This window comes from Phyllobacterium sp. CCNWLW109, assembly GCF_037203905.1.
GTDB lineage: Bacteria > Pseudomonadota > Alphaproteobacteria > Rhizobiales > Rhizobiaceae > Phyllobacterium > Phyllobacterium ifriqiyense.
Window position 1 is genome coordinate 56,742 of sequence record NZ_JBBCBK010000002.1, and the last position, 56,288, is coordinate 113,029.

Here is a 56,288-nt window from a genome sequence, read left to right on the forward strand (position 1 = left end):
GAGCAGAGCTAACAACCGGATTGAATTTCATACGCCCGCAGAGGAAGCGTGGTGGTGAACCCAAGGAGAAGAAAATGGCAGTCAGTGCAAACAGGCTAGAACTTCTGCAGATCGCCGACGCGGTTGCGCGCGAGAAGTCGATTGACCGCGAGATCGTTATTGCGGCTATGGCCGATGCCATTCAGAAAGCTGCGCGCTCGCGTTATGGCCAGGAAACCAATATCCGCGCCGACATCAACGCCAAGACGGGCGAAATCAAGTTGCAACGCCTGCTTGAAGTCGTCGAAACCGTTGAAGATCCGGTCACGCAGATTGGTATGGATGCCGCCCGCGATCGTAACCCTGATGCGCAGCCAGGCGATTTCCTTGCGGACCAATTGCCTCCGATGGATTTCGGTCGCATCGCGGCACAGTCTGCAAAACAGGTTATCGTGCAGAAAGTGCGCGAAGCAGAGCGCGACCGCCAGTATGACGAATACAAGGATCGCGTCGGCGAAATCATCAATGGTAGCGTCAAGCGCGTTGAATATGGCAATGTGATCGTCGATCTCGGTCGCGGTGAAGCTATTGTTCGTCGTGACGAATTGATCCCCCGCGAAACTTTCCGCTATGGGGACCGTGTTCGCGCCTATGTTTATGATGTGCGCCGCGAACAGCGCGGTCCGCAGATTTTCCTGAGCCGCACGCACCCGCAATTCATGGCGAAGCTTTTCACCATGGAAGTACCGGAAATTTATGACGGCATCATTGAAATCAAATCAGTAGCCCGTGATCCAGGTTCACGCGCTAAGATTGCTGTTATTTCGCGTGATTCGTCGATTGATCCAGTCGGCGCTTGCGTCGGTATGCGTGGTTCGCGCGTTCAGGCTGTTGTCGGTGAGCTTCAGGGCGAAAAGATCGACATTATTCCTTGGTCACCAGAGCCTGCTTCCTTCATCGTTAATGCATTGCAGCCGGCGGAAGTTTCCAAAGTTGTTCTCGATGAAGATGCCGAGCGTATTGAAGTTGTGGTTCCGGATGACCAATTATCACTAGCGATCGGTCGTCGCGGTCAGAATGTCCGCTTGGCCTCGCAATTGACAGGCTGGGATATCGACATCCTCACAGAGCAGGAAGAGTCCGAGCGCCGTCAGAAGGAATTTGTCGAACGCTCCAACCTGTTCATGGAAGCCTTGGACGTTGATGAAATGGTCGGTCAGGTTCTTGCCTCCGAAGGTTTTGCCAGCGTTGAAGAAATCGCTTATGTTGATAGCGACGATATTTCCTCGATCGATGGTTTCGACGAGGACACGGCGACTGAAATTCAACAGCGCGCGCAGGAATATCTGGGCCGAATCGAAGAAGAGCGTGATGCCCGCCGCAAGGAATTGGGTGTCTCGGACGAACTTCGTGATCTGCCAGGCATGACCAACGCGATTCTGGTTGCCGTCGGTGAAGACGGTGTCAAAACCGTGGAAGACTTTGCTGGCTATGCTGTTGACGAACTAACCGGATGGCGTGAGCGCAAGGACGGGGAAACTGTAAATTTCCCCGGCATTTTGTCGGCATTTGAAGTAAGCCGTGCAGATGCGGAACAGATGGTGCTCGCTGCTCGTTTGAAGGCTGGTTGGATCACGGAAGATGATCTCGTTGCAACCGAGACCGAAGCCGACGCTGAAGAAGAGGTTGCTGGCTGAGCCCAGTAGCTTGAAAATGGAAGCGGATATGAACGACAGAACGTGCATCGTCACGCGTGAAGCAGGTTCTGTCGATGACATGATCCGGTTTGTAGCTGGCCCCGATGGATCGGTTGTTGCTGACTTAAAGCACAACCTTCCCGGACGGGGATGTTGGGTCAAGGCCCAGCGGCGCTATATTGACGAAGCGGTAAAGCGAAAGCTTTTCCCGCGTGGACTGAAAACAGCGGTGACAGTTCCCGATAATTTCGGGCAGATCGTCGACCAGATGCTGGTAAAATCGGCTTTGGGAAGTTTTGGGTTGGCGCGAAAGGCCGGTGTTGTGATAACAGGGGCCGCAAAAGTGGATATCGCCATCCGCAACGGCACAGCAGGACTTGTGCTGCATGCTTCTGAAGCAGCGGAAGACGGCGTCCGAAAGCTTGACCAGGCCCGGCGTTCGGTAGTTTATGCCGACGGACCTGATATACCCGCCCTTTCATTGTTCAGTAGCGATGAAATGGATTTGGCATTGGGTGGGGTTAATGTGATACATGCTGCCGTACTCAGAGGGAGGGCAGCTGCCGGACTCATGAAACGAGTCTGGATGCTACAGCATTTTCGCGTGGGTCTGGACGAGCAGACTAGCGCTAAAGCGGCAACTGCTGCGAAGGAAACGGAAACGGAATGAGCGATATAAAATCGACAGACGACAAGACGCTTGGCGTCAATAAGAAAACCCTGACCCTGAAGCGGCCCGGTATCGAACAAAGCACGGTGCGCCAGAATTTCAGCCACGGGCGGACGAAGTCTGTTGTCGTTGAAACGAAGAAGCGCAAGTTCAGCCTGCCGGACCAGAAGCCGGAGGTTGCACCTGTTGCTGCTCCGGCTCCAGCGCCAGCACCTGTTCAGACAGCGCCTGCTGCGCCAGCGCCTGCTGCGCCAGTGACGGCGGCACCAGCTGCGCCGGCTGTATCCCAGCCAGCTGCCGCTGCGCCTCAGCCAGTTGCTGCTGCTCCTGCACCTGCGCCAGAACCTCGTTCGGCTGCGCCGGCACCCGCTGCCGCGCCATCCAGCAAGGCTACGGCACCGGCCACCCCTGCTCGCCCTGCACAGCGCGGTGGGGCTCAACCTTCATCGCCGCAGCGTCCCGGACAGCCATACCGTTCGTCCGGTCAGCGGCCGAATGATCGTTCAGGTATGGTCTTGAATACGCTATCGGCAGCCGAGCTTGAAGCGCGCCGCAAGGCTCTTGAAGGGTCTAAAGCACGCGATATTGAGGATCGGGCCAAGGCAGCTATCGAAGCTGCCCGCCGCGCAGAAGAAGATGCGTTGCGCGCCAAGGAGCGCGAAGAATCCGCTCGCCGTCAGGCAGAAGAAGAAGAGCGTCTGCGCAAGGAAGCTCAGGCCAAGCAGCGCGCTGAAGAAGAATCACGCAAGCGTCAACCCGAGTCTGCCGCTACTGAAGAGGCTAGCTCGAAAGTATCCGTTCGCAAGACCAATGTTGCGGAAGAAGAAGAGACCCGCCGCGGTAGTCCGGCAGGCGCGCGTCGCGGCAGCAGTGCTGCCCCGGCAAAGCCTGAAGTTCGCACCCCTAAGGTTGTCAAAGGTGAAGATGAACGCCGTCGCGGCAAGCTGACATTGGGCTCTGCGCTCAATGATGAAGGCCGCAGCCGTTCGCTTTCCGCCATGCGCCGCCGCCAGGAGAAGTTCAAGCGCGGCATGCAGCAGGAAACACGCGAAAAGATCGCGCGTGAAGTCGTTCTGCCGGAAACCATCACCATTCAAGAACTTGCCCAGCGTATGGCTGAGCGTTCGGTCGACGTCATCAAATATTTGATGAAAGAAGGCCAGATGATGAAGCCGGGCGATTTGATCGATGCCGATATGGCTCAGCTGATTGCCGAAGAATTCGGTCACACGGTTCGCCGCGTTGCCGAATCGGATGTTGAAGAGGGCATCTTTAACGTTCAGGATGATCAGGGTGCATTCGTATCACGGCCACCTGTTGTCACCATTATGGGTCACGTCGATCACGGCAAGACGTCATTGCTGGACGCTATCCGCAAGGCGAACGTTGTATCCGGTGAAGCCGGTGGCATTACCCAGCATATTGGTGCTTACCAAGTCGAGCAGAACGGTCAGAAGATCACCTTCATCGATACGCCGGGCCACGCTGCCTTCACGGCAATGCGCGCACGCGGTGCCCAAGCAACCGATATCGCCATTCTGGTGGTTGCGGCTGATGATAGCGTGATGCCGCAGACGATTGAATCAATCAATCATGCCAAGGCGGCAGGCGTTCCGATCATTGTCGCGATCAACAAGATCGACAAGCCTTCTGCCGATCCGCAGAAGGTGCGTAACGGATTGCTTCAGCACGAAGTTTTCGTAGAATCGATGGGCGGCGAAACGCTGGACGTTGAGGTGTCTGCGAAAACCGGCGTTGGCCTGGACAAGCTTCTTGAAACAATCTTGCTTCAGGCAGAAGTTCTGGATCTCAAGGCCGATCCAATTCGTACGGCGGAAGGTGTGGTTATCGAAGCCAAGCTTGATCGCGGTCGCGGTTCGGTGGCTACTGTTCTCGTGCAGAAGGGTACTCTGCACCCTGGCGACATCATTGTTGCCGGTAGTGAATGGGGCCGTGTTCGCGCACTGATCAATGACCGTGGCGAAAACATGAAGGATGCCGGACCGGCCATGCCGGTTGAGGTTCTCGGTCTTGGCGGACCGCCACAGGCGGGTGATCGTTTTGCCGTTGTTGAAAACGAAGCCAAGGCACGCGAGATTTCCGAATATCGCACACGTCTGGCCCGTGAAAAGGCTGTGGCCAAGCAAGCCGGTTCTCGCGGATCGCTCGAGCAGATGATGAGCCAGTTGCAAGTTACCGGCTTGAAAGAGTTCCCATTGCTCATCAAGGGTGACGTACAGGGCTCAATCGAAGCCATTGCCGGCGCTCTCGACAAGCTGGGTACTGAAGAAGTACGCGCGCGCATCATCCATTCGGGTGCGGGCGGAATCACCGAAAGTGATATCGCGCTTGCAGAAGCATCGAACGCTGCAATCATCGGCTTCAACGTACGCGCCAACAAGCAGGCTCGTGATCTGGCTGAACGCGAAGGCATCGAAATTCGCTACTACAACATCATCTACGATCTGGTCGATGATGTGAAAGCAGCAATGTCCGGTCTTCTTTCTCCAGAACGCCGCGAAACCTTCATCGGCAATGCGGAAATTCTGGAAGTCTTCAATATCACGAAGGTCGGCAAGGTCGCCGGTTGCCGTGTCACGGAAGGCAAGGTCGAACGTGGTGCAGGCGTACGCCTCATCCGCGACAACGTTGTCATCCACGAAGGCAAGCTCAAGACGCTCAAGCGCTTCAAGGATGAAGTATCCGAAGTGCCGATGGGTCAGGAATGCGGTATGGCGTTTGAAAACTACGAGGATATTCGCGCAGGCGATACAATCGAAGCTTTCCGCGTCGAACATGTAACCCGCACGCTCTAAACTCAAGCGTCTCGATTATTGATAACAGGATCGCCGGAATAATAATCCGGCGATCTCTTGTTTGTCTGGATAGGTAATAATGGCTCGTTTTGCTACCGGATCAGGTCCATCTCAACGCCAGCTACGCGTCAGCGAGCAGGTGCGACATGCGGTTTCACAAGTGCTGCAACGGGGCGATGTGCGGGATGACAAGCTTGAGAATGCCGTCATTGCAATCTCCGAAGTGCGCATGTCACCGGATTTGAAGATTGCTACCTGTTTCGTATCGCCCGTCGGTGCAACGGATAGTGAAGGTGTCATTACCGCCCTGAACAAGCATGCTAAATTTATCCGCGGGCGTGCAGGAACATACCTTAAATCCATGAAATATATGCCGGAATTTCGCTTTCGCATTGATACAAGCTTCGATAATTACGCGAAGATTGACGCTTTGCTGCGCAAACCGGAGGTCACACGCGATCTGGATGATGACCATGACGATGATGATGGCGGCGATCCGAATCCGGGCGATGTGCCGGGGCATGGCGATAATTAAATGGCAAGACAGCGCAAGAAAAAGGGCCGTCCGGTATCCGGCTGGCTGATCTTTGACAAGCCGAAAGGCATGGGCTCGACGGAGGCCGTCTCCAAAATAAAATGGCTGTTCAAAGCGGAAAAAGCTGGTCATGCGGGCACGCTTGATCCCTTGGCTTCGGGCATGTTGCCGATTGCCCTGGGCGAGGCGACCAAAACCGTGCCCTATGTGATGGATGGCACAAAGATTTATCGCTTCACGGTGAGCTGGGGTGCCGAACGCACGACAGATGATCTGGAAGGTGAAATCAGCGCTACATCGGATAATCGCCCAGACGAAGCGGCGATCAAGGCGGTACTGCCGAAATATACTGGTGTGATTCAGCAGACCCCACCGAAATTCTCAGCCATCAAGATCGCTGGCGAACGGGCCTATGATCTGGCACGCGGCGGCGAAGAGGTCGAGATACCTGCGCGAGAAGTCGAGATTGACCGGCTTGAGCTGATTGAACGCCCTGACGAGGCTACTGCAATTTTTGAAGTTGAGTGTGGCAAAGGCACCTACGTGCGCTCGCTCGCCCGCGATATGGGTCGTGATCTTGGGTGTTACGGCCACATTGCCGATCTGCGTCGAACGGAAGTTGCGCCTTTCGATGAGGCAGATTTTGTAACACTCGAAGAACTTGAAGCTGCTCATCCCCCGGCACCCGCCGAAGGGGAGGGTGACGAAGGCTCATATGAGCGTCTTGCCGAACGTTTCTCTGTTATGGATGCCTTTTTGATCGATACGGGCGCTGCGCTGGAAAGTCTGCCGCAAATTGCCATATCTGACGATCAAGCGCATCGGATTCGCATGGGCAATCCGATTATTTTGCGAGGCCGTGACGCACCTGTGGAGGCTGATGAGGCCTGTGTAACAGCCAAGGGCAAGCTTCTAGCCATTGGCTTTATCGAGCATGGACAATTCAACCCCAAGCGGGTTTTTGCGCATTAGGCCTTTACATAGACCCAGGCTTTGATGCCGGATTTCAGGCGGACTTCAATTCGCTTGTAGTCTGAAACCTCATAGGCATCGGCAGCAGCGAGTTCTTGCTCGGTAATGTGAAATAGGGTTCCCTCTACCTCGTCTGCAGGATTACCACTCGGCCTGACAATGGGATGAACATTGCTACCGCTTGCCCGAATGACATCGGGATCAGTGATTTCCACCATTGAGCGGCTGAACCCCGGAATGGCATCCTTGTAACCGGTAAGCAACCGCCCGAACGACGATATTTGAACGCTCTCCAATTGCAGGGTCCCGTAGGAGAACAGGTTGATCCACGGAGTGTCATTCATAATGCAGGCTTCCCAATTTAGTTGGGAGCATATTTGCGGCAAATGCTTTCACATTCGCAATAGCGAAAATCAGCGCTATCGGCCGGAAAAGCTCCAAGAATCATTTGCGACTGGTAATTCGTCACAATTTCGACTATACGGCCCCAAGCTTCAGGCTTTGTCTGTCGCTTTAACTGGCCCCCGCTGGACGACATCCCGGCCGTGGGCATCCTGTTTTCCTCTTCAAAAGAAAGGATATACGATGTCGATAACCGCTGAACGCAAGCAGGCAGTGATCACTGAATATGCAACGAAGCCAGGCGATACCGGTTCTCCGGAAGTCCAGGTTGCAGTTCTGACAGAGCGCATTGTCAATTTGACCGAACATTTCAAGGACCACAAAAAGGATAACCATTCCCGCCGTGGTCTTCTCAAGCTCGTCTCGACGCGCCGCAGCCTTCTTGATTATCTCAAGAAGATTGATCAGAGCCGCTACCAGACGCTGATCGAAAAGCTCGGCCTGCGCCGCTAATAACGGATTGAAACCGGCGGTGACATTGCTGTCCCGCCGGTTTCTACTCATTCCTTCAAGGAATGAAGAATACCCATGAGACAGGTCATGGGGCAGGATTGCTGGCAACTCGTTATGCGAGTTGCAAATTGTCTTGCCCGTGATTGGTCTAAACGAAACGGAAGAAAGATGCTGCGATCCAAAGGGAAGCGCGTTTTTCTCCACTCAAGGACAAGATATGTTTAATCAACACAAAGTTGAAATCGAATGGGGCGGACGTCTGCTCATTCTGGAAACCGGCAAGATCGCCCGCCAGGCTGATGGCGCGGTTCTGGCCACTTATGGTGAGACAGTCGTGCTTGCCACTGTTGTTTCCGCCAAGGCACCAAAGGCTGGTCAGGACTTTTTCCCACTGACTGTCAACTATCAGGAAAAGACCTACGCAGCCGGCAAAATTCCTGGTGGTTACTTTAAGCGTGAAGGCCGTCCCAGCGAAAACGAAACACTGGTTTCGCGCCTGATCGACCGTCCGATCCGTCCTCTCTTTGCTGACGGCTACAAGAATGACACCCAGGTCGTTCTGACTGTTATCCAGCATGATCTTGAAAACAATCCGGACATCATCTCGCTGATCGGCGCTTCCGCTGCTCTGACACTTTCCGGCGTTCCTTTCATGGGCCCGATCGGTGGCGCACGCGTTGGCTACATCAATGGCGAATACCGCCTGAACCCAACTGTCGATGAAATGCCTGAATCGAGCCTAGATCTGGTCGTCGCCGGTACAGGCGAGGCAGTTCTGATGGTTGAATCGGAAGCCAAGGAATTGGCGGAAGACATCATGCTCGGCGCTGTCATGTTCGGTCATCGCAGTTTCCAGCCGGTTATCGATGCGATCATCAAGCTTGCTGAAGTCGCTGCCAAAGAGCCACGCGATTTCCAGACCGATGACCTTTCAGCAGCAGAAGCTGCTGTCCTCAAGGTTGTTGAGGCAGATTTGCGCGCCGCTTACAAGATCATTGACAAGCAGGATCGCTACAACGCGGTTGACGCTGCCAAGGCTAAGGTGAAGGCGCATTTCTTCCCTGAAGGCGTTGAAGAGCCAGAATTTTCCGCAGAAGAAATCGCGACCGTATTCAAGTCAGTTCAGGCGAAGATCGTTCGCTGGAACATTCTCGACACAGGCAGCCGCATCGATGGCCGCGATCTTTCAACAGTTCGCCCTATCGTTTCGGAAGTTGGTCTTTTGCCCCGTACACACGGTTCGGCTCTGTTCACCCGTGGTGAAACACAGGCCATCGTTGTTGCTACGCTCGGCACAGGCGAAGACGAGCAATATATCGACTCGCTGACCGGCATGTACAAAGAGACATTCATGCTTCACTACAATTTCCCGCCCTATTCGGTCGGTGAAACAGGTCGCATGGGTTCGCCAGGCCGTCGTGAAATCGGTCATGGCAAGCTTGCATGGCGTGCTATTCATCCGGTTCTGCCTGCCAAGGAACAGTTCCCTTACACGCTGCGTACAGTCTCCGAGATCACTGAATCCAATGGTTCATCCTCGATGGCTACGGTTTGCGGAACATCGCTTGCCCTTATGGATGCTGGCGTTCCACTGCTGCGTCCCGTTGCTGGTATCGCAATGGGCTTGATCCTGGAAGGCGAGAAATTCGCTGTTCTTTCCGACATTCTCGGCGACGAAGATCATCTTGGCGATATGGACTTCAAGGTGGCCGGTTCTGAAAATGGTATCACTGCTCTGCAGATGGATATCAAGATCGACGGCATCACCGAAGAGATCATGAAGGTTGCTTTGGCTCAGGCCAAGGATGGTCGTCTGCATATTCTTGGTGAAATGGCAAAGGCCATCACTGAAGGCCGTTCGGAACTCGGTGAATTTGCACCACGCATTGAAGTCATGAACATTCCGACCGACAAGATCCGTGATGTTATCGGTTCAGGCGGCAAGGTCATTCGCGAAATCGTCGAAAAGACGGGCGCGAAGATTAACATTGAAGACGATGGTACAGTCAAGATTGCATCGTCCTCTGCCAAGGAAATCGAAGCTGCCCGCAAGTGGATCCACTCCATCGTTGCAGAACCTGAAGTAGGCGAGATTTATGAAGGAACAGTCGTTAAGACTGCTGACTTCGGCGCATTCGTAAACTTCTTTGGTCCACGCGACGGCTTGGTTCATATCTCGCAGCTTGCTTCCGATCGCGTTGCCAAGACTTCAGATGTTGTCAAAGAAGGCCAGAAGGTCTGGGTCAAGCTCATGGGCTTTGACGAACGTGGCAAGGTTCGCCTGTCGATGAAGGTTGTCGATCAGGAAACCGGCAAGGAAATCGTTCAGGAAAAGAAGGCTCAGGAAGACGCTGAGTAATCTTTCTTCCATGTAATAATAAAGGCGCGCCCCAGTGGCGCGCTTTTTTCTTGTTATAAATATCTATAGATGGACCCACTCATGGCCAACGGCGCTCTCCAGACACTGTTCCTTCCGTTCGAAGACGAGATACTGCCCGTGCCTGGTAAAGGCGCGTCATGGTTGTTTCTTGGCGCGGAAGCTGATCGCACTATTGCAGATGAGTGGAAGTCTATCTTGACCTGTCTTCAACCGTTCAAACCGGATTATCTCACCTTGCAGAAGGCAGGATTTAACGCTGTTCCAAGACTACAGGGCGATGAACAGTTTGATGGCGTTTTGATCTTGCTTGGCAAGCATCGTGGCCGCAACGAAGGCTGGTTGGCACAGGCATTGAATCAGGTCAAAGCAGGCGGGCGAATAGTTGTCTGCGGCAATAAAAAACTGGGTGTAGACAGTTTCCGCAAGACCGTAGAAAGCATTGCTCCGGTAGAAGACAGGCTGTCAAAAAACCATGCAGTGGTCTTCTGGTTCAACCGCTCTGTAGAGATAAATAAAGAGAAAGTTCAGTCACTTATACCGACGCCAACGCAAGTTGAAAGTCGTTTCAATACGGCGCCAGGCATGTTCTCACACACCGCTATCGACAATGGTTCAGCAATGCTGGTCAAGCATTTCGCAGGACGCATCAGCGGTCATGTAGCGGACTTTGGAGCGGGCTGGGGTTATCTTGCCAGTGAGGTGCTGAAATACCCCGAAAAGCTGAAATCGCTGGATCTGTATGAGGCCGATTTCGAAGCGCTGGAAGCTGCGAAAACCAATATTACGGGTGGCGCAATACCCGTTAAGTTCCACTGGCATGATGTAAATAGCGAAGCAATTACAGAGATTTACGACACGATCGTGATGAATCCGCCATTTCATGCCGGGCGAAGCGCCGATCCTACAATGGGGCAGGGATTTATCGCAGCGGCTGCAAAACGAATGAAGCCGGGTGGTCGGCTCCTACTCGTTGCCAACCGGCAAATGCCCTACGAGGCAGGACTGAAATCGTTGTTCAAGCACGTGACGCCCATTGAGGACAATTCCGGGTACAAAATCATTGAAGCGAAGAAGTAGCTCTACCGCACGCAACTAATTTTCGGCCTAGGGTAGAAAATTCTCGGTCATTTTCGATGGTTTTTCGGTAAAAATCTGCCGATTCTCTAAATTTTAGGTTCAAACCGGCAGATCAGTTCTCAATTATAGATACTGGCTGGAGATTATTCCTTGCCGTCATCGGATTTTTTCAGCTCTTCCAATGTAGGCATTGAAACAATGTTATAGCCGGAGTCCACATAGTGGATTTCGCCAGTCACGCCGCTTGATAGATCTGACAGGAGATAGAGGGCCGAACGGCCAACGTCGCCAATATCAACCGTGCGTCGCAAAGGTGCGTTGCGCTGCTGATAGGAGAACATGGCGCGGGCATCGCCAATGCCAGCACCTGCTAAAGTCCGCACAGGACCCGCAGAGATTGCATTGACGCGAATTCCTTCCGGACCATAATCAGCGGCCAGATAACGCACCATGGCTTCAAGAGCGGCCTTGGCGACACCCATGACATTGTAGTTCGGCATAACGCGGGTGGAGCCGCCATAGGTCAGCGTCAGGATAGAGCCGCCTTCCTTCATCAGCTTTGAAGCGCGCTGCGCAACCTCGGTAAAGGAATAGGCTGAAATAACCATTGTCCGCGAGAAGTTATCGCGCGTGGTTACATCCGCATAGCGGCCCTTCAATTGTGATTTGTCGGAAAAACCGATGGCATGCACGATAAAATCGATCGTACCCCATTCTTTTTCCAGGGTCTCGAAAACAGCATCGACTGTTGCAATGTCTTCGACATCACAGGGGAGCAGCAACTTGGAGCCAAGCTGTTCGGCCAAAGGTGCCACACGCTTGCCAAATGCATCACCCTGATAGGTGAAGGCAAGCTCAGCACCATTGTCGGCGAGTTCCTTGGCAATGCCCCAGGCAATGGAATGGCTGTTCGCGACTCCCATGATGAGACCGCGCTTGCCCTTCATCAGATCACCCATTTTGATTCCTCAACCCTCGTAGCGCTGGAAGACCAGCGACGCATTCGTGCCGCCAAATCCGAAGGAATTGGTCAGGACTGTGTTTAATTTTACATTGTCGATGCGCTTGCGCACGATTGGCATATCTTCAAATGCCGGATCGAGTTCTTCGATATTGGCGCTTTCCGCGATAAAATCATTGTTGAGCATCAGCAGCGAATAGATCGACTCATGCACGCCTGTCGCGCCCTGCGAATGGCCGGTCAAAGATTTGGTGGCAGAAATCGGCGGGCACTGATCGCCGGAGCCGAAAACTTCGCGGATCGCCTCAATTTCCTTCAGATCCCCAACAGGTGTAGAGGTCGCATGGGGATTGATATAATCGACCTTGCCCTTGACGTTGGCGATAGCCATACGCATGCAGCGTGCAGCGCCTTCGCCGCTCGGTGCAACCATATCGGCCCCGTCAGAGGTCACGCCATAGCCGACCAGTTCGCCGTAAATCTTGGCGCCGCGCGCTTTGGCATGTTCCAACTCTTCAAGAACGAGAACACCTGCGCCACCGGAAATGACAAAGCCATCGCGATTCTTATCATAGGCACGCGAGGCGACGGACGGCCGGTCATTGAATTTCGATGACATCGCGCCCATTCCGTCAAACAGCACGGAGAGCGTCCAATCGAGATCTTCGCAGCCACCAGCAAACATCATGTCCTGCTTGCCATATTGGATCATCTCATAGGCATTGCCGACGCAATGGTTGGAGGTCGCGCAAGCCGAAGAGATAGAATAATTCACGCCTTTGATCTTGAACCATGTAGCAAGCGTTGCCGACGCAGTTGAAGACATGGCCTTTGGCACAGCGAAGGGCCCGACTTTTTTGCTGGAGCCGGATTCAATGGTCTTCTCAGCGGCCTCAACAATTGTTCGTGTGGAGGAGCCGCCAGAGCCCATGATGATGCCGGTGCGCTCATTGGAGATATGGCTCTCGTCAAGGCCGGCATCAGCAATGGCCTGATCCATGGCTACATGGTTCCATGCCGTGCCGCCGCCGTGAAAACGCATGGCGCGCCGGTCAACCAGAGTAGACGGGTCGAGCGTTGGAGCGCCCTTGACTTGGCTGCGAAAACCATGGGCTGCATATTCTTCTGCGAAGACGATGCCCGATTTCGCTGTACGCAGGGATTCGAGAACCTCCTGCACATTATTGCCTATAGAGGACACAATACCCATGCCCGTCACAACCACTCGCCGCATTGCGATCTCCTTAAAGGTATTGCATCGGCTTACGCCGCGCTTTCCTTGAACAAGCCAACCCGCAGGTCGGTTGCCTTGTAGATAGTCTCGCCATCGACCTTTAGCCAGCCATCGGCAATGCCAAGGACCAGACGACCGCGCATTACACGCTTGAAATCAATGCCATATTCGACAAGTTTATTTTTTGGCGTAACCATTCCGGTGAATTTTACCTCGCCCGTGGATAGAGCGCGGCCTTTGCCAGGCTCGCCGAGCCAGCCGAGATAAAAGCCGGTCAATTGCCACATGGCATCGAGTCCGAGACAACCTGGCATGACCGGATCGCCAATGAAGTGGCAGGGAAAGAACCAGAGGTCAGGCTTGATATCGAATTCAGCGCGGATATAGCCCTTGCCGTTTTCACCGCCCGTTTCAGAAATCTCGGTAATGCGGTCGAACATCAGCATAGGTGGTGCTGGCAGTTGGGCATTGCCCTGACCGAACATCTCTCCACGGGCGCAAGCCAGGAGCTCTTCGTAGCCGTAGCTTGATTTCTGTTCTGGCATTCTTTCTCCCATCGGTAACTTCAAATCTTGCGCTTGGGGCACACGACATCCAGGCTGCAGGACCCTATCATAGAGTGTTTCCGCCTGAAAACGCTTCCTAGAGCAAACCACGCGCAAATGGAACCCTTGCTTTCACTGGAAACAGTGCGAAACTTATGTGACTGAATCCTTGGCAAAGCACATATTATCGGCGTATTTGCTGCCTATTGATCGATTTCGCAAGACGGCATATATGAATGGTGTAGCACGCTGAATAAAAATCTGTTGTGCGACTTTGGATATCAGTTAACGGAGTGGCACAAGCGCCATGCATATTTCTTATGAAATTGACGCCGACGTTCCCTTACAGGAGCGCCTGCGCTTTGCTGGTCTGAGGCCCACCCGTCAGCGTATTGCCCTTGCAAACCTTATTTTCTCCAAAGGCGACCGCCATCTTTCAGCCGAAGAGCTGCACGAAGAGGCGCTTGGCGCCGATGTGCCCGTTTCGCTGGCGACGGTCTACAATACACTGCATCAATTCACGCAAGCCGGAATGTTGCGTATTCTGGCGGTTGAAGGTGCAAAGACTTATTTCGATACCAATACCTCCGACCATCATCACTTTTTCGTTGAAGGTGAAAACGAGGTCATCGATATTCCAGATGGCTCCGCCATGGTAGGTCATCTGCCGCCTGTTCCTGAGGGCATGGAAATCGTCAACGTCGATATCGTCATTCGACTGCGCAAGAAGCGCGGCTGAAGCGCAGAACGGTCGAGCGTCCACGGGAAAGCTTGATACGCATCTTTCTGTAAAGCGGACGCTGTAAACATCGCCTTCCGCCTCTTAACTTCGCTTTCAATGATGCGCTTTCCTGCCTATGCCGGAACCGTAATCTTTTGTGATTGCATGGGCGCACGGGATATTTCTTCGATCATTTTGCCAAATTCACAGGCCGCATCAGTTTTATTGCCTTCGCTCCATGCAAGAACAAAAGCGGCGTCGGGCAGCGGCGGCAAGCCATATTGACCATCAACAATTCGCATGCCGGGCCTCACATCATCATCGGGCATGATGGTAATTGCCAGTCCCGAGAGAACAGCGGCGTGAAGGCCATGCTGGCTTGGCGAGGTGAAAACAATGTGCCAGCCCAAATTGGTCTCTTCAAGGGCAGTGGCGCAGGCACGCCGATGAAAACAGGGCGAAGGGGACAAGGCAAGCGGCAGCGATGCACCGGGAGCAAGCGTAAAATTGTCAGCTGCCACCCATACCTGCCGTGTTTTACGCAGGACGGAACCACAATCCGCGTCATTTTCCTTGCACAGCAGCACTGCCAAATCGAGTTGCCCGGCGGCAACCATCGCTGTCAAATCGAGATTGGGGCTGACATTCACATCAAGGGTAATGGAGGGATATGTGCGGCCGAACTGGCAAAGCAGATGCGCCAATTTATCACCCAGGAAATTTTCGATAACGCCGAACCGTACGATCCCTGTGACTGGCGACGGATTGAACCGCTGGGACAGACTGTCCAGCATCACAATAATCTGTTTGGCGCATTGCAAGAAATCGACGCCGCTCGGGGTCAAAGTTAAAGCGCGCGTTGTCCTGTAGAGCAGAGGCGTGCCGACCTGTTCCTCCAAACGTCTTATCTGATGACTGATCGCCGATTGGGTCAGGTGCAAACGTTGCGCTGCATGGGTGAAGCTGCCGGTATCGACGACGGCAATGAAAGCGCGCAAAAGCGGGGGATCAAAGTCGGGATTCATTTCATGACCAATGTTAATTAATACGCGAAATTATATCATTTCTATCATAAGACATCTCCCTTTACAACGATAGTCACGGGGCAGCTGCTGCTTGGCCCTCCGGCATCATTTAACCAGAGAGTATTTACCCATGATCAGTTCTACCTCGGCCAGAACACCGCTTGCTTTGGCAGCGGTCTGTTTGGCTTCGCTCATGTTCGGGCTGGAAATCTCCAGCGTCCCGGTCATCTTGTCAGTCCTGGAGCAGGTTTTGCACGGCAGTTTCAATGAGCTGCAATGGGTCATGACCGCCTATACGCTGGCTTGCACCTCGGTCCTGATGGCAGCAGGGACGCTTGCTGACCGGTTTGGCCGCAAGCGGGTCTTTTTGATCAGTATTGTAATGTTCGGTGTGACATCGCTGGTTTGTGGTTTGGCACAAAATATGGCTGTGCTGATTGCCGCCAGATTTCTGCAAGGGATCAGCGGCGGCATCATGCTGATCGGTCATATATCGGTTCTGTCGCATTTATTTTCCGACGCCAAACAGCGCGCCCGTGCCTTTGCTGTATGGGGCGTCATTTTTGGCATAGGCCTAGGATTCGGACCCATTATTGGCGGTATGATTCTGGCATTGCTGGATTGGAAATGGGTGTTTCTGGTTCACGCGGTTGTCGCAGCTGTAACCTTTGTACTTGCCTATGCGGGCGTGACGGAATCCTCGGATCAGGAAGCCAAGTCGCTCGACTTTTTTGGCATGGGAACCTACTCGGTTGCGGTTTTCTGCCTCGTATTTTTCATCACGCAGGGGCCTGTTACCGGGTTTGCCAGCACTCTTGCTCTGAGCGCGATCGGGCTGTCTCTAGCTGGTCTTTTCGCCTTTGTAATGATCGAGCGGCACCATCCCTATCCCATGTTTGATTTTTCGGTCTTCAAGGTGCGGAGTTTTTCCGGTGCAATGTTTGGCTCCATGGGCATGAATTTTTGTTTCTGGCCATTCATGATTTATCTGCCGCTCTATTTTCAAGCCGCGCTTGGCTATAGCAATGTGGCGACGGGACTTGCCGTCCTTGCCTATACGCTGCCAACCTTGATTGTCCCGCCTATTGCCGAAAAGCTGACCCTGCGATTCGGACCCGGTACTGTCATTCCGATGGGACTTTTCATCATCGGTCTTGGCTTTGTTTTCATGTGGTTGGGATCAGATATGGAAAATGCAAGCTGGCTAACCATGCTGCCCGGTGCGGTGCTCGCGGGAACAGGCTTGGGCCTGACCAATACGCCAGTCACCAACACTGCAACTGGAGCTGTGGCAAGCAACCGTGCCGGCATGGCGTCGGGGATTGATATGAGTGCGCGCCTGACTGCGCTTGCAATCAACATAGCGCTTATGGGCTTTATCCTTATCAGTGGTGTTTCGGCGCATTTGCAAAGCGTTGCGCAAGAGGCTCTGTCCGGAACGACGCTCTATTCGGCAGCAGAGCGCATCGCATCAGGAAACCTTGCGGCAATAGCAACCGAATTGCCGGGCCTTTCCGCCTCGGTCATTCGGTCTGCGCTTATCCATGGCTATGGCTGGGTGCTGCTTTACGGTGCAGTCTCGGTGTGGATTCTGGCGCTTTGCAGCTATTTGGTTTTCCGGCCAAAGCAATTGTCGGAAAAAATAGCCTCGGCCTAATCCTCGAATTTCTCGCCGGGATAGGCACCCCAAATCTCGTTCTGGCGCATCCAGCCGCTTGCGCCACCAAAAACCACACGGCAGTAATCACCATTGCAATTCTTCAATGTGCCAAGAACACCCGGCTGTACTTTCGCAACAACGGGTGTCTTGTCATCTGCCTTGGCAAAGACATTGAGCATGACCCCGTCCTTGTCCTTTTGCCAAGGTGCAGTCATGCCGGTCCGTTTGCCTGACAGCAATGATTGATACACCCAGCCCTCAGTGCCTTCCGAATCGCGTATCCGCCGCCAATTATCATATTCCTGGACAATTTCGACTGGCAGGCCGGATTTAAGAAACAGCCATGTCACCGCATAATCGCGTCCGGGGCCAACACGCAGATTGACGCGTCCGGGCTTGAGGCTGACGAAACGCGGCAGGGGTAACCCACTGGGGCCGATCTGCCCGGCGGCCTCGGCTTTGACAAGCGCGGGCAGGCTCAGCGGTGCTGCCGTAACGAGCGCTGCGGCAAGACTTGTGGAAACGGCGAAAAGGCGGAATTTCTTAATCGTCAACAATATTGGTCCTTCATCGTTCCGTTCAACCTGGTGATTTTCATCTGATCGCGGAACGATCCTTGTTTTTCTTTGTCTTCTATGTCTGGCCTTGGTAGACAGTTGTTCAGGCGTGACAAGTTTCGCGCCAGAGCGGCATAACAGCAATTGCAGTTTGCAATGGTTTGGTTAAAGAGCTCTCAATATTGCAGGCGAAAGGGAGGGGAATATCGGTGAGCAAAAAGCCTCTGGTCGTAATTACCCGCAAATTGCCGGACCCCATCGAAACGCGCATGCGCGAACTTTTCGAGGCACGGTTGAATGTTGATGATCGGCGGTTGACCAAGGCGGAGTTGATCGAGGCGGTTTCTCAGGCCAATGTTCTCGTGCCGACCGTAACCGACCGTATTGATGAAGAGGTCATCAAGGCGGCAGGTCCAAATCTCAAGCTGATCGCCAATTTCGGCAATGGCACCGACAATATTGATGTGGTAGCCGCGGCTGCACGCGGCATCACTGTAACCAATACTCCAAACGTTTTGACCGAAGACACTGCCGACATGACCATGGCACTGATGCTGGCAGTACCGCGTCGTCTCGTAGAGGGTGCGTCCATTCTGCTCGATGACGGAAAATGGGAGGGCTGGGGTCCAACCTGGATGCTTGGCCGCCGCATCTGGGGCAAACGTCTCGGCATTGTTGGCATGGGCCGCATCGGCACTGCCGTTGCCCGCCGCGCCAAGGCCTTTGGCCTTTCAATCCATTATCACAACCGTAAGCCGGTGAGCCCGAAGACCGAAGAAGAGCTGGAGGCGACCTATTGGGAAAGCCTCGACCAGATGCTGGCGCGGATGGACATCATCTCGGTCAATTGCCCGTCGACACCCGCGACATTCCATTTGCTCTCTGCCCGCCGCATTGCGCTGATGCAGCCAACTGCCTTTATCGTTAATACGGCACGCGGCCAGATCATTGATGAGCAGGCGCTGATCGACCAATTGGATCAGAGCAAATTGTCCGGCGCAGCGCTGGATGTGTTTGAACATGAGCCAGCCGTTAATTCCAAGCTGCGCAAGCTGGCAAAAGCCGGCAAGGTGGTCATCCTGCCGCATATGGGCTCCGCTACGCTGGAAGGCCGTATCGATATGGGCGAGAAGGTCATCATTAATATCCGCACCTTTATCGATGGGCACCGGCCGCCAGATCGCGTGCTGCCAAGGGACCGGTGAGAATTTATCGAGATTTGGCAAACCTGTTTTGCGTGGTTCGCCCTTCGACAAGCTCAGGATGAGCTCACCATGAGGAAGATTGGCTGATTGCAAGAGAAGCAGAACGCATAGAGCCAACAAGTTGGCTCCATCTGCTGCACCCCACCACATTCCTCATGGTGAGCTCATCCTGAGCTTGTCGAAGGGCGAACCACGCAAAACGCCAATGCTAGGATTTTAAATAACGCTGATCGAACCGTCAGCGCTGATACAAAGCTGACGCTCAACAAACCCTGCAAAGTCTCCGCGATCCAGCCGCAGGGCCATCGGCGTTGCATGGCCCATTTCTTGGGCGACGATGAGGCCAAGCAGCAAAATTGCGTCGGGCTCGTGCAGGACGATTGCGGCAGGCGCCAGACCCGCCGAGACCAGTTCCAGCAAAACGGCTGCTGCCGAAGATGAGCCAATCGTTCCCGGCAGGCAAAGCACTTTGCCGGTGATCGAAACACCATGCTGCGGATGGCGGACATCGGCGATCAAGCCTGTCTTGGGGTTAACCCCGCCCCAGAAGCTGATCGGCGCGGTCAGTACCAGTGCATCGGCACGCGTCGCTTGCCCCTGAACCAGAATTTCCGCCCTCATGCCGATGCACCAAAGACAGGATGCGCCAATACAGCGCTTTCCACGCACTCAGCCATGGAGCCGTAAATGACGCCATAGCCCGTATTGCCAGGTGCGTAATGCGCGAATTTGCCGGAATTGGTCATAAGCACCGCGCCTTCAATATCCGGCAGGATCGGCGTAACCACAACGCAGGTATCAGCGACAATGACCACGCCCGACGCCTCCAGCGACTGGCGGCGGCCATTGCTCTCTAATGCGGCAAGCGCGTGGCGTCCGGTGCAGGCGTAAAGCGGAATCTTGAGTTTGCGCCCGGCAATGAGGGTTTCAAGCCGGTCGAATTCACTAGCGGAAAGATGAGGGCTGCCAATGGCGACGGCATCAATGCGCTCCATATTACGCGCGGTGGAAAGACGCCGACGCGAATCCGCAATCATCTCGTTCGTTACATGGATGACCGCTTGCGGCGCTTGATGATGTAGCGCGGTCGCCAGATCCGGCGCTTCGGGTGTCACGCCTGCTACATGGAAAAGTCCGACAGCGCCCGCCGAAGCCGATGCAGCGCCGAAAGCTTTCAAGGCATCTTCTCCAGGATGGGCATGGACACCAGCCACAACGCCAATGGCATCGCCAATCTCGCGCCCAAACAGACTGCCAAGAATGGGCCATGCAACTTCCGAGCGCAAAAATGCCGGATCAATCGCATCGACGTCAAAAATGATTGTGGCACGGCGGTTTTCCGGTATGTGCAACCCATAATAGGGGGCAAAACCGGCAATGGCGCAGGCAATATCAAGAAAATCGCCATAGCGATTGGTGCGTGCGCCCAGTACTGAGTTGCAGAACACAACCGCATTGGATTCGCCCCATGCGACATCGCTGCCAAGCGCCGGACGATGACCGGCCTGATAGGGCGCGCAGGTCCAGCTTGGCTCGCAGCCAAGCACGCGATAGGCGTCCATCATTCGCCGCGCCATATCGCGCTCATGGGCTGGCAAGCGATTTTTAGAACAGCCGGTAAGATCAAGCGAGCCGACATTCAGCGTGGCGCGCACGGCAACCTTGGCGCCGCCCTCAACCAGCTTTTCTGCGAAAAGCGTGCCGCTATCGCCATGGTAAAGCGCGCCATCAATATGCGCGGAGGCAATCGGGATCAGCGATGGCGCACCCATTAGCCGCGCTGTCGCAGCAACGATACGCATGGCCATGGCGGAACCTTCGCCGCGCGAACCGCTGGCGATTGCGCGCTGTTCCTCGGAAAGTTCAAGCGCCATCGGCTTTTCTGGCCCGGTATTTGATTGTTTCAAAGCGAGAGGTCAGCGCATCGTAAAGCAGGAGCTTGCCGATCAGCGGCTCGCCTATGCCGGTGACAAGCTTGATGACCTCGGTTGCCTGCAAGGTGCCGATGACGCCGGGAAGGACGCCAAGCACCCCCGCTTCGGCGCAGGCAGGAACAAGCCCGGGTGGCGGCGGGTTTGGAAAAAGATCGCGGTAGGAGGGATTTGAACCCCCGTCGCTGTTGGTGGCATAGGGAATGAGTGTTGTCAGCGATCCGTCAAACCGCCCCAGCGCTGCCGAAACCAGCGGGCGCTTTTGAGCAAGGCAAGTATCGGCCAGCAGATAGCGCGTATCGAAATTATCTGAGCCATCGACAACAATATCGTAGCGGCAAACGAGATCGGCGGCATTGTCGGGCGCAAGGCGCATATCATGCACCTCGGCGATGACATGCGGATTAATCGCTGCGATTGCTCGCGCCGCGCTTTCTCCCTTGGGGGAGCCGACCAGCTCGGTCGAATGGATGATCTGCCTTTGCAGATTTGACAGGGAAACACGGTCATCATCGACAATGCCGAGTGTGCCAATGCCCGCCGCAGCCAGATATTGCAGCACAGGCGCACCAAGCCCACCCGCGCCCACCACGAGCACGCGGGCGCGCTTCAGCTTTTGCTGACCAGGGCCGCCAATTTCACCAAGAATGATATGGCGGGCATAGCGTTCAACTTCAGAAGAGGAAAGGGCAGTATTCGGCTGATCGATCATGCTGCTACTCTAGGGGATGATGAACCTGAAACCAATGCGCCGAATTATCCCTCCCTCAAGGAAAACACCACCACCTCTTCGTCATCCTCGGGCTTGACCCGAGGATCCAATTTTCTACCATCTGTCTTTGGACCCTCGGATCAAGCCCGAGGGTGACGGAGAGGTGGTCTGGATGGAATGTCACGGAGATGCCCGCGGTATTATTGCGATCATCCCACCTTTCTTACGGTGAACCCCCTGAGCTTGTTGAAGGGCGAACCACGCAATACTTATGTGCAGCTCTCGTGCTACGCCAAAAACTTCAGCCCGCCGATACCGGCAACAATCAACCCGATACAGACAAGCCGCACCACAGTAGCAGGCTCGCCGAAAATATACATGCCAAGCAGCGCGGTGCCCACTGTGCCAATGCCGGTCCACACCGCATAGGCGCTACCAACTGGCAGATCGCGTAGGGCAAGACCAAGAAGCACGACGCTGATAATCATGCTGCCAGCGGTGAGAATTGAAGGCGTAAACTTGGTAAAGCCATCGGTATATTTGAGCCCGATGGCCCAGCCGATTTCGAAAAGTCCTGCGGTTATGAGAATAATCCAGGCCATGACGACCATCCTTTTGAACTGTCGGGCCGTCCCGGATTTGTCTGAAGCGCATTATCGCGTGAAGGTCGTCCTTCACAGATTGATTTAAGGTCGGACGGCGAATTAGGCAAGCCAGCGACGCGATGAGTATTTTTGGTGTTTAACATCAAGGGGAGTGAAAGAGCAGAACAGTCCTTCCCACAAACGGTTTGAAACTATATTCTCCAACTCAGTCGCGAGGGTTTCTCGCCGCAAAAGCAAGGCAAGAGCCGGGGGAGAACGGATGCCATGCCCGAAACGCGCCGCAAGCTGACCACGATCTTTTCCGCAGATGTGCAGGATTATACGCGCATGATGCGCGCTGACGAAGAAGGCACGCTTGACACGCTCAAGCTTTACAGGGAAGCGATGAGCAGGCTGATTGAGGCACATTACGGCCGGGTCATCAACACTTGGGGCGATGGGTTGATCGCGGAGTTTTCCAGCGTCGTGGAGGCGGTGCGCGCTGCCCTCGATGTGCAAACGGAACTTGCCGGTTATAATGCCGACCGTCCGGATGAAACCCGCATGCTGTTTCGTATCGGCATCAATCTTGGCGATGTGATTGCAGAAGGCGACGATATTTACGGGGACGGCGTGAATGTTGCTGCGCGCTTGCAGGCATCGGCTTCTGCTGGCGGCATCGTTATATCCAATACGGTCTATGATCAGGTTCGCAACAAACTGGCGGTCGGATTTGAATGCCTCGGGCAACTTCAGGTCAAGAATATTGAAGGTGGCGTTCTCAGCTATGCGGTGCGGATTGGTGAAGACACAAAGCAGGCGCAGCCTGTTACTCCTGCAGTAAATGACGGGTACAGAGCTGATTTGACCAGAACAGGCGCGACGGCCGCAGCATCTAAAAGCACAAGCCTGGCTTTGCTTGCGATCATTGCCATCGGACTGGTCGGCATCAATTTTCTCTCATGGGACGGCACCTTTTGGTCGCGCTGGCCGCTTCTTGTGTTGGCAGCAATATGGGGGCTGCGCTGGGCTAAAGCGGCGGAGCGCATTGATCGCTTTATTGCCGCTCTTGTGGTCATCGGACTGACAATAGCGGGCATCAACATGATTTCCTGGGAAGGGAGATTCTGGGCGGCATGGCCATTACTCGCCATAGCAGTTATTGGAGGTATTCGTTGGGTCATGCGCTATCGCCGCAGTGCTGGCGGTTGATTACCGGCTTGCACCGGGAGCGAAGAAGGACTTCAGACTGAATTTTCTCCCCATCAACCACTTGGTAACCAAGTTTCTTCATTCTCTGTTTTCATCAGTACCTGCCATGGGCGCATGTTTTGCCCTCGGCCTCAATCCTGCCTTGTAAGCAGTGATTTTGCGGGGCGCTGATATGTATTGAGTAAGAGTTCGGGAAGCTTGTATCATGGCGTTTGCAGTCAAGACGGTCGGGGGCGCCAAGCCTGAAGCCAAAAAGGGCCGTCAGCCGGCGCGCGGCTTCCTTTCCGCGGCTATTCTTGCCGGTTTCGGGGTCGTTGGATCACTGGGCACGGTTGCCGCTGTCGTCAGCCTGCAGCGCGCCTTTATCCCCCACGTTTCGGCAAGTGCCGGTGGCCAGGCTTTCAGCCCATTCTCCGGGCATGCCATGCAACATGTTGCCTATGATGCCAATCCAAGCGCACCAAAGTTCCCGCGTGTGCCGGAGTTGAACCGGACTGGCTGGCAGGTCAGTGACATGGATGAAGGCTCCGTTATCGGGAAGAACGGCGAAGTCATTGTCATTACCCCGCCCAAGCCGAAAGTGGTGGTGGCAGCAAAGCCGCCGCTTGAGGCAGATGCGTTCGATGCGCGGGCTGCAGGGCTTGATACAATGCAGGTTTCGTCAATCTATACGCCTGTCCGATCCTATAGTTCTCTGGACGCGCCTGCTCCTGCCGAAATCGTCGCCTTGCAGGAGCCCGGCCCAGCCCTTGGCACGTCGCCGCAAGAACCATTCAGCCTTGTTCTGGCGGAGACTGACGTCGAGACGGAAGTTCCATTGCCCGGCATGAAGCCAAAGCGGCTTGCGGATGCGGCAAAGCGCGACGCGCAAGTCATGGCTTACGCGCCGCAGGAAAACAACATTCAGGATATGGCGCCGAGCTACAAGCCCGCTCCTGTTATTACGGCTCGCGCCCGAACGGCGATCTACAGTATCGAGCAGAAGACGGTCTATATGCCGAGTGGAGAGCGTCTTGAAGCACATTCGGGTCTGGGGCCAATGCTAGACGACCCACGCTTCGTGCATAAGAAAATGCGCGGTGCGACGCCGCCACATACCTATAAGCTGACCATGCGGGAAGCCCTATTCCATGGAGTGGAAGCAATCCGGCTCAACCCGGTCGACCCGAGCAAGATTTTCGGGCGCGATGGCTTGCTGGCTCACACTTACATGCTGGGCAAGCGCGGCGATTCCAATGGTTGCCTTGTGTTCAAGGACTACAAGCGCTTCCTTGCCGCTTTCAAACGTGGCGAAATTACACAACTGGTCGTGGTCGCCCGTTTGCCTGGCGGATCCACAAGTGTTGCGTCACGGTAAAGCCGTTGGTCTTGCGCAATTCCTGACGCAAAACCGCTGACGCTCTCGCTGCAATTGCTCCAAATGTTTTGCAAACTCAGTAATTTTGCATGGATGTTGTGCGTGCTTCGACAAGCTCAGCCTGAGGAAAGAAGTGGATTGCAATGTCTACTTGCGACGTCTCAGACTAGGCTCCCTGCCAGTCTCTACATTCCTCATGCTGAGCTTGTCGAAGCACGCACTAGCCATTTACTGGTCAAACGCAAGATACTCCAGGCGGTATGACCGCCTACCAGCTTACTTTAAGGCCAATATTGCCTTCGAAGACCTCACGTTTGTCGCCATCAATATCAAACGTATAGTCAGCCACAGCGAAGGCGCTGACCGATTTGTTGAAACTGTGAACGATACCACCGCCAAGTTCCAGCGAGGTGTTTTCACCTTCCGTGACAATATCATCGCCGCCAAACTTCACGCTGTCCTTGGTTTTGAACGAATGCCAGAGATTGGCCTTCACATAAGGTTGGAACAGACCGGATGATGTCTGATAATTGCCTTGCAGCCTTGCGCCGACACGGCCTGTCCAGCCATCATCGGCATCGAAGGCGATATCAGAAAACTCATCCTCCTGATCGTCCAGGGAGATATGCTGCCAGATGATCTGCGCCTGCGGCTCCAAAACCCAATTATCACTGAGCTTGAACGGATAACCACCCTCCAGCGATGCCGTTACGCCATTGCCTTCCACGTCAACGCCAACGCCCCGATCAGAACGGGCGGTGCCGCTAAACCAGCTTCCCATGACAACGGCATCGACATACCAGTTTGTGGGGCCGATATGGGTCCAATAAGTACCGGCGCTGTGGGTGTCCGTATCCATCTTGCCGGTCTTCAGATTGTTCCAACCAAGTGCTTGTCCCCGAATATCGGCATCAAGCGAAGCAAATCCGTAGAATAGCCCGGCTGTATCCTTGTGGCCGCTCTCGCTCTCATAGCGCAGAATGTCGAGTCCTGCCTGTACGCCCCAGAGCGTACCATCGATGGTCGGGGAAACGGTGCCGCCCCAACCCTGTTCAACGTCTTCGCCAAAGACACGGGCCCATGCGGCTGAACCGATCTCGCCCGGAGCAAGAATTTCCTGAGCGCCGCGCCGCTCGTGGAATGTGCTGAGCGTTGCAAAGGCTGTCTGCCGCAGTGCTGGAATTGCTGCCGAATAGGTTGGCACTTCGATGCGGTATAGAGACACAATATCGCCAAGGACGCGGGTTGCACCAGGCGTCGGCGGGGCTGAACCAGCCCCGGGCACCGGCGCAGGATTTCCGGGTATAGGCGGTGCGGATGGCGGCGGCGTTGGCGCTGCCGCTTCCGCCGGTGGTGGAGGCGCGACCGGTGCTATGTCTCCCGGCTGCACAGGCGGCGAGGGATCGACCGGATTCGGGTCGTCCGGATTTACCGGCAAAGGTGGCGCTGGCTCTTGCTGTGGTGGCGGCGGTGGCGGAGATACTTCCGGCGGTTGCGGCTCGACGACCGGGCCAGGATCAACTGGCGAGGGTGCCGGAGCCGGGGCAGGTGGCTCAGGGGAGCTTACCAGCGTGGAGCGCAGATACCAGTTTTGTTCGCTGCCGTCGCTGATGCCGCCCTTGAAGAGGTAATATTCATAGGCACCTGCCGCGACAGCATTGTTGAGCGCAAATGTATTGCTGGTGGTCGTTGCACCATTGACGGTTTCTACCAGAAGAATGCCGTCTTGCGTCGTGCTGGCGCCGGTGCCGCCATTATTGATAACGCTGATGCCAGTCGTACCGGAAGCAACGCCGCCGTCAATGATGAGCTTATCGGAAGCTGAACTGTCATCGCCAAGCACAGTGTCTAGAAACAGCAGCCCACCATTACCGGTATAATTACCGGCAATGCGGAAGCTGTCACTTGTGCCGGTGCCATTGGTCAGATCAATGCGGCCTGCATTGGCTACATTGACGAACTGGCCAGCCACGAAGGATGCAACGGCTGAGTTTGCGTCGCCGCCAAATATAGTGCTGGTTGAATCAACCGAGAGGTTGCCCGTCTGCGTACCCGCATCGCCCAGTGTCAAGGCGCCGTTGAAAGTAAGCTCGGTGTCATTGGTCGCAGCGATGTTTTCCCAATTTTGAAACCGCGAAACATTGTCTGCAGCGACATTGCTGAAGGTCAATGCGTCGCTGCCTGCGCCGCCCGTAACCTGTGTCGTCGCGCCAATATTTGCAGCGGTCAGATTGGTGAGTGTGGCAACGTCATTGTCGCCGCCCAGATCAATCGCTCCATAGATAATACCGCCACTGTCCCAGTTGAATGTGTCAGTGCCGAAACTGAGAAGGATGCTACCGCCGACGCTGCCGCCTGTAACCGTAACGCTGTCAGTGCCGCCGCTCACGCTGATATTGCCGCCGATCGTTCCGTTGGACAGGATGATCGTGTCGTTGCCGAAGCCAGTAACAAGATTGCGGTCAATGACACCGCCGGACATATCGAACAGATTGTCATCGAGCTTCATGTTGACGCGCCCGATGCGACCGCCAGTCATGATTGCCCGGTCGCCGTCATCAAAGGCATCGATGATATGTCCGCCCGACATGAAGAAGGTATCGAGATTGTCACCCTGGTTGAGGGAGCCGACAGAGCCGCCAGTCATACTGAAATTGTCTATGCCGCTGCCCTGCTGGACATTGCCGGTAATTGTACCGGAGCCAATTGTCACATTGTCGGCGCCTGCGCCAAAAACAATGCTTCCATTGACCGCGCCGCTGCCACCCGCAGGCATGGTAAGCGTATTGTTGCCGGTATTATCGGTAAGGCCGGTGCTGACGCCGCTATCGCAGACATAGGTGCTGTCGCCAGCTGTCGGCGTAAGATCGCAGGCTGCTTGCGCAACGCCGGAGAATGCGAGAAGCCCAAATGTTGATGTAGTTGAGGCAAGAAGGATGCCGGTTAGTATCGTCCTGTGGAATCCATTGCACAAGACAGGTTTGCCGCGCAGAAAATCCAGAACCATCTACTTCCCCCCAAGTGCGATGTAGTGAACTCGATGCGGAAGTTAGGTAATACTTTAGGTGTAGACAAGCCATTTTATTGAAGAATTGTAGATTAACTTAATAAAACCGGCAGAGGTGCGAACATCTCTGCCGGTTTCTTTGTGATGCTGGCAGTTAAACAGCTGTTTTGAGCTGTACCTGCGGCTTGGGGCCGTATCTGAGGCAGAAGGCAAAGGCGGCGACGAATGCAAGCACGCCAGCGCCTACCGAAACATAGAAACCGCGGCTTGCGCCATATTCGTCAATTACCCAGCCTGAAAGGGAAGAGCCTAGCGCCATGCCGATCATGACGCCCGTCATTGCCCATGTGATGCCTTCGGTCAGTTTCGCCGCTGGAACGATACGCTCGATCAGGCCCATGGAGATGATAATGGTTGGGGATACCGCAGCGCCTGCCAGAAAAAGAGCAATAGAGAGGCCGCCAATGCCCTCGACGATGAGCAGGGGCAGCGTCGTCAGCATGGCAAGGCCGATTGCCAGCAGGAACTGTTTTGCCAAAGGCATCTGGAGCTTTAGAGCACCAAAGACGAGGCCAACAATGAGCGAACCTGCGGCGTAGCTCGCAAGCGCAATACCGGCGGCGGCCTTCTGGCCCTGCCCTTCGGCAAAGGCGATGGCGGTGACTTCGGCCGTACCGAACAGCGCTCCGATAGCTGCCAGTGTGACAGCGATAATTTGCAGCGATGGCAGGCGGATTACCGAGGCGTTGTCTGTGCGGTCCTGCGGATGGATGGCGGGTTCAGTGGATTTCTGTGCAACGAACAGTGCACTCCCGACAGCGAGAAGCAAAGTTGCGGCAAGAGGCCCAGCTTGCGGGAAAAGAGCAACACTGAAGCCGATGGCGATGATCGGGCCAACCATATAGATCACCTCGTCAACGACCGACTCAAAGGCAAAGGCTGTGCGCAACTTTGGTGTATCGCGATAAATTTCCGTCCAGCGTGCACGAACGAGTGCCGTCATGCTGGGCATGAAGCCGGCGAGCATGGCGAACAGGAACAATGTCCAGTCGGGGGTGCGATAGTGAGCGGCCAGCATAAGTCCGGCGAGCGCAGCGATTGTGATAAGGGACGAAATCGGCAGAACGCGGCTTTGACCGAAACGGTCCATAAGACGCGATACCTGCGGCGCAATGAGCGCATTGGACAATGCGAATGTCGCGGAGACTGCGCCGGCAAGCCAATAGGTGCCGTGAGTCTGCGATAGCATGGTGACAATGCCGAGCGTTACCATGCCGAGTGGCAGGCGGGCGATGAACCCGGATGCCGAGAAAGCGACGCTTCCCGGCGCAGCGAAAATTTCTTTATATGGATTTGCCATGAAAGACATCCTTTGTTGAACAGCCGCCATTTACATACGCGACGTATATAAATGAAATAGTTGCATACGCCGCGTATGTCAACTAATATACGTTGCGTATGTGAAAGGAAATTTGATGGCCCATAAGCCGCGCAGTGAAATGATCGTCGAAACCCGGGCAAAACTATTGGCTTCTGCCCGGCACGCCTTTGGTACAGTGGGCTATGCGGACGCATCAATGGACGATTTCACCTCTTCGGCGGGGCTTACCCGCGGGGCGCTCTATCACCATTTTGGAGACAAAAAGGGATTGCTCGAAGCTGTTATCAAACAGATCGATGCGGAGATGAATGACCGCTTAATCAAGGTCAATGAGAAAGCAACCAACCGCTGGCAGGGCTATGTCGATGAGTGCGTGGCCTATGTCGAAATGGCGATCGAGCCGGAAATACAGCGTATTGTATTGTTGGATGGGCCTGCCGTTCTGGGCGACCCGGCAAACTGGCCAACAACAAATAGCTGTATTCGCTCCATGACCGACAGCCTGACGCAACTTCGTGATGAAGGGGCGATAAGGGATGTCGAGCCGGAAGCAATGGCCCGCATTCTCAATGGAGCGCTAACCCACGCTTCGCTTTGGGTTGCGAATTCCACAGAGCCGGAAGCCACGTTGCGCAAGGCAGTCAAGGCCATCCGGCAGTTGCTGGATGGATTATTGCCAAAACCCTCAACGCTCGACAAACACTCTTAAGCGTTCCAAAGCATCATCCCATTGCCGGGATACGCCATCAAGGTAAGCACGAATATCTTTGATCGGCTCCGGCCGAAACGCAAAATGGCTCTCCCGGCCCACCTTGGTGCTGATCACCAATCCAGCGTCCTCAAGAACCTTGAGATGCTTGGTGACAGCCTGACGGGTAATCTGCGCATCCGAAGAAAGGCCGGCAATTGAACGAGTTTGGCCGTCGCTGAGCTTGGTCAGCAGCGACAGGCGGGTTCGATCACCCAAGGCCGCAAATAAAGGTGCGGGATCGGGAAGATGGCTATCGTTCAACATAGGTCTTGATATTCATTATCTGTTCATCCCAACCGCCATCATTTGAGCGGAGAGCTTCGTCGCGGCGATGGGCGGGCAGGGCGCCAAATCCGGACTCGGTGACGGTCAACCGCGTTCCCTTACCCGAAGGCTGCAAGCGAAACTCGACCAAGGTCGGTGTCTCATCTGAATAATCCACATCGGGATCAATTGCGTGGGGGTGCCACGTAAAACTGAACAGACGAGGCGCGTCCATAGCTTTCACCGTCGCGTGCCACTTCACATGTTCATAGCCCGGATAGGTAATATGGCCAGTGGAAACCTTACCGGGAACAAAGGGCCCATCAAGCTTGACACGAAACCATTCGCCAAATGCGAGATGATCGGTGAGCGCGCGCCAAACCTTTTCGACAGGCGCATTCAGTTCAATGTTCTTTTCAATGCGGTCAGACATTATGCAACCTCCTGGTTGCTTTTAATCTGGCAGATCAAGAAAAGAAATGCAACCAAAAAGTTGCGGTTCTGGTTTGAATAGGCAGATGGGAATTTTCCTGATTAATATGTCTTTAGAGATCGACAGGAAGAACTATGACGAAATTCTATAATGGCAACACGGTTGAATGGAATTGGGGCAATGGTACCGGCAGCGGTAAAATTGTTCATACGTTCACGAGCAAGGTGACGCGGAAAATAAAAGGCGCGGAGGTAACACGCAAAGCTTCCAAGGAAGATCCTGCCTATCTGATCGAACAGGAAAATGGCGACAAGGTTCTCAAAAGCGGGTCGGAACTGAAGCCTGCTGAGTAACAGACAAGGCTCTAAATTGATATGGCAAGGCAACAAACCGAAAATTGGTTTCAAGCTGAACCAAATGACCCTTAGCGCGTTGCCCTTTCACGATAAAAGGGAGAAAACCATGAGCAAGAACATTTCCTATCTGGCAGAGAAGATGCGTGACATCGATATTTGCATGCTGATGACCCATGCCAAAAACGGGGCAATTGCAGGACGCCCCATGAGCAATAATCGTGATGTCGAATATGATGGGGATTCCTACTTTTTCACTTGGGATGACTCTCACATGGTTTCAGATATCCAGGGAAATCCCAAGGTGGCTCTGACTTTTCAAGGTGAAAAGGCTTTTTCCATTTCTCTCGAAGGGAAAGCCGAGATCATCAAAGACAAGAAGAAATTTGAGGAACATTGGACACCGGATCTCGATGATTGGTTCAAGGACGGTGTCGATACAAAAGGAATGGCGATGATAAGGGTTAGCGCTGAGCGCGCTCATTATTGGGATGGCATGGAAGAGGGCGAAATAAAAATCTGATGCTTCCAACAAAAGGCGCTGCCGTAAGCAGCGCCTTTTGTTGTGCCATTATCGATCAATCAAGGCGGTGTCACGATCATCCAGGTGAAGACATAGGCCTGTAGCATGACGAGGATGCCAACGAGACAGGCCAGCACAATCGAGTGCTTGAAGACGAAGCGCAGGATTGTTCCTTCATGCCCGTACCAATTGGTCGCCGTGGAGGCGACAACAATGGATTGAGCGTCGATCATCTTGCCCATGACGCCGCCGGATGAATTGGCTGCACCCATGAGAATTGGTGATAGGCCAAGTTGCTCGGAGGTAATTTTCTGCAGATTGCCGAACAGAACATTGGATGCGGTATCGGAGCCTGTGAGCGCCACCCCGAGCCAACCAAGCAACGTGCCGAAGAACGGGTAGAGAACGCCGGTTGTCGCAAAAGCCAGCCCGAGGGTAGCATCTATGCCGGACAGCCGTGTGAGCGTGCCGATTGCCAGCATGGCGGAAATGGTAATGAGTGAATAGGAGCAGAGCTTGAGTGTGCGTCCATAGCTGCGGACAAGCTCGCCCGGCGTATAGCCCATGAGAAAGCCGGAAATGATCGCCGCAATCAACATGCCCGAACCCGTATAAGAGAGCCATGTGAAGGCGAATACGGCTTTTTCCGGTGTCGGCGTTGCGGCAATGGGCGCGACCTTCATGATCTGCTCATTAAGACCGGGTACGGGATAGCTCCAGGTGGCCCACGGGTTGACCATGCCTTTGAACCAGTCAGTGCCCCACACCAAAAGCACGGCGCAGACAATGATCCATGGTGTCAAGGAAGCCCAGACTTCCGCTCTCGTCGGCTCTTTCTTTGTCTGTTTGACCGGCGGTACCTGGCTGGCGGAATCATCGCGGATACGCAAGGCTGTCGATGTCCAGATGACCTTTGGCTGCCAGATGCGCAGGAAACCGATGAGACAGGCCATCGAAATCAACGAAGCGCCAATATCAACGATCCATGGATTAACATAGTTGGAAATCAGGAATTGCGGGATGGCGAAGGACAGGCCGGTGACCAGAATGGCGGGCCAGACTTCCTTCATACCCTTGTAGCCCGCAAAGGCCCACACCACCCAGAATGGAATAATCACCGAAAAGAATGGCAATTGCCGCCCGACCATCGCACCGAGCAAAAATGGATCGATCCCCGTCACGCTCGAAAGACCGGCTATCGGGGTACCAAGAGCGCCATAGGCAACAGGAGCGGTATTGGCGATCAACGATAGACCGGATGCTGCGAGCGGCGAGAAACCTAGGCCGATGAGAATGGCCGCCGTGACAGCGACCGGCGTGCCGAAGCCGGATGCGCCTTCAAAAAAGGCCCCGAACGAAAAGGCGATAAGCAGGATTTGCAGGCGCCTGTCGCGCGTCACGCCGCCAATCGTGTTCTGCAAGGTCTCGAAGACACCTTTCTCAACCGTTAGCCGGTAGAGAAAAATGACATTGAGAACGATCCAGCCGATCGGGAAAAAGCCCGTGATGACCCCCAAAAGCGAAGCGCGCAGGGACAGATCAGCAGGCATGGTGAAAATATAGATCGCAACCAGATTGGCAGCGATAAGCGCAATAATCGCGGCCAGATGCACTTTGACCTTGTTTGACGCTATCAGCGCAAGCAGAATGACGACAGGTATAGCTGCGGCAAGCGTCGACAGAACAGCATTGTTGAAGGGATTGTAAACCTGATTCCACATAATGAATGCTCTCCCATCATTAATATATGTGTCAGATTCGCTTAGTAGTTACGTGATCAGGAGATATTGCAAGCGCAACTTGTAAGTCATGGGATGTAGAGGGCATTAATCCACTTGATATTGCACCATGGGCTGCAAATGATGTGGTGTAACGCTATTTAGACGCCAGTTACCTCGCCATGCGACACATCGAAAAACTGCGCGCGTCCTTCAAGGCTTTTAAACAGTGCCTGGTCCGTGCCAGTCATGAAAGCCTGACCGCCCAGCTCTTCGATAATGTCAAAGAGCGCCGCCCGGCGCCCTTCGTCCAGATGGGCCGCAATTTCATCAAGCAGCAGGATCGGAGCCATCCCTGCAAGTTCGCCAGTGAGGCGAGCATGGGAAAGGATCAATCCTATCAGCAGTGCTTTTTGTTCACCGGTAGAGCAAAGTTCCGCAGGCATGGATTTGGGCCGATGCCGCACGAGCAGGTCGGACCGATGCGGCCCGTCAAGCGTGCGCCCCGCTGCCCGGTCACGCGAGCGGCCATCATGCAGCGCGCGGCGGAATGTTTCTTCCACATCCGTCGCGGACTCTATGCCAATGCGCTGTTCCAGCTCGCCCTCAAGCAGGCAGTCAGCCTTGGGGAAGGGGGTGTCGTCAGGCATTCGCTCTATCATGCCATTGATGAGGCGCATCAATTCCGCACGCGCCGCAGCAATAGCGATGCCAAGTTCCGCCATGGGCGTCTCGATCGCATCAAGCCATGAAGCGTTGGCACGCTCCTCTGTAAGCAGGCGGTTACGGCTTCGCATCGACTTTTCATAGTCTAGAACACGCTTGCCGTGGGCCGGATCGATGGCAAGGACCATGCGATCCAGAAAACGCCGCCTGTCACCGGCAGGGCCGGTAAACAACCCATCCATGGCGGGGACGAGCCAGAGAATGCGTGAATAGTCGAGAAGATCGTCTGCGCTGGTGGCCGTTACGCCATTAACGCGGACGCGGCGGGCCGTATCGCCTGGTGCATTTCCGGCCAAGCCTGTTCCAACATCGACCGTACCTTCGGCTGTGTCGATAGACGCATGAATGGCAAAGCCGTCAGTTGCACTATTGCGGGTAACATCAGTGTAGGTCGCGCGGCGCAGACCCCGACCTGGAGACAGAAACGAAACAGCTTCAAGCAAATTGGTCTTGCCTGCACCATTTTCACCCGTCAACACCACGTGCGAAGGCGCCAGCCGTAAGGACAGGCTTTCATAATTGCGGAAATTGCTGAGCTTCAGCCTGCTGATCGAAACGCGGGCTGGCTTGCCCGCGTCCATAGGAGGATCATCGGCCATGAGACTGCAAGGTGCAGCTAGACCCGCATCGGCATGAGCACATAAAGCGCATTCTCATCGCCCGTATCACGCACCAATGTTGGTGAGCCGGCATCGGCAAGCATGAAGATCGCTTCGGAGCCCGTCAGCTGGGCCGTGATATCGAGGAGATATTTGGCATTAAAACCAATCTCGATAGCATCTGAATCATAGTCTGCCGCCAGCTCGTCAGTGGCACTGCCAGAGTCCGGATTATTAACCGTAAGCGTAACCTGACCTTCGGCGATCGTCAGTTTGACGGCGCGACCGCGTTCGCTCGAAATTGTCGAAACGCGGTCAACGGCGGCGGCGAAGCTCTGCCTGTCAATTGTGAGCTTCTTGTCGTTGCCTGATGGAATAACGCGCTGATAATCCGGGAATGTGCCATCGATCAGCTTGGATGTAAGAACAACGGAGCCGATCGTGAAGCGAATTTTGGTTTCCGATAATTCAACCGTCACCACAACATCGGGGTCGTCGACGAGTTTTTGCAATTCAGCCACGGTCTTGCGCGGAATGATGATGCCGGGCATGCCCTCACTACCGGCGGGAGCCTCAAGCTCGGCCCGGGCAAGACGGTGCCCGTCCGTTGCAACGGCGCGGAGCTTCAGTGTGCCGTCGCTTTCAATGGTATGGAAATAGATGCCATTGAGATAATAGCGGGTTTCTTCGGTGGATATTGCAAACTGCGTACGGTCGATCAAGCCTTTGATGGCGCTCGACGGCAGCCGGAATGTATGGGTGAAGGTACCGGCTGTAAGCTCAGGGAAATCCGATTGCGGCAGGCACTGGAGACGAAAGCTTGAGCGACCGGACGTCACGGCCATGGAATTGCCATCCGCATTGGTTGCGAGCATGACTTCCGCACCATCGGGCAATTTGCGGACAATATCGTAAAGCAGATGTGCCGGAACGGTGGTGGCGCCCGCCTGCTCGATCTGTGCCGCAGTCGCTTCGGTCACTTCAAGGTCAAGATCAGTTGCTTTCAGAGCCAGGCTGGCCCCGTCGGCATGGAGAAGAACGTTCGACAGGATCGGAATAGTGTTGCGCCGTTCGACCACGCGGTGGACATGGTTGAGCGACTTCAAAAGGTTGGAACGTTCAAGAGTTACACGCATGATAAACCGGTCTCACTGACTTTTGCCAAACAAGTGTCTGGTGGTGGGGAGGCATTCCCCTTAGGTCAAGCAAATTGGCAGAAAACAGACGTAAAAAGCAAGCCTGCGGGGAGCAACACACGTTCTCGCCGCAGGCTTTCTGTTGATAAGCTGTTGAATGGCGCTGCTTATTGCGCCTGATCGTTGATGAGGCGCTTGAGTAGTTCAAGTTCCTGCGACAGTTTTTGATCCTTGCCGACAATATCCTCGATCTTGCGCACCGCATGGAGCACAGTTGTGTGATCCCGTCCGCCGAAACGGCGACCGATCTCCGGAAGCGAGCGTGGTGTGAGCATCTTTGCCAGATACATGGCAATCTGGCGTGGCTTAACGATGGTCCGCGTGCGTCGGTTCGACAGAAGATCCTGCTTGGAAACATTATAGTGACGCGAAACGATGCGCTGAATTTCTTCGATGCGAATGCGCTTGGCTTCACCGCCACGCATTAGGTGGCTCAAAAGCTCGTCAACGCGATCAACCGAAAGATTGGGCTCGAAAGTCTGGCGGAACAGAAGCTGATTGAACGCACCCTCAAGCTCACGGCCACTACCGGTAACGGAACGTGCGACGTGATCAAGAATTTCCGGCGTGATATCCAGCGACTTGTCCTCCGCCTGCGCCGCCACAAGCCGGCGCTGGAGAATTTCAAGGCGCATTGCATAGTCTGGCGAGATCATTTCGAGCGCGACGCCGCCCTGAAGACGCGAACGAACGCGTGGATCAAGCGATTCCAGCTCTGATGGGGGACGGTCAGCCGCAACAACGACCTGCTTGGCGCTGTCGAGCAGCGTATTGATAAGATGGCAGAACTCATGCTGGATCGACTTACCCTGCAGGAACTGCATGTCATCAATGATGAGAAGGTCGATATCGCGCAACTGCTCCTTGAAAGACAGCGCGTTATTGTCGCGAATAGCGGTTGCAAAGCGCCACATGAAATATTCAGCGGTAAGGTAGACAACGCGGGCGCGTTCTGGCCGCTTCAAGGCTTCGGCTGCAATGGCTTGCAGAAGATGGGTCTTGCCGAGGCCAACCGAGGCGTGAATGAAAAGCGGATTGAAGCGGACAGCACTGGCGCCGGCATCCGCTATGGTGCGGGCAGCAGCCAAAGCGACACGGTTTGGTGTGCCGTCGACAAAGGTGTCGAATGTATAGCGGGGATCAAGCGGCGAGCCGAAAACAGCATTTTGCGCACGGTCGGTGAAGTGGGCAGGAGTTTTCTTGTCGGAAGCAAGGTTGCCCACCGGGAATACCGGCTTTTCGCGGGCGAAGCTGGACTTGTCAGAACCGGCGCGATCAGCTCCAGAGGCTTCGCTGCGCAATGCACTTTCATCGCAGGATGGGCGGATAGCGGCCCGGCTTGCGCTACGGAAAACGATCTCGACCTTGAGAACCTGTTCGTCTTCTTCGCGCCATAGCGCTGCAATCATGTCCGCGTAGTGATTGTTGATCCACGACCGGAGAAAAGCTGTGGGGACAGACAGGCGAACGATGCTCTTTGATGTTTCATCCAGCTTCAGGCGGCCAAACCAGCTCGAATAAACTTCGCTTCCCAGTTTTGCTTTCAGTTTGAGTTTCACACGCTCAAAGATCGCTTCGCCTGGACTGGTGGCTATCTCCATAGCTTTCCCCTCACCCATATGGAGCGGGACTATGGCTGCTTTTGCGCCGTTTTCCATTATTCCGCTGTTCATTGTCATTCGCCTCATCCTGAAAGATATGTATCGGGTCTTTTTGTTTTGCCCGTGGTTTTTGCGTGCCGGCTTTCACCGCACAGTAAATCCGGACGTTCAGCTTTGCGAACGGTCCGTTCATTTTAAGCTAGTTGTTGAAGTTTGAAACGCTGACACGCATTTGGAATGAAGACCCGTATTGCGAATTTTCGATCAATGTCACCGTTCTATCCTTCTCAAGTTTTGAGCGCGACAAGACTCACGCCCGGCTCTCGCCAGCGCCGTCAACGCCCTCGTTTAATGAAATGACTCCAAGTCCGTTGGACCTGAGCACTGACAAAAACTACCCGTTACGCAAACTAGAAATCTGCGTTCACAACCAAAATTTTATAAGCCTGTTAATTGGGTTTTTCCCACCCCGTCGATGTCTGGACCTTACAAAAACCTTTGCGGTGAGGGCAAGTGCGAGTCGCGGGATTTTTAATGAAGCAAGGGTTAACGAAATTGCATTTTTTTTAACTGTTGTCGGGGCAAGCGGGAAAAAGTGTTCGGATTCAACGCCTTTTTTAGAGCTCACATTTTGTTGCAGTGCGGAGTCCGACGACCAAAAAAAAATAATAAATATTCGCTTGACAGTAGCTCCAGCCGGAGAATCCGAACCCTCCATTTGATCTATGGAGGCTACCTTCGCTAACTTATTGAAAATAAACGATAAAGAGTGGCTGTCGCTTTCTGTCTCACATTGCTTGTGACAAGCATATGACATTGCATGGGCAAGCCGTATTGTTTTCCTCGGGAAACGAATTTATTCCCAAAAAAAACGCCAATAAAAAAACCCGGCTAAGGAATAGCCGGGTTTTCATATGTAAATTTAGAATGGTTTTAAGCAGTCATGCCCTTCAGGCGCGATGACAAGCGCGATACCTTGCGCGAAGCGGTGTTCTTGTGGAAGACACCCTTCGATGCAGCGCGCATTACTTCTGGTTCTACTGCCTTGAAGGCAAGGGCAGCAGCTGCCTGATCGCCACTTGCTACCGCATCTTCGAACTTGCGAAGGAAGGTACGCACGCGCGAACGGCGGGACTTGTTTACTTCGGTGCGGGCTTCGATCTTACGCGCCGCTTTCTTGGCCGAAGGAGTGTTGGCCATGATGCCTCTCTTTTCTGTCAGCTAATCGACAGCTTCAGGCTGTCGTCACAAAATAATAGGGCGGCCAAGGGCCACCGAACGTTGACGGGCTTATAGATGAGGTTTGCTTATGCGTCAACTTGGAATCTGTGGAGAGTTCCCGCAAATTCGCAAGGTCGGCATCGACAGGCTGATCGGAGGGCAAAAAGGGCACTGGATCCGCCTGTCGAGCAATGGTTTTTATCTGTCCTTGAAGTTGGCGGCGCGTTTTTCGGCAAAAGCGGCCATGCCTTCTTTCTGGTCTTCCAGCGCAAACATGGAATGGAACACGCGCCGCTCAAAACGCAGACCTTCAGTCAGCGTCGTCTCATAAGCCCGGTTCACCGTCTCCTTTGTCATCATGACGACAGGCAGCGAGAAGGACGCGATCTTTTGGGCGGCCTTCAGCGCTTCCTCAACAAGTTCATTTGCTGGAACCACGCGGGAAACCAGCCCGCTGCGTTCTGCTTCATTCGCATCCATCATTCGGCCTGTCAGGCACATGTCCATGGCTTTGGATTTGCCAACAAAGCGAGTGAGCCGCTGTGAGCCGCCCATGCCGGGCATCACGCCAAGAGTAATCTCCGGCTGGCCGAATTTGGCCGTATCGGCGGCAATGATGAAATCGCACATCATGGCGAGTTCACAGCCACCGCCCAGCGCATATCCGGCCACAGCTGCAATCATGGGTTTCCGGATAGCGGTAACGCGCTCCCAGCCGCTGAAATAGTCACCCGTATAGGCATCGGCAAACTGCAACGTTTGCATTTCCTTGATATCGGCGCCAGCAGCAAAGGCTTTTTCAGAACCCGTAATCACGATTGCGCCTATTCGGGCGTTGGACTCAAAGAGCTCGAGCGCCGTTGTCAATTCGGCCAGCAAAGCGGAGTTCAACGCATTGAGCGCTTTGGGCCGGTTGAGCTGAATAAAACCAACCTTCTCCCGCGTCTCGACGATGATGTTCTCATAGGCCATGAATAAATCTCCTAATGCTGGCAGACAGGACAATAAAATGTTGAACGGCCGCTTTGGACAATGCGCGATATCGTGCCACCGCATCCATTGCGGGGGCAAGGGGAACTTTCGCGATCATAGACAGAAAACGAGTGCTGGAAATATCCCAGCTCGCCATTGGTCTGTGCATAGTCTTTGAGACTGGAACCGCCTGCCTTGATCGCATCGGCGATAACAGCCCGGACCGATGTCGCGAGCCGATCGGACATGGGCGTCGCTTCGCCGTCCTTGCCCGCAATACTGCCAGCCATGCGCACCGGAGAAAGCTCTGCCCGCCACAATGCTTCACAGACATATATATTGCCAAGTCCGGCAATGAGCTTCTGGTCAAGCAATGCTGCCTTCAAGGGCGCAGACTTTCCTGCAAAAAGCATGGCGATCAGTGAGCCATCCAAGCGATTTCCCGTGGGCTCTGTTCCAAGGTCTTTTATAAGAGGGTGGGTATTGAGTTGGTCCGGCTCGGCAAAAAGCATGAATCCGAACCGCCGCGGATCATTATAGACGACACGGCGGTTAATACCGTCGACTCCTGCCAGATGCAGGATCACATGATCATGAGCGGAAAGTTTCGAGCGCTCGTGATGGAAGCTGCCGGGAATATCGCTGCCATCTTCCTGTTCGATACGGTAGGAGCCAGACATTCCAAGATGGCTTATGAGGCCAAGGCCATTATCGAGATGAAATATGAGATATTTTGCCCTCCGCTCCAGCGAAGAGATTCGGTGGCCGGTCAGTCGTTCTGCAAACTTTTCCGGAAAGGGGAAACGCAGATCAGGACGCCGCTGGTCCACCTGGCGAATGGTTGCGCCCTCCATTGAGGGTTGCAAGCCGCGCTTTACAGTTTCTACTTCGGGTAATTCAGGCATCGGTGCCCTTCAAAAAGCTTTTACCATGCTTGCCAGCGGCAATATTCAGATGGGCGGCAATCGTCTCGCCAATATCTGCGAAGCTGAGGCGAAGCCCCAATGAGGCATGGGGCAGGCCAGTCCCTGCGCACAGAACCGGAACCCGCTCACGCGTATGATCGGTTCCCTTATAGGTTGGATCACAGCCATGATCAGCCGTCAGAATCATGAGGTCGCCGGGTTTCAGCTTGGCAAGGGCTTCAGGAAGACGACGATCAAACGCCTCAAGCGCGGCCGCATAGCCCGCAACATCACGGCGATGGCCATATAGCATGTCGAAATCGACAAAATTGGTGAAAACCAAGTCGCCATCCTTTGCCTCATCCATTGCTTTCAACGTCTCGTCGAACAGCGCCATATTGCCATTCGCCTTGCGCACATGGCTTACCCCGCGATGGGCATAGATGTCGCCAATCTTGCCGATTGCAAAGACAGTGCGCCCAGCCTCGGTGAGCCTGTCCAAAAGCGTCGGTTCCGGCGGTGGAACGGAGTAGTCACGGCGATTGCCAGTCCGCTCAAATGTGCTTTTGCTTTCCCCCAGAAAGGGTCGCGCTATGACGCGTCCGATATTGAGCGGGTCAACTAGCTCGCGCACGATCTGGCAAAGGTCATAAAGCCGTTGCAGTCCGAAATGTGTTTCGTGAGCGGCGATCTGGATCACGCTATCGGTGGATGTATAGAAGATGGGCTTGCCGGTCCGAATGTGTTCCTCGCCGAACTCATCTATAATATCTGTGCCGGATGCATGTTTGTCTCCAAGAATTCCGGGCAGGCTGGCACGCTGTACAGCCGCGCTGACAAGGCTTGCCGGAAAGGCGGGTATCGTTTGCGGAAAATAACCCCAGTTGAAAGTCACCGGCACACCAGCAATTTCCCAATGGCCGGACGGCGTGTCCTTGCCGTTGGAGACTTCCTGCGCTGCACCCCATAGGCCGGTAAGTTCTAGAGGCTGGGGTGGTAATTGAAAGCCGGAAGCCAGGTGGGCGGCGTGGGCCAGCCCGAGCGCACTGAGGTTAGGCAATGAAAGCGGGCCCGAGCGAAGTCCGGCTTTGTCACCTCGTCCCGCCTCGCAAGCTTCAGCAATATGGCCATAGGTATTGGAACCCTCGTCGCCAAAGGCTGCGGCATCCGGCGCGCCACCAATGCCAAAACTATCCAGTACAAAAAGAAAAGCGCGAGACATGGCCCACTCCACGAAAGTTTGAGCAGATCTTGTTTTGCTCCAAAAACCACAGATAGGTGAAACGGCGCCCAAAGACAAATTGTGGATACATCATGCCTTTGAGTATGGATTTTTCAGGATCCCGGCAGACGTGCCAAGGCTCCTCGGCGTCGATAATTTTCTCGGATCAGCGATGTGCGGGGGTTCTGGATAAAATTACTAATTGCGCCCTGAGGTACGGTCGACAATCATGCAAGTGGAATGCAACCCTAACGCTATTTCACCCTTGAAACACTGTTTACAGACTATCTCAGGTTGATCTGATCAAGCGAGATCGGACGAATGGGTTCAAGGGGCAATCTTTAGAAGTTTCAGTTTGAATTAATATGCTTGTGCATTTACTGAAACTTGGTGGCGCTAAATACCGGTAAAACTACCGAGCATTCTGAGGAATAGCGGTTGCCGTTGTCAGGAAAAAATGGATTTGCGGAAGTAAATTTCGATTTTGGCATAGGATAGATTCTCGGAAGTTTATTTCTAATGTATACTTAACACGGTTCAAATTATTAAGTATTAAAAGTGCAATTATATGTTGTAAATGATGAGAGTTTGACAATTTTTCAAAAATATGATAGGAGTTTGTCACAAAATCCCAGATAAAAGTCTATTAAAACTCGATGTTTTCCATAAAATAGGTATCCGTACGGATAGAGTTGATGGTAAGTGCGATGTATATTTGCAGAGTATGTCGATACACAGACGTTGCTTTACTCAGTGCTCACACTTCAGACAATTCATTCGCCTATAATGCAGATCAAAATAGAATCCTGATTTTCGCAAATCCGGTTGCGTTTTCTGCCCGGAAGGGTCTTGGCCAAGCTGAAGCATCGGCTTGAAAAGTGGAATTCCGGTTTTCGGATGATCTGATGCTAAGACAAAAGGAAAGATTGCCATCTTGCGTCCGTGAGGAGGCCCGGCGATCTAGAGTTTTTGACAGGAGATAAGTGCAGTTCCAACAAACGTGTAGTGTTAGTTGGAATTTGCAAAAGCAAAGAATTGGAGCATTTGCTTGGCTCCATCTTCGCTGGAAACACTTGCAGATAGCCGTTGCTATGGCGCGAGGCGGAATGGAATGGGTGAAGGCGATGCGGACTGTCCCCTTTGAAAGAAGGTGCCATGTTGGTTTACTCTTATGGGGGCAGACCTATGGTTCCTGGGCCAATGCGGCAGAAAATGGCAATGCGGACGGTTACAGTCGCACTGTCCGCGGTATCGTGACCGGCCTTGACGGTGCAGTTTCAGACACATGGCGTTTCGGACTTCTGGCGGGGTATAGCACGACCTCTCTGTCGACGCGCAATGGGGTCGCCTCCGTGAACAGCTATCACATGGGAGCCTATGGTGGCGCGCAGTGGGATGTTGCAGGCAATCCGCTAGGATTACGTTTTGGCGTTAATCTCGGACGTCACGACATCAGCACCGATCGGCAAGCAGAATGGTTTGCAACAGTGGACGGCAACCATGCCACCTATGGAGCAACAACTGTGCAAGGCTTTGGTGAAATTAGCTATGCGATCAACACGTCCTATGGGGTGATTGAGCCCTTTGCAGGGATCAGCCATGTGTATTTGAAGAGTGACGGCTTTTGGGAAGAGGGGGGGCGTACGGCTCTATCCGGGCGGTCAGGAAATTATAATGCTACAACGACAACGCTGGGTCTGAGAGCTTCGCATCACTTCCAGTTAAGCGAGAAGACCACGCTGACCGCTCACGGCATGGTCGGATGGAATCATGCAATGGGAGACGTGACAGTGACGGGGCAGCATGCCTTTGCAGGCGGCGGAAATTTCGCCATCCAGGGCTTGCCGATTGCAAAGGACGCGCTCAATGTTGAAGCTGGAATTGATATCGACATTGGTAAAAATACCCGTCTTGGCATCAAATATACCGGGCAATTTTCACAACAAAGCCGCGATAATGCGGTCAAGGCAAATTTGTCGCTCAGGTTTTGAGTAGTCTATACAGTCCGAACCCGCCAGGTGGTGAGTTTGGACTGCACTTCGCATCCCGGCCGCCAGCCGGGTGATCGGCAAAACTTGCGCTAGGACTGCCTATCGGCTGTCATGATGATTTGAGCAAATTCGGCGGGAGATCTGGTCCCCAGTTTCTCACAAATATGGACGCGATGCGCATCCACAGTTCGCAGGGAAATATCCAGTGCTACGGAGATGTCCCGCGATCCCCACCCACGGCAAATGAGCCTGACAATCTCATCTTCGCGCGGTGTCAATGTTGCAAGAATTGCGCGTGCTTTTTCCACCTCAACCAGCGCTTCAAGCACTTGATCGGCTTTTTGGAGCGCTTCAAAAAGCAGGCCAGAATCGATGGGTTTCGAGAGAAAGTCAATCACGCCGGATTTAAACGCAACCCGACAATGATGCACATCTCCGTGCCCGGTAATCATGATAATGGGCCATCGAAATCCACGCTGCAGGAGTTCGGCTTGCAGCTCCAATCCGGTCAGATGAGGCATCTGCAAATCAAGAATTAAACAGCCGGGTTTTGCACTGGGAATAGAGCGAAGAAAACCAACGGGGTCTTCATATGCCAGGGCTTTTCTATCATGGGCCTCAAAGAGAATGCACAGCCCATTGCGAATGGCTGCATCATCATCGACCAAATAAATAGGATAATGTTTCGTCATGCGGCAGCCGGATCAGCACCAGCATCGGTCAAGCCGACCAGCTTCGGCAGAGCTATTGTAAAAACCGCGCCATCTGCACTTGCTGCGTGAAGGGTGCCTCCCACTCGCTCGAGCAATTTCGAACAAAGGGACAAACCAAGGCCCATGCCATTTGTCTTCGTGGTGAAGAAAGGCTCGAATATTTTTGAAAGGACATGCTCCTTTATTCCGGGTCCATTGTCAGAGATACGGATGATATTCATCGGACCCACCATGTCTGTTTTTATAATGATTTTTTTCGCGAGCTGAGTTGTGGTTCCCAATGCATCCGTCGCGTTGCGAATGAGGTTATGAATCACCTGCTCAAGCTCTATGGCACTGAAATTCGACCGGGGGGACGGTTGCAACAGCTGCAATTCAAGTACCACGTTCTGTTTATCCAGTTCACCCTGCAAGAGGTTGACGGTGTTGCTGACGACAATATTGAGGTCTAGCTCTTCATAAATAACGGGCTTTTTTACAATGTAATCTCTGATGCGATCCATGATCTCACCGGCTCGCTTGGCTTCAATAATATTGGCGCTCAAAGCCCGATTTAATAAATCATCGGTGATCTGAAGCTTTTCCATAATCATGATGCCGGCCTGGCTTTGGCTTAGGAGCGCCGAAAGTGGTTGTGTCAGCTCATGGATTATGCCGGACGCCAATTCTCCCACCTGATTGACTCGTGCGGCGTGACTGAGACGATTTTCGTGTTCGAGCATTGCCGAGCGTTTGATTGCTTTTTCCTCAGCTTGTTTTGATTGCCAGGAAACCAAGGTCTGATACCGCCCATAAGAGACGCCCAAAATGGCGGCCAGCGACAATAAGGCGAAGCGTATCACTTCAGGCAAAGTGACCAATTCACCAAACTCAATGGGGCGATGTGCATGGATCTTGAAACGATAGCCGGACCGATCCCAATCAAGATCCGCATATAGAGCATTCTTGAGAATGGATGAAATATCCTTCTCATGATCGTGGCGTCCGTTGTCATGGTCTGTACTGCCAAAAACAAGCACGTCATTCAGGGTGAGATTAATTTCCGGAGGATATGATGCCGGGGGCAAATCGAAAAGTTTTGTTGAGTCGATTAGCAAAACCACTGCGATGAGACCTTGCCGGTTATTCGCAACCATCGTCGAAAGATAATGATTGGGGATTGCCGGCGCATCATAGACGCGCACTATGTTTGTCTCTTGTCTGGGCAAGGCATTCAAAACCGACATCGGAAATGCCGGGCTTTTGCTGGGAGCCTCATAGAGCAATTCAGGCTTTGCACTATAGGAACGGGAATCGAACCGGTAGATTTTGACGCTTTGAATTCTTGGGTAATTTTTGAAGACGTTTGACGTGAGCCGTTGGAAAATCTTGTCGGATGTGCCTCTCGTCAAAGCTTTGAGCGATCCAATGATCGCTTCATGATGGGCTAATCGATTGGAAACCAATTCCGCGATCTTTTGGTTTTGCTCAAGGAACTCGTCCGATATGGAGCTCCAGGCAATAAATCCCGATATAAGAATGTTGCCGATTTGAGCAGCAAGCCACACCGTTACTACAAGAATTAGAAAACGTCTGGGGTTCATGAAATCTCATAAAGCAAAATCAAAACGTCATTAAAAAAATCTACAATAACAAGTCTCGCGCCAGATAACAGCGCCGAGCGGTTGAAATGCTGGTGCCGCACCGCTGAATTTCTGAGTTTCAGGCGATCGCGAATAAAATGAGGGTTTCCCGCAAGCTGGATAAGATCAGCAATCCGAGCATGTGGTTGACGATTGACCGATTCTGACGCGTCCGAACGATTGATCGGAAAGCCCAATACCGACAGCGGCACTGCCATCTGCCTTTTCGACCGCACCAGTTATGGTCCATGCGATCATGGGGACATAGGCGATGCTCATATCCACCCGTATCACGGATGTTTTCTTGATAAGCAGATTGGAATCGATCGTAACCACTGTTCCCTTGGTAAAGGGCCGCGTCTCAATTCCGTTTACTTTTCGACGCGACCACTCGACGGTGGCTACACCTGCGTCAGAAACATTGATGGAGGTAACGGTTATCTTTGGCGTATCGCGTGTATAGGGTAGCAGCGTGGCTGTCCCGATATTCATGATATCGCTAATTTTCGCCTTGGTGATCGTGCCTTTTTCCTGAGTAAGCAAAGCAGACATCATCGTTGCTGCACGATTTAATTTGCGGTCGACATCCACGCCTGTGATTGTCTCCACGCTGCCCATGTACATCAGGATTAGTACGGGGGCGATGAGCGCAAATTCCATCGCCGCAACACCGCGCTGGTCAATACAAAACCGCTTGCCGGAGCGAAAGAGGCGTCCCATGGCCGAACTCTTTTTATAAATAGGATTCATTTCGCCACGTCGCACTTGAGAAAAGGAGAATACGTGTTGTTCCAGTGATCCGCCGTGTCAGGAAATCCGTCACGACGGGATAACGGTAAAACACCCGCAAATGATTGATCGTACCGGCCCCGCCCGGCGTGCTGACAAACCCCGTACTGTTCACGTCGCCAGTTGATGTTATGGGCAAGGTTTTGGGTATGGCTGCAAAGTTTGCATAGGACCGAAGATCAACCACCAGATTTGGGCAATCTTTTTCGGGCATGAGCAGTCCAGCGCAAATCTTCGCCTTGAGGGAAGTCATCGTCAGGTCGGCGGGACGCAATTGCCCGGTGAGAACTTGGCGAGCCACAATATCGGTAGAATTGGCCATGGCCTGTTGCGCGGTAAAGCCGACGCCCACTTCCATAATCGAAAAGATCATGAAGAAGAACGGCAACGCGATCATTCCAAATTCAATTGCAACGGTGCCGCGCCGGTTGCCCCAAAACCGCGTCAGTAAACCCTGCCTATGGGGTGTTTTTCTTTTTATGGGCGACATGCATTTCCCCGCACTTTATTTCGGGGGAGAATTAACATGCCAATCGTTAGAAACCGGTTCCGGGAACCCCGTAAATTGCAAGCGGAGGATTCACTATTTCTCAACCTTGAAGTGTAGAGGGTTTGAGGGTGTTTCCGATTAAACCAGGTCTCGCGAATGCTTTACTCGCTCGTGCCGATTGTGCGGTCAGACTCTTTTTCAGCGTCGGTCTTTTGCGCTGTTTCGCAATAGGGGGTGCAGGAAAGAGTTTGTACATTGGCGCGGCGATATACGCGCGTCGTATTGACGACGCTACGGCTGACCATGATCTCGTCGTCGACGATGGCCCCGCCCTCGGCGTCAAGAATAACAATATTGGTGATTCCGAAGCCTTTGCCCGTAAGGACGACAGTGCGGGCATCCTTCACAACAGCATCTGCAATCGCGGGGTCGCCGACCACAACCGTGTCAGCCGGGCGAGCAAGCTTGAGGATACGCGCTTGATTCATAACGACGTGAATACCGGTATCGGCCTGTGCGACAGGCAGTGGACCGAGCAAGGCTGCGAGCAATGCCATTCCATATATTTGTATTGGCTGGAATTTAGTATAAAACATGGGAAGCCCTTCACCCGAAACTGTCGGCTATAGAATGGACAGTATTCATGAAGGAAGATTTAAATCTGCAATGAAATATTAAGCATAATATCGCGGGTATCAGCGCAGCAATAAACGTTGTTGAGCGGAATTTACTATTTCCTAAGTCTGTTTCTTAAACTGATTGCAATGCCGAAACGATATTTTTGGACCAGACAATATCCAAGAAGATGTGAGGCTGAAGATGAAGCGCGGCGTTAATCGCTTTCCTGCCATACTGGCCAAGCTTTTCAAGGAAGATTCAGGCACAACGGTCATTGAGTATACGCTCATCGCCTCCATCGTCAGCATAGGTATTCTAGCTGGTGCGAATTCCATGGGCAGGGCCGTAAACACGCTTTTCACCGATGTTGCGACGGAAGTCACCGCCTCTACGGGGAAATGAAAGATGATTGAAGCTGCAATCCTTATCATTTTCCCCTTTGCCATGGTTTTTGCTGCCATCTCCGACTTGCTCTCCATGACAATTCAGAATCGCGTGTCAATTATACTGCTTGTATCGTTCGTTATCCTTGCGCCTTTAACGGGCATGGGTTGGGATGCCTATGCCATGCATTTCGTTGCCGGAGCCGCGGTGCTGGCGGCAACCTTCGGGCTCTTCGCGACCGGCACCATGGGCGGTGGTGACGCAAAGCTCATGTCCGCAACTGCGATATGGCTCGGATGGAATATTGAACTCGTCAGCTATCTGCTGACGCTCTCGCTATTGGGCGGGGTTCTTACACTCGCAATCCTGAGTTATCGCAACTCACAGACCATTATTGTATTCGCCGCACGCTTTGCTTTTATGCGACGCCTTGCCCAGAAAGAAGAAGGCGTTCCATACGGTGTTGCATTGGGTCTCGCTGGACTGCTGAGTTTTCCCGCATCGCCGCTTGGCTCCTGGGTCGTGCAGCAACTAGCGCACTCCTGACCTAGAGCAGTTTTCTCTATCGGCCTTCAAGACTTATGCTTTGATCTTCTTGGCGTAAAAGTAATACCCGCATAATCGCGCGAAAAATTAAGACGTTAAGCGACATTAATCATACTTATAAGCGTTTTATTAACCATAAATACACGAATGGCAGGCATTCTGCGACCTTAGTATCAAGACAAAAGTCTAACGGGGCGCATAAATGCAAAAAGCACGACTGGTCATCCTGATCGTGGCAGTGGCTGCTGCGGGTGCGGCCGGATATCTGGCCATGAACATGAAGCCGCAAGCGACCGTCGTTCAGCCCGCAGAGAAGCCACAGCTGGAACTTCAGGATATCTTGGTCGCCACGGAAAGTCTCGGTGTCGGAGCTGAAATGCAGGACCAGATGCGGTGGCAGGCCTGGCCTGTTTCAGCTCTTGCGGAAGGGTACATCACCCGCTCGGAACGCCCTAGCGCCGAAGAGGAGCTGAAAGGTTCCACCGTTCGTCTTCAGATATTTCCAGGAGAACCAATTCGCGAAGCCAAACTGATCGGCAAAGGTCAAAGCTTCATGTCAGCCCAGCTTCCAGCTGGCATGCGCGCAGTAGCGACGCAAATTGCGGCAGATACTTCGGCAGGCGGGTTCATTCTCCCCAATGATTATGTCGATGTCATCATGATCCGCCAGATGGAAGGCGAGCAGAAGCAATATGTTACGGAAACAATTCTAAGCAACATCCGCGTGCTGGCGATCGACCAGACCATTCAGGAAGATGAATCGGGTGAAAAAACAAAAGTCGGCTCAACGGCGACGCTTGAATTGACGCCGGAGCAGGCGGAAATCCTGACTGTCTCGCAACAGATGGCAACGCGCCTCGCGCTGGTGCTGCGTTCTATTCAGGATGCGCAGGAAGCAACCGGTCCTGGAGCTGGATATCTTGTCAATTCTCCCGGCCGTGCCGGCAATGTCAAACTCATCAAGTCCGGTACAGTCACCGAAATTCTGGGGCGCAAATAACATGGCAAACAAGCCAGGCAAGGTTTTCTCACGCGAGTATACGAATTCGATAGCAGCAAAATTTGCAGCAGCGGCCATGGGCTGTTTGCTCGCGTCAATAGCTGTGCATAGCCCAGCAACAGCACAGAGTAATGTCGTTCGACTCAATCAGGGGCATGGCGAGGCCAAACGCATCAATCTTGGCCTCAACAAGTCGCTGGTTGTCGATCTTCCAGCCGATGCCTATGACATTCTGGTTGCCAATCCGGGTGTTGCGGATGCGGTTACCCGCACAGCAAGGCGGATCTATCTGTTTGGCAAACAGGTCGGTCAAACGAATGTTTTCGTTTTCGGTCCCAATGGCGAGCAGCTCGCCAGTTTCGATCTGGTGATTGAACGCGACGTGGCCGGTCTGGAAGGTAGTCTGAAAAAGTACATTCCGGATTCCGATATCAAGGTCGAGTTGATGAATGACAATGTCATTCTAACGGGGACGGTGCAGACCCCGCTGGATGCCAAACGCGCTTCAGAACTTGCCAATCTTTTGGTTTCAGGTGGTGAAGCCACGACGGGCCAATATGCCCAAACCTCGGTTAGTGCGGGCAATGGCGGTACGAGCGTCGTTGTCGGTGACCAGGACGAAGAGCGCCGGACGAGCAAGATCGTCAATCTCATTCAAATTGCCGGTGAAGATCAGGTGACGCTTAAAGTTACCGTGGCTGAAGTCAGTCGCACCGTCATGAAACAGCTTGGTGTCAATCTGGTTGCCTCGGGCTCAAGCAACGGCATCGAGTATGGCGCCATATCGCAAAACGCCACGGGACTGGGGCAGACCTTGAGCGGCTCAGGTCTGGGTCTATCCGGCTCCATCGGGAATACGTCCATCGGTGCCTATATGAATGCCATGGAACTGGCAGGCGTCATGAAGACGCTGGCCGAGCCTACATTGACCGCCATCTCCGGAGAGAAGGCCACGTTCAAAGTAGGCGGCGAGTACAATGTTCTGTCGGGGCAGGAAGTCGACGATAAGGGACAGATCACCCGTGAGCATGAAAAAATTGAATATGGCATCGCTCTCGAGTTTTTGCCCGTCGTGCTTTCACCTGGGCGTATCAGTCTGAGAGTGCGGACATCCGTTTCAGAACCTACGGTTGAAGGATCGCTCACCGTTGGAACTTCTGTCCGGGAGCCTAACGCCAACCTTATCTCAATCCGCAAGCGGCTTGCCGATACGGCGGTTGAACTTCCCTCTGGCGGTTCAATGATGATCGCCGGATTGATGCGGGATGAGTCACGACAGGCAATCTCCGGCTTTCCCGGATTGGCAAAGGTTCCGATCCTCGGAACTCTTTTTCGCAGCCGTGATTTTGTAAGAAACGAAACCGAACTGGTCGTCATCATCACGCCTTATCTGGTTCGCCCGGTGGCGCGCACTGCGCTGGCGAGACCGGATGACAATCTTAATCTGGCCAGCGATGCGGCCGGGATATTCCTCGGCCAGGTTAACCGCGTCTACGGGTCCAGAGAGGCAAAACTGCCTGATGCCCGTTACGAGGGCAATGTCGGATATATCTACAAATGAACAAGGACAGGATCATGTTCGACACCGCAAAGCGTTCGTATTGCAAGACTGTACTGGCTATCCTCGCCATGGCTTTGCTGGCGGGATGCGCATCAAAGAGCAATACGACCGGCAGCATTCCGGACGATTATCGTACGAACCATCCCATCGTCATTTCCGAACAGGAACAAGTTGCAGACATTCCTGTCGGCCATGCAGATAAGCGCTTGTCCATTACGCAGCGCAGCATCGTGGAGCGGGTCATCAGCAACTACCACGCCAACGGATCCGGCGTTATTCATATTCTGACGCCTGCCGGTTCGCCAAATGAGCGTGCGGCGGCAGCGTTGCGTAACGATATTACCGCTACTTTGAGGCGTGGTGGTGTGAAGCCGTTCAATATTTCCAGCGAAACATACCAAGCCCCGGGAGCTTCTGCGCCCGTGCGTTTGTCCTATTCGGCGATGACTGCCTCGACAAATCAATGTGGCCAGTGGCCCAAAGATATTTTGGATACGGCAGACAATAAACACTACGCGAATTTTGGCTGTGCCAGCCAAAATAACCTTGCTGCGCAGATTGCCAATCCCGCCGACTTGCTCGGACCGCGGGCATCTTCGCCGATTGATGCGGAACGGCGCGGTACCGTCATTGATGGATACCGTAAAGCGCCAACATGGGTCTACAAGCCCGAATCGGAAGTAACCTATTAATCCCACCGGTGGAAACGACAATGAGTCAATTGGCCTTGGACACAGACCCATATTTGGAAGAGGCAAACCGTGTCGCTCATGTAGGGCGGCTGAATGCCCACAGGCCGGTTCCGCGCATTTCGATACAGATATTCTGCGAAACGGAAGCGGTTGCTGAGCAAATGTCTCGCGCGCGTGACGACCGCCGCATGGCGAAAACTCATGCCCAGATTCATATGGGCGGGCTGGAAACTGCCGTTGAACTTTTCCAAACGGTGCCGACGCCAAACCTCATTCTGCTGGAAACAGGCGCGGCGCCCAAGGAAATGCTTGCGGCATTGGCTGCCCTGTCAGAAGTTTGCGACCCGAGCACCAAAGTCATCATTATCGGTCACTACAATGATGTGTGGCTGTATCGCGAACTGATGCGCAACGGTATTTCGGAATATATGGTCGCCCCGATCGATCTGTCGGATATTATCGGCGTCATTGGCGGTTTGTACAGCGATCCGGGCCTGAAGCCGCTGGGTAGTTCGATTGCCTTCATCGGTGCAAAAGGCGGCGTCGGCGCTTCGACCATTGCTCATAATGTTGGCTGGGCCATTTCCTCGCTATTCAAAAGCGAAGTCGTGATTGCCGATATGGATTTACCCTATGGCACGGCGAATATAAACTTCGATCAGGACCCGGCTCAGGGTATCGCGGAAGCGGTGTTTTCCCCCGAACGCATCGACGACGTTTACCTTGATCGGTTGCTGGCACAATGTGCCGAAAATCTTTCGCTCCTGGCAGCTCCATCCAGTCTGGAACGCGTGTTCGATTTTCGCGATGACTCATTTGCGCATCTGATCGACATAGCGCAGCGTTCGGTTCCACATGTCATCCTTGATGTTCCGCATACATGGAACGGCTGGACACGCACGACGCTGGCCCGCGCAGATGAGGTGGTTATTGTCGCATCGCCGGAACTTGCCAATCTGCGCAACACGAAAAATCTCATCGACGCTTTAAAGCAATTGCGTCCGAACGATACGCCGCCGCAGCTTGTTCTTAATCAGGTGGGTATTCCAAAACGTCCGGAGATAGCTCCCACTGATTTTTGCAGCCCGCTTGGACTCAAGGCCATCGCGACAATCGCTTTTGACCCCGGCCTGTTCGGTCAGGCTTCCAACAATGGACGCATGCTGGGTGAAACGGAGCCAGCAAATCCAGTGGTCCAGAGCATCAATGAGATCGCCCATATTCTGACAGGACGGCAAAAGGTCAGTCCGCGGAAGAAGGCCGGTTTGGGTTCGGTGTTCTCGAAGTTAAAACGCAAGAAATAGTTGTGAGCAGGTAAAGCGACATCATGTTCGGTAAACGCGGTAATGCCCAGCCAAATGAGTTCAGAGCTCCAACGCCACCCCTCGCGGCAATCAAGCCGGAGGCGGGACGGCTGCCGCGCGATATTTTGGAGCCCAAACGCCCACCGATAGAGGTGCCGAAGATCGCCATGCCGGTGCGCGAGAGAAACGAGGCCTATTACGATACAAAGTCGCAGGTTTTTACCGCTCTTATCGATGCGATTGATCTGGCACAATTATCGAAGCTCGATCCGCAAGTGGCGCGCGAAGAAATCCGCGATATCGTCAATGACATTATTGCAATCAAGAATTTTGCCATGTCGATCTCGGAGCAGGAGGAACTGCTCGACGATATCTGCAACGATGTGCTGGGATACGGTCCGCTGGAGCCATTGCTGGCTCGCGATGAGATTTCCGACATCATGGTCAATGGTGCTCGCAAGACCTATATCGAAATTCTCGGGAAGGTTGAGGAATCTGGTGTCCGGTTCCGTGACAATCAGCAACTTTTGAATATTTGCCAGCGCATTGTCAGCCAGGTGGGGCGGCGTGTCGATGAATCCAGCCCGATATGCGACGCGCGTCTGCCGGATGGTTCGCGCGTCAATGTGATTGCTCCGCCACTGGCCATTGATGGCCCTGTTCTGACAATCCGCAAATTTAAAAAGGACAAGCTGACGCTGGATCAACTCGTGCGGTTTGGAGCTATTTCTCCGGCAGGAGCCGAGCTTCTCCAAATTATCGGACGTGTCCGCTGCAATATCGTGATTTCCGGCGGCACGGGTTCCGGCAAGACCACGCTGTTGAATTGCCTGACCAATTACATCGACAAGGATGAGCGCATCATCACCTGCGAAGATTCAGCTGAATTGCAATTACAGCAGCCGCATGTGGTACGCCTCGAAACACGCCCCGCTAACCTCGAAGGCGAAGGCGAAATTACCATGCGAGACCTCGTTAAAAACTGCCTGCGCATGCGCCCCGAACGGATCATTGTCGGCGAAGTACGCGGGCCTGAAGTTTTCGACCTCTTGTCTGCCATGAATACCGGCCATGACGGCTCCATGGGTACGATCCACTCCAATAGTCCACGCGAGTGTCTGAGCCGTATCGAGTCGATGATCGCCATGGGTGGTTTTGCGTTGCCGCAGCGAACAGTGCGCGAAATCATCGTCGGTTCGGTCGACATCATTATTCAGGCGGCTCGCCTGCGCGACGGTTCACGGCGGATTACCCATGTGACCGAGGTCATAGGCATGGAGGGCGACGTGATCATTACGCAGGATCTTCTGACCTATGAGATTACCGGCGAGGACGCCAATGGCAAGCTTACCGGACATCATGTCTCTACGGGGATCAGCCGACCGCATATGTGGGAGAGGGCGCGGTATTACAATGAAGACAGGCGGCTCGCCAACGCACTCGACTCCATGGAAAAGGCCAAGCTATGAGCTTAGCCCGTATCGAAGGACAGTCGAATGGCCGGGCTTGATCTGACACAGCTGGCCTTCATCGGTCTGGTGGCATTCACTTTTGCTGCCTTGGCCTATGTCTTCCTCTTTGACTCGATGGCGCGTCAGAAGAAAACCGAGGAACGTCTCAGCACGATCAAATTGGCCAATGCCGAGTCTTTTGGCAAGTTCGCCATACGTGACAAGCAGGCCGAGGCGAACAAGCGTCGCAAGTCAGTTCAAGATACGCTGAAAGATATCGAGCAGCGCCAGAAATTGCGCGACAAGAATATCAAGTCACCTCCGCTGAAAATGCTTATTCAGCAGGCGGGCATGCGCGTGTCTCCATCGCGTTTCTATCTTTATTCAGCGATAGCCGGACTCGTCGTTGCGGTGCTGGGGCTGTTCTTTGGCTCGCCGCTTTATCTGCTGCCCGGGCTTTTCATTGCCGGAACAGTGGGCTTGCCACGCTGGTATGTCTATTTTCGTCGTGGCCGGCGGATCAAGGCATTCTTGCATGAATTTCCGAACGCCATCGACGTTATTGTCCGGGCTATTCGTTCGGGCCTGCCCTTGAATGACGGTATCCGGCTTATTGCGCAGGAGGCGCACGAGCCGGTGAAAACCGAATTCCGGCGCATCGTCGACCAGCAGCAGGTGGGGATAAGCATCCCGGATGCCGCTATGCGCATGTCAGAATATATGCCCTGTTCGGAAGCAAGTTTCTTCGGCATCGTTATCCAGATACAATCACAGGCCGGTGGCAATCTTTCAGAAGCGCTGGGCAATCTTTCGCGGGTTTTGCGCGATCGCAAGAAGATGGCGGCCAAGGTACAGGCGCTTTCAATGGAAGCGAAAGCCTCTGCTTATATTATTGGCGCATTGCCCTTTGTTGTCGCCGCGCTGGTCTATCTGACAAGCCCCGATTACATCATGATCCTTTTCACAACTTCCAGCGGGAATTTCGTTCTGGCATGTGCAGGGACGTGGATGTCGATTGGCATCATGATCATGAAAAAGATGATCAACTTCAAATTCTAGTAGCGTGGGTATGCCATGATCAACACCTTCACCAAAGCCATTCACGATCCAGCCTTCATTTTTGCTGTTTTGGTGGCAGTGTCCATTTTCGGGACAATCGTGACGCTGCTCATGCCGGTGTTTTCTGGCTCCACGCTAAAATCGAGAATGAAGTCCGTTGCACTGGAACGGGATCAGATCCGCACGCGCGAACGAGCGCGATTGGCGACAGAAAGCGATAGCAAGCGGAAAAGCTCTTCGAATTCTCTACGCCGGGTTGAGCGGGAAGGCATTCGCCAATTCGTGGAACGACTTGATCTTCAACGTGCCCTGGCGGATGAGAAAACCGCAGGGGCACTGCGGATTGCTGGCTTTCGCGGGCAAAATGCTCTCAACATTTTTCTCGCGGCCCGTTTTGGCTTGCCTTTCCTGACACTCGGAATTGCTGCATTGTGGATATTCGCGATGGGTGGTCTTGCCCATCAGAACACATTTGTCCGGATGGCCGCTTGTTTCGCCGGTGCCTATGTTG

Annotated in this window: 54 protein-coding genes (2 of these 54 cut by a window edge); 27 read left to right on the forward strand and 27 right to left on the reverse strand. The window is 53.7% G+C overall.

Going from position 1 to position 56,288, the window contains the following annotated elements; all coding sequences use genetic code 11:
- From rimP to truB, 6 genes are all read left to right on the forward strand, one after another.
- Positions 1–12 carry the 3' end of a ribosome maturation factor RimP gene (gene rimP / locus V9K92_RS05570; protein ID WP_115051423.1) on the forward strand. The gene continues 642 nt to the left of window position 1, outside the view, so the window shows 12 of its 654 coding nt (coding positions 643–654); its start codon lies off the left edge, out of view; it ends in the stop codon at positions 10–12.
- Positions 13–74: 62 nt separating this feature from the next.
- The gene (gene nusA / locus V9K92_RS05575; RefSeq protein WP_115051422.1) at positions 75–1,676 is read left to right on the forward strand and encodes a transcription termination factor NusA; all 1,602 of its coding nucleotides are present in this window, start codon (positions 75–77) and stop codon (positions 1,674–1,676) included.
- Between the two features lie 16 nt (positions 1,677–1,692).
- Positions 1,693–2,346, forward strand: a complete 654-nt coding sequence (locus V9K92_RS05580) for an RNA-binding protein (protein WP_115051421.1) — start codon at positions 1,693–1,695, stop codon at positions 2,344–2,346.
- A complete protein-coding gene (gene infB / locus V9K92_RS05585; RefSeq protein ID WP_337353527.1) occupies positions 2,343–5,162 on the forward strand; it encodes a translation initiation factor IF-2 in 2,820 nt (939 codons plus the stop codon). Before V9K92_RS05580 ends, infB begins: the two co-directional genes overlap by 4 nt.
- Positions 5,163–5,241: 79 nt before the next feature.
- Entirely contained in the window at positions 5,242–5,697 is a 456-nt protein-coding gene (gene rbfA / locus V9K92_RS05590) for a 30S ribosome-binding factor RbfA (protein ID WP_115051419.1), read from the forward strand.
- Entirely contained in the window at positions 5,698–6,669 is a 972-nt protein-coding gene (gene truB, locus V9K92_RS05595) for a tRNA pseudouridine(55) synthase TruB (RefSeq protein ID WP_115051418.1), read from the forward strand.
- Here truB and V9K92_RS05600 read toward each other — a convergent pair.
- Complete coding sequence (locus V9K92_RS05600) at positions 6,666–7,013, reverse strand: gamma-glutamylcyclotransferase family protein (protein WP_336440680.1); 348 nt, start codon at positions 7,011–7,013, stop codon at positions 6,666–6,668. The two genes, truB and V9K92_RS05600, sit on opposite strands and share 4 nt — an antisense overlap.
- Positions 7,014–7,254: 241 nt before the next feature.
- Between V9K92_RS05600 and rpsO the strand changes: the two genes are divergently transcribed.
- From rpsO to V9K92_RS05615, 3 genes are all read left to right on the forward strand, one after another.
- On the forward strand, positions 7,255–7,524 hold the full coding sequence (gene rpsO / locus V9K92_RS05605; RefSeq protein WP_008122441.1) for a 30S ribosomal protein S15: 270 nt from the start codon (positions 7,255–7,257) through the stop codon (positions 7,522–7,524).
- A gap of 217 nt (positions 7,525–7,741) precedes the next feature.
- Positions 7,742–9,883: a polyribonucleotide nucleotidyltransferase gene (gene pnp / locus V9K92_RS05610; RefSeq protein ID WP_337353528.1), complete on the forward strand. Its 2,142-nt coding sequence runs from the start codon at positions 7,742–7,744 to the stop codon at positions 9,881–9,883.
- Between the two features lie 81 nt (positions 9,884–9,964).
- Positions 9,965–10,981 carry a class I SAM-dependent methyltransferase gene (locus V9K92_RS05615; RefSeq protein WP_337353529.1) on the forward strand — a complete coding sequence of 339 codons (1,017 nt, stop codon included), beginning with the start codon at positions 9,965–9,967 and terminating at the stop codon, positions 10,979–10,981.
- 143 nt (positions 10,982–11,124) lie between these two features.
- Here the strand turns inward: V9K92_RS05615 and fabI are convergent, their stop codons facing one another.
- Genes fabI through fabA form a run of 3 tightly spaced genes read right to left on the reverse strand, consistent with a single transcriptional unit; the run spans position 11,125 to position 13,721 of the window.
- On the reverse strand, positions 11,125–11,940 hold the full coding sequence (gene fabI / locus V9K92_RS05620; RefSeq protein ID WP_337353530.1) for an enoyl-ACP reductase FabI: 816 nt from the start codon (positions 11,938–11,940) through the stop codon (positions 11,125–11,127).
- 9 nt (positions 11,941–11,949) lie between these two features.
- Positions 11,950–13,176: a beta-ketoacyl-ACP synthase I gene (fabB, locus tag V9K92_RS05625; protein ID WP_115051413.1), complete on the reverse strand. Its 1,227-nt coding sequence runs from the start codon at positions 13,174–13,176 to the stop codon at positions 11,950–11,952.
- A gap of 29 nt (positions 13,177–13,205) precedes the next feature.
- The gene (gene fabA, locus V9K92_RS05630; RefSeq protein ID WP_008122449.1) at positions 13,206–13,721 is read right to left on the reverse strand and encodes a 3-hydroxyacyl-[acyl-carrier-protein] dehydratase FabA; all 516 of its coding nucleotides are present in this window, start codon (positions 13,719–13,721) and stop codon (positions 13,206–13,208) included.
- A gap of 307 nt (positions 13,722–14,028) precedes the next feature.
- On the opposite strand from fabA, the gene irrA reads away from it, so the two are divergent.
- Positions 14,029–14,460 (forward strand): iron response transcriptional regulator IrrA, encoded by a 432-nt coding sequence (gene irrA / locus V9K92_RS05635; protein ID WP_115051412.1) that lies wholly within the window; start codon positions 14,029–14,031, stop codon positions 14,458–14,460.
- A gap of 116 nt (positions 14,461–14,576) precedes the next feature.
- On the opposite strand, the gene V9K92_RS05640 is transcribed toward irrA, so the two are convergent.
- On the reverse strand, positions 14,577–15,467 hold the full coding sequence (locus V9K92_RS05640) for a LysR family transcriptional regulator (protein WP_337353531.1): 891 nt from the start codon (positions 15,465–15,467) through the stop codon (positions 14,577–14,579).
- A 130-nt stretch (positions 15,468–15,597) separates the two neighbouring features.
- Between V9K92_RS05640 and V9K92_RS05645 the strand changes: the two genes are divergently transcribed.
- Positions 15,598–17,124 (forward strand): MFS transporter, encoded by a 1,527-nt coding sequence (locus V9K92_RS05645; RefSeq protein WP_337353532.1) that lies wholly within the window; start codon positions 15,598–15,600, stop codon positions 17,122–17,124.
- Here V9K92_RS05645 and V9K92_RS05650 read toward each other — a convergent pair.
- A complete protein-coding gene (locus V9K92_RS05650) occupies positions 17,121–17,681 on the reverse strand; it encodes an SH3 domain-containing protein (RefSeq protein ID WP_440807192.1) in 561 nt (186 codons plus the stop codon). The genes V9K92_RS05645 and V9K92_RS05650 overlap by 4 nt on opposite strands.
- 206 nt (positions 17,682–17,887) lie before the next feature.
- On the opposite strand from V9K92_RS05650, the gene V9K92_RS05655 reads away from it, so the two are divergent.
- Positions 17,888–18,889 (forward strand): 2-hydroxyacid dehydrogenase, encoded by a 1,002-nt coding sequence (locus V9K92_RS05655; RefSeq protein ID WP_337353926.1) that lies wholly within the window; start codon positions 17,888–17,890, stop codon positions 18,887–18,889.
- A gap of 216 nt (positions 18,890–19,105) precedes the next feature.
- Here the strand turns inward: V9K92_RS05655 and V9K92_RS05660 are convergent, their stop codons facing one another.
- From V9K92_RS05660 to sugE, 4 genes are all read right to left on the reverse strand, one after another.
- Positions 19,106–19,510: an aconitase X swivel domain-containing protein gene (locus tag V9K92_RS05660; protein WP_337353533.1), complete on the reverse strand. Its 405-nt coding sequence runs from the start codon at positions 19,508–19,510 to the stop codon at positions 19,106–19,108.
- Positions 19,507–20,763 (reverse strand): aconitase X catalytic domain-containing protein, encoded by a 1,257-nt coding sequence (locus V9K92_RS05665; protein ID WP_337353534.1) that lies wholly within the window; start codon positions 20,761–20,763, stop codon positions 19,507–19,509. Before V9K92_RS05665 ends, V9K92_RS05660 begins: the two co-directional genes overlap by 4 nt.
- Positions 20,753–21,532: a molybdopterin-synthase adenylyltransferase MoeB gene (gene moeB / locus V9K92_RS05670; protein ID WP_337353535.1), complete on the reverse strand. Its 780-nt coding sequence runs from the start codon at positions 21,530–21,532 to the stop codon at positions 20,753–20,755. The genes V9K92_RS05665 and moeB overlap by 11 nt, the downstream gene beginning before the upstream one ends.
- Positions 21,533–21,819: 287 nt before the next feature.
- Positions 21,820–22,134, reverse strand: coding sequence for a quaternary ammonium compound efflux SMR transporter SugE (sugE, locus tag V9K92_RS05675; RefSeq protein ID WP_307282400.1), 315 nt, complete (start codon positions 22,132–22,134; stop codon positions 21,820–21,822).
- 267 nt (positions 22,135–22,401) lie between these two features.
- Here sugE and V9K92_RS05680 point away from each other — a divergent pair, with 267 nt between their 5' ends.
- Positions 22,402–23,328: an adenylate/guanylate cyclase domain-containing protein gene (locus V9K92_RS05680; RefSeq protein ID WP_337353536.1), complete on the forward strand. Its 927-nt coding sequence runs from the start codon at positions 22,402–22,404 to the stop codon at positions 23,326–23,328.
- 205 nt (positions 23,329–23,533) lie between these two features.
- The gene (locus V9K92_RS05685) at positions 23,534–24,685 is read left to right on the forward strand and encodes a DUF2778 domain-containing protein (RefSeq protein WP_337353537.1); all 1,152 of its coding nucleotides are present in this window, start codon (positions 23,534–23,536) and stop codon (positions 24,683–24,685) included.
- 268 nt (positions 24,686–24,953) lie between these two features.
- Here V9K92_RS05685 and V9K92_RS05690 read toward each other — a convergent pair whose 3' ends face one another.
- Both V9K92_RS05690 and V9K92_RS05695 read right to left on the reverse strand, forming a co-directional pair.
- Positions 24,954–27,692 (reverse strand): autotransporter family protein, encoded by a 2,739-nt coding sequence (locus tag V9K92_RS05690; protein ID WP_337353538.1) that lies wholly within the window; start codon positions 27,690–27,692, stop codon positions 24,954–24,956.
- Positions 27,693–27,846: 154 nt separating this feature from the next.
- Positions 27,847–29,052: an MFS transporter gene (locus tag V9K92_RS05695; RefSeq protein ID WP_337353539.1), complete on the reverse strand. Its 1,206-nt coding sequence runs from the start codon at positions 29,050–29,052 to the stop codon at positions 27,847–27,849.
- 115 nt (positions 29,053–29,167) lie between these two features.
- Between V9K92_RS05695 and V9K92_RS05700 the strand changes: the two genes are divergently transcribed.
- Positions 29,168–29,782 carry a TetR/AcrR family transcriptional regulator gene (locus V9K92_RS05700; RefSeq protein ID WP_337353540.1) on the forward strand — a complete coding sequence of 205 codons (615 nt, stop codon included), beginning with the start codon at positions 29,168–29,170 and terminating at the stop codon, positions 29,780–29,782.
- Here V9K92_RS05700 and V9K92_RS05705 read toward each other — a convergent pair.
- Both V9K92_RS05705 and V9K92_RS05710 read right to left on the reverse strand, forming a co-directional pair.
- On the reverse strand, positions 29,759–30,088 hold the full coding sequence (locus V9K92_RS05705; RefSeq protein ID WP_307282411.1) for an ArsR/SmtB family transcription factor: 330 nt from the start codon (positions 30,086–30,088) through the stop codon (positions 29,759–29,761). The genes V9K92_RS05700 and V9K92_RS05705 overlap by 24 nt on opposite strands.
- Positions 30,075–30,521, reverse strand: a complete 447-nt coding sequence (locus V9K92_RS05710; RefSeq protein WP_337353541.1) for an SRPBCC family protein — start codon at positions 30,519–30,521, stop codon at positions 30,075–30,077. The genes V9K92_RS05705 and V9K92_RS05710 overlap by 14 nt, the downstream gene beginning before the upstream one ends.
- 134 nt (positions 30,522–30,655) lie before the next feature.
- Here V9K92_RS05710 and V9K92_RS05715 point away from each other — a divergent pair, with 134 nt between their 5' ends.
- Together V9K92_RS05715 and V9K92_RS05720 are read left to right on the forward strand one after the other, a co-directional pair.
- Positions 30,656–30,874 (forward strand): DUF2945 domain-containing protein, encoded by a 219-nt coding sequence (locus V9K92_RS05715; RefSeq protein WP_307282415.1) that lies wholly within the window; start codon positions 30,656–30,658, stop codon positions 30,872–30,874.
- A gap of 109 nt (positions 30,875–30,983) precedes the next feature.
- On the forward strand, positions 30,984–31,397 hold the full coding sequence (locus tag V9K92_RS05720) for a pyridoxamine 5'-phosphate oxidase family protein (protein WP_307282417.1): 414 nt from the start codon (positions 30,984–30,986) through the stop codon (positions 31,395–31,397).
- Between the two features lie 59 nt (positions 31,398–31,456).
- On the opposite strand, the gene V9K92_RS05725 is transcribed toward V9K92_RS05720, so the two are convergent.
- From V9K92_RS05725 to V9K92_RS05760, 8 genes are all read right to left on the reverse strand, one after another.
- Positions 31,457–33,118 (reverse strand): lactate permease LctP family transporter, encoded by a 1,662-nt coding sequence (locus V9K92_RS05725; protein ID WP_115051398.1) that lies wholly within the window; start codon positions 33,116–33,118, stop codon positions 31,457–31,459.
- A 158-nt stretch (positions 33,119–33,276) separates the two neighbouring features.
- Positions 33,277–34,440 (reverse strand): DNA replication/repair protein RecF, encoded by a 1,164-nt coding sequence (gene recF / locus V9K92_RS05730; protein WP_336440669.1) that lies wholly within the window; start codon positions 34,438–34,440, stop codon positions 33,277–33,279.
- Positions 34,441–34,457: 17 nt separating this feature from the next.
- Positions 34,458–35,576, reverse strand: coding sequence for a DNA polymerase III subunit beta (dnaN, locus tag V9K92_RS05735; RefSeq protein ID WP_115051396.1), 1,119 nt, complete (start codon positions 35,574–35,576; stop codon positions 34,458–34,460).
- Positions 35,577–35,743: 167 nt separating this feature from the next.
- Complete coding sequence (gene dnaA / locus V9K92_RS05740; RefSeq protein ID WP_115051395.1) at positions 35,744–37,324, reverse strand: chromosomal replication initiator protein DnaA; 1,581 nt, start codon at positions 37,322–37,324, stop codon at positions 35,744–35,746.
- Positions 37,325–38,170: 846 nt separating this feature from the next.
- Entirely contained in the window at positions 38,171–38,437 is a 267-nt protein-coding gene (gene rpsT / locus V9K92_RS05745; protein WP_008122492.1) for a 30S ribosomal protein S20, read from the reverse strand.
- 219 nt (positions 38,438–38,656) lie between these two features.
- On the reverse strand, positions 38,657–39,430 hold the full coding sequence (locus tag V9K92_RS05750; protein WP_115051393.1) for an enoyl-CoA hydratase: 774 nt from the start codon (positions 39,428–39,430) through the stop codon (positions 38,657–38,659).
- 11 nt (positions 39,431–39,441) lie between these two features.
- Positions 39,442–40,335: a bifunctional DNA-formamidopyrimidine glycosylase/DNA-(apurinic or apyrimidinic site) lyase gene (gene mutM, locus V9K92_RS05755; RefSeq protein ID WP_337353542.1), complete on the reverse strand. Its 894-nt coding sequence runs from the start codon at positions 40,333–40,335 to the stop codon at positions 39,442–39,444.
- Positions 40,328–41,557 (reverse strand): phosphopentomutase, encoded by a 1,230-nt coding sequence (locus V9K92_RS05760; RefSeq protein ID WP_307282425.1) that lies wholly within the window; start codon positions 41,555–41,557, stop codon positions 40,328–40,330. The genes mutM and V9K92_RS05760 overlap by 8 nt, the downstream gene beginning before the upstream one ends.
- Positions 41,558–42,681: 1,124 nt before the next feature.
- On the opposite strand from V9K92_RS05760, the gene V9K92_RS05765 reads away from it, so the two are divergent.
- On the forward strand, positions 42,682–43,548 hold the full coding sequence (locus V9K92_RS05765) for an autotransporter outer membrane beta-barrel domain-containing protein (RefSeq protein ID WP_337353543.1): 867 nt from the start codon (positions 42,682–42,684) through the stop codon (positions 43,546–43,548).
- Between the two features lie 89 nt (positions 43,549–43,637).
- Here the strand turns inward: V9K92_RS05765 and V9K92_RS05770 are convergent, their stop codons facing one another.
- The 5 genes from V9K92_RS05770 to V9K92_RS05790 form a co-directional block, all read right to left on the reverse strand.
- On the reverse strand, positions 43,638–44,240 hold the full coding sequence (locus V9K92_RS05770) for a response regulator transcription factor (RefSeq protein ID WP_337353544.1): 603 nt from the start codon (positions 44,238–44,240) through the stop codon (positions 43,638–43,640).
- Complete coding sequence (locus tag V9K92_RS05775; protein ID WP_337353545.1) at positions 44,237–45,280, reverse strand: sensor histidine kinase; 1,044 nt, start codon at positions 45,278–45,280, stop codon at positions 44,237–44,239. The genes V9K92_RS05770 and V9K92_RS05775 overlap by 4 nt, the downstream gene beginning before the upstream one ends.
- Positions 45,281–46,009: 729 nt before the next feature.
- Complete coding sequence (locus V9K92_RS05780) at positions 46,010–46,603, reverse strand: TadE/TadG family type IV pilus assembly protein (RefSeq protein ID WP_337353546.1); 594 nt, start codon at positions 46,601–46,603, stop codon at positions 46,010–46,012.
- Positions 46,604–46,616: 13 nt separating this feature from the next.
- Entirely contained in the window at positions 46,617–47,162 is a 546-nt protein-coding gene (locus V9K92_RS05785; RefSeq protein ID WP_307282434.1) for a TadE/TadG family type IV pilus assembly protein, read from the reverse strand.
- Between the two features lie 161 nt (positions 47,163–47,323).
- Positions 47,324–47,758 (reverse strand): pilus assembly protein N-terminal domain-containing protein, encoded by a 435-nt coding sequence (locus V9K92_RS05790; protein ID WP_115051384.1) that lies wholly within the window; start codon positions 47,756–47,758, stop codon positions 47,324–47,326.
- 223 nt (positions 47,759–47,981) lie between these two features.
- On the opposite strand from V9K92_RS05790, the gene V9K92_RS05795 reads away from it, so the two are divergent.
- The 9 genes from V9K92_RS05795 to V9K92_RS05835 all read left to right on the forward strand — a co-directional run.
- Positions 47,982–48,182, forward strand: coding sequence for a Flp family type IVb pilin (locus V9K92_RS05795; RefSeq protein ID WP_115051383.1), 201 nt, complete (start codon positions 47,982–47,984; stop codon positions 48,180–48,182).
- A 3-nt stretch (positions 48,183–48,185) separates the two neighbouring features.
- Positions 48,186–48,710, forward strand: a complete 525-nt coding sequence (locus tag V9K92_RS05800; RefSeq protein ID WP_337353547.1) for an A24 family peptidase — start codon at positions 48,186–48,188, stop codon at positions 48,708–48,710.
- A 202-nt stretch (positions 48,711–48,912) separates the two neighbouring features.
- A complete protein-coding gene (gene cpaB, locus V9K92_RS05805) occupies positions 48,913–49,710 on the forward strand; it encodes a Flp pilus assembly protein CpaB (protein ID WP_115051381.1) in 798 nt (265 codons plus the stop codon).
- Between the two features lies 1 nt (position 49,711).
- Positions 49,712–51,271: a pilus assembly protein N-terminal domain-containing protein gene (locus V9K92_RS05810; RefSeq protein WP_115051380.1), complete on the forward strand. Its 1,560-nt coding sequence runs from the start codon at positions 49,712–49,714 to the stop codon at positions 51,269–51,271.
- A 14-nt stretch (positions 51,272–51,285) separates the two neighbouring features.
- A complete protein-coding gene (locus V9K92_RS05815) occupies positions 51,286–51,963 on the forward strand; it encodes a CpaD family pilus assembly protein (protein WP_337353548.1) in 678 nt (225 codons plus the stop codon).
- A 20-nt stretch (positions 51,964–51,983) separates the two neighbouring features.
- Positions 51,984–53,267, forward strand: coding sequence for an AAA family ATPase (locus V9K92_RS05820; protein WP_337353549.1), 1,284 nt, complete (start codon positions 51,984–51,986; stop codon positions 53,265–53,267).
- A gap of 23 nt (positions 53,268–53,290) precedes the next feature.
- On the forward strand, positions 53,291–54,736 hold the full coding sequence (locus tag V9K92_RS05825; protein ID WP_337353550.1) for a CpaF family protein: 1,446 nt from the start codon (positions 53,291–53,293) through the stop codon (positions 54,734–54,736).
- 27 nt (positions 54,737–54,763) lie between these two features.
- The gene (locus V9K92_RS05830) at positions 54,764–55,777 is read left to right on the forward strand and encodes a type II secretion system F family protein (RefSeq protein WP_115051377.1); all 1,014 of its coding nucleotides are present in this window, start codon (positions 54,764–54,766) and stop codon (positions 55,775–55,777) included.
- A 15-nt stretch (positions 55,778–55,792) separates the two neighbouring features.
- Positions 55,793–56,288: the 5' end (the start) of a type II secretion system F family protein gene (locus V9K92_RS05835; RefSeq protein WP_115051376.1), read on the forward strand. 530 nt of this gene lie beyond the right edge of the window; only the first 496 of its 1,026 coding nucleotides appear in the window; it begins with the start codon at positions 55,793–55,795; its stop codon lies beyond the right edge, outside the window.

What these genes read in the sequence shown, in the direction of transcription:
- nusA (WP_115051422.1), top strand. Translation starts at nt 75, where the DNA reads ATGGCAGTCAGTGCAAACAGGCTAGAACTTCTGCAGATCGCCGACGCG.
- V9K92_RS05580 (WP_115051421.1), top strand. Translation starts at nt 1,693, where the DNA reads ATGGAAGCGGATATGAACGACAGAACGTGCATCGTCACGCGTGAAGCA.
- infB (WP_337353527.1), top strand. Translation starts at nt 2,343, where the DNA reads ATGAGCGATATAAAATCGACAGACGACAAGACGCTTGGCGTCAATAAG.
- rbfA (WP_115051419.1), top strand. Translation starts at nt 5,242, where the DNA reads ATGGCTCGTTTTGCTACCGGATCAGGTCCATCTCAACGCCAGCTACGC.
- truB (WP_115051418.1), top strand. Translation starts at nt 5,698, where the DNA reads ATGGCAAGACAGCGCAAGAAAAAGGGCCGTCCGGTATCCGGCTGGCTG.
- V9K92_RS05600 (WP_336440680.1), bottom strand. Translation starts at nt 7,013, where the DNA reads ATGAATGACACTCCGTGGATCAACCTGTTCTCCTACGGGACCCTGCAA.
- rpsO (WP_008122441.1), top strand. Translation starts at nt 7,255, where the DNA reads ATGTCGATAACCGCTGAACGCAAGCAGGCAGTGATCACTGAATATGCA.
- pnp (WP_337353528.1), top strand. Translation starts at nt 7,742, where the DNA reads ATGTTTAATCAACACAAAGTTGAAATCGAATGGGGCGGACGTCTGCTC.
- V9K92_RS05615 (WP_337353529.1), top strand. Translation starts at nt 9,965, where the DNA reads ATGGCCAACGGCGCTCTCCAGACACTGTTCCTTCCGTTCGAAGACGAG.
- fabI (WP_337353530.1), bottom strand. Translation starts at nt 11,940, where the DNA reads ATGGGTGATCTGATGAAGGGCAAGCGCGGTCTCATCATGGGAGTCGCG.
- fabB (WP_115051413.1), bottom strand. Translation starts at nt 13,176, where the DNA reads ATGCGGCGAGTGGTTGTGACGGGCATGGGTATTGTGTCCTCTATAGGC.
- fabA (WP_008122449.1), bottom strand. Translation starts at nt 13,721, where the DNA reads ATGCCAGAACAGAAATCAAGCTACGGCTACGAAGAGCTCCTGGCTTGC.
- irrA (WP_115051412.1), top strand. Translation starts at nt 14,029, where the DNA reads ATGCATATTTCTTATGAAATTGACGCCGACGTTCCCTTACAGGAGCGC.
- V9K92_RS05640 (WP_337353531.1), bottom strand. Translation starts at nt 15,467, where the DNA reads ATGAATCCCGACTTTGATCCCCCGCTTTTGCGCGCTTTCATTGCCGTC.
- V9K92_RS05645 (WP_337353532.1), top strand. Translation starts at nt 15,598, where the DNA reads ATGATCAGTTCTACCTCGGCCAGAACACCGCTTGCTTTGGCAGCGGTC.
- V9K92_RS05660 (WP_337353533.1), bottom strand. Translation starts at nt 19,510, where the DNA reads ATGAGGGCGGAAATTCTGGTTCAGGGGCAAGCGACGCGTGCCGATGCA.
- V9K92_RS05665 (WP_337353534.1), bottom strand. Translation starts at nt 20,763, where the DNA reads ATGGCGCTTGAACTTTCCGAGGAACAGCGCGCAATCGCCAGCGGTTCG.
- moeB (WP_337353535.1), bottom strand. Translation starts at nt 21,532, where the DNA reads ATGATCGATCAGCCGAATACTGCCCTTTCCTCTTCTGAAGTTGAACGC.
- sugE (WP_307282400.1), bottom strand. Translation starts at nt 22,134, where the DNA reads ATGGCCTGGATTATTCTCATAACCGCAGGACTTTTCGAAATCGGCTGG.
- V9K92_RS05680 (WP_337353536.1), top strand. Translation starts at nt 22,402, where the DNA reads ATGCCCGAAACGCGCCGCAAGCTGACCACGATCTTTTCCGCAGATGTG.
- V9K92_RS05685 (WP_337353537.1), top strand. Translation starts at nt 23,534, where the DNA reads ATGGCGTTTGCAGTCAAGACGGTCGGGGGCGCCAAGCCTGAAGCCAAA.
- V9K92_RS05690 (WP_337353538.1), bottom strand. Translation starts at nt 27,692, where the DNA reads ATGGTTCTGGATTTTCTGCGCGGCAAACCTGTCTTGTGCAATGGATTC.
- V9K92_RS05695 (WP_337353539.1), bottom strand. Translation starts at nt 29,052, where the DNA reads ATGGCAAATCCATATAAAGAAATTTTCGCTGCGCCGGGAAGCGTCGCT.
- V9K92_RS05700 (WP_337353540.1), top strand. Translation starts at nt 29,168, where the DNA reads ATGGCCCATAAGCCGCGCAGTGAAATGATCGTCGAAACCCGGGCAAAA.
- V9K92_RS05705 (WP_307282411.1), bottom strand. Translation starts at nt 30,088, where the DNA reads ATGTTGAACGATAGCCATCTTCCCGATCCCGCACCTTTATTTGCGGCC.
- V9K92_RS05710 (WP_337353541.1), bottom strand. Translation starts at nt 30,521, where the DNA reads ATGTCTGACCGCATTGAAAAGAACATTGAACTGAATGCGCCTGTCGAA.
- V9K92_RS05715 (WP_307282415.1), top strand. Translation starts at nt 30,656, where the DNA reads ATGACGAAATTCTATAATGGCAACACGGTTGAATGGAATTGGGGCAAT.
- V9K92_RS05720 (WP_307282417.1), top strand. Translation starts at nt 30,984, where the DNA reads ATGAGCAAGAACATTTCCTATCTGGCAGAGAAGATGCGTGACATCGAT.
- V9K92_RS05725 (WP_115051398.1), bottom strand. Translation starts at nt 33,118, where the DNA reads ATGTGGAATCAGGTTTACAATCCCTTCAACAATGCTGTTCTGTCGACG.
- recF (WP_336440669.1), bottom strand. Translation starts at nt 34,440, where the DNA reads ATGGCCGATGATCCTCCTATGGACGCGGGCAAGCCAGCCCGCGTTTCG.
- dnaN (WP_115051396.1), bottom strand. Translation starts at nt 35,576, where the DNA reads ATGCGTGTAACTCTTGAACGTTCCAACCTTTTGAAGTCGCTCAACCAT.
- dnaA (WP_115051395.1), bottom strand. Translation starts at nt 37,324, where the DNA reads ATGAGGCGAATGACAATGAACAGCGGAATAATGGAAAACGGCGCAAAA.
- rpsT (WP_008122492.1), bottom strand. Translation starts at nt 38,437, where the DNA reads ATGGCCAACACTCCTTCGGCCAAGAAAGCGGCGCGTAAGATCGAAGCC.
- V9K92_RS05750 (WP_115051393.1), bottom strand. Translation starts at nt 39,430, where the DNA reads ATGGCCTATGAGAACATCATCGTCGAGACGCGGGAGAAGGTTGGTTTT.
- mutM (WP_337353542.1), bottom strand. Translation starts at nt 40,335, where the DNA reads ATGCCTGAATTACCCGAAGTAGAAACTGTAAAGCGCGGCTTGCAACCC.
- V9K92_RS05760 (WP_307282425.1), bottom strand. Translation starts at nt 41,557, where the DNA reads ATGTCTCGCGCTTTTCTTTTTGTACTGGATAGTTTTGGCATTGGTGGC.
- V9K92_RS05765 (WP_337353543.1), top strand. Translation starts at nt 42,682, where the DNA reads ATGCGGACTGTCCCCTTTGAAAGAAGGTGCCATGTTGGTTTACTCTTA.
- V9K92_RS05770 (WP_337353544.1), bottom strand. Translation starts at nt 44,240, where the DNA reads ATGACGAAACATTATCCTATTTATTTGGTCGATGATGATGCAGCCATT.
- V9K92_RS05780 (WP_337353546.1), bottom strand. Translation starts at nt 46,603, where the DNA reads ATGGGACGCCTCTTTCGCTCCGGCAAGCGGTTTTGTATTGACCAGCGC.
- V9K92_RS05785 (WP_307282434.1), bottom strand. Translation starts at nt 47,162, where the DNA reads ATGTCGCCCATAAAAAGAAAAACACCCCATAGGCAGGGTTTACTGACG.
- V9K92_RS05790 (WP_115051384.1), bottom strand. Translation starts at nt 47,758, where the DNA reads ATGTTTTATACTAAATTCCAGCCAATACAAATATATGGAATGGCATTG.
- V9K92_RS05795 (WP_115051383.1), top strand. Translation starts at nt 47,982, where the DNA reads ATGAAGCGCGGCGTTAATCGCTTTCCTGCCATACTGGCCAAGCTTTTC.
- V9K92_RS05800 (WP_337353547.1), top strand. Translation starts at nt 48,186, where the DNA reads ATGATTGAAGCTGCAATCCTTATCATTTTCCCCTTTGCCATGGTTTTT.
- cpaB (WP_115051381.1), top strand. Translation starts at nt 48,913, where the DNA reads ATGCAAAAAGCACGACTGGTCATCCTGATCGTGGCAGTGGCTGCTGCG.
- V9K92_RS05810 (WP_115051380.1), top strand. Translation starts at nt 49,712, where the DNA reads ATGGCAAACAAGCCAGGCAAGGTTTTCTCACGCGAGTATACGAATTCG.
- V9K92_RS05815 (WP_337353548.1), top strand. Translation starts at nt 51,286, where the DNA reads ATGTTCGACACCGCAAAGCGTTCGTATTGCAAGACTGTACTGGCTATC.
- V9K92_RS05820 (WP_337353549.1), top strand. Translation starts at nt 51,984, where the DNA reads ATGAGTCAATTGGCCTTGGACACAGACCCATATTTGGAAGAGGCAAAC.
- V9K92_RS05825 (WP_337353550.1), top strand. Translation starts at nt 53,291, where the DNA reads ATGTTCGGTAAACGCGGTAATGCCCAGCCAAATGAGTTCAGAGCTCCA.
- V9K92_RS05830 (WP_115051377.1), top strand. Translation starts at nt 54,764, where the DNA reads ATGGCCGGGCTTGATCTGACACAGCTGGCCTTCATCGGTCTGGTGGCA.